The organism is Kitasatospora sp. NPDC085895, assembly GCF_040702125.1.
Lineage (GTDB): Bacteria > Actinomycetota > Actinomycetes > Streptomycetales > Streptomycetaceae > Kitasatospora > Kitasatospora arboriphila.
On sequence record NZ_JBFBJY010000042.1, the window covers coordinates 1 to 56365 of the forward strand.

Below are 56365 nucleotides of genomic sequence, written 5' to 3' on the forward strand. Positions count from 1 at the left end.
CGCGCACGACTGGACGATGGGAGCCGTGTAAGCCGAGAGGTTTACGCACGGTTCTGAGAGAGCCGGGGAGTGAAATTCTCCCCGGCTACTCGCCCGGAAGTCGTCGTAGCCGAGCGGTCCGCCCTCGGGGTCGCGGTGCTTCAGCCGGAACTTGGTGTCCACCAGCACCCCGTCCAGCTGCGCCTTGTACGGGTTGCTGAACCAGGGGATGTCGTAGGCGTCCGTGCCGTCGTACTTGAAGACCATGATGTTGTAGCCCGGCGCGACGGCGGCCAGCTTGGCCACGGTGTCCTGGGTGAACCGGGCGTTCTCCACCTTCGCCTGGTCGGCCGCGTTGGCGATCAGCCTGATGGTGTCCATGACGGCACCGATCAGAGCCGTCCGGCAGTCGCCGCCGCCGCCCGGGTTTTCTTGTCCGGGGCACTCGGTGGCGGCCGCGGCCGGGAGCGGGGTGGCGAGCGTCGCCGCCCCGGCCCCGGCCAGGAGGCTGGTGGCCAGCGCGGTGGCGGCGGCGGACTTCTTCAGGCGGGTGTACGTCTCCAGGTCGGCAAATGCGATGCTCATGACAGATCTGCTCCAGGGGCTGTGGACGGGAGTGTGCGGACGGGGGGGTGTGCGGGCGGTGGCCCGCCGTTCAGTGCGAGCGGGGTGCGGGGCGGTCGGCGGCGGACAACCGCAGGACGAGGGGGCGCAGCTCCGGGCGGTCGTCGAGGCGGTAGCCCCAGCCGTGCGGCAGCAGCAGGGACTGCCCCGCGCGCAGCCGCAGCCGAGTGGCCGGGCGCCGCCCGGCGGCGGCCGGCGGGAGCAGCGCGACATCACCGGCCGCGCGGACCTGCAGGAGCAGGACGTCACTGTCGGTGTCCTGTCCCTGGTCTGCGGCCCGCCCTGCGACGGGGGTGGGTACGGGCTGCGGGGCGCGGCCGAGCAGCGGCCCCAGCAGCGGGGCCAGCGCGGTCGCCAGGGTGTCCGCCTCCTCGTCCGAGGGTGGACCGGAGCCGTCGGCTGGATCGTGCTCGGTCCACAACAGCGCCGGTCCCCGGCCCAGTTGGGCCCGGACGAAGGCGGCCAGCTCGGTCAGCCGGTCGCCGGGAGCCCGCTCGCTCTCCGGTTCCTGTCCCCAGTGCACGATCGTCGCCCCCGTTCCGACTGCTTCCCTTCGGTGGGCACGATCCTGCCGAGGAGCGCCGGTGACGGAAAGTCACGATTACCCGGTACCGGGGCGGTGGTACCGGGATCACGTGACACGGCGGGGGCCGGGTCAGTCCTCCTCGAGCAGGCCTGCGCGGGCAGCGGCGTACCCGGCCTGGAAGCGGCTCTCGGCGCCCAACTGCTCCATGATGTCCGCGATGTGGCGGCGGGCCGTCCGCAGCGAGAGGCCCACCCGGCGGGCGATCGTCTCGTCCTTGAGCCCGGCTGCGAGCATCCGCAGGATCGTGCGGTCGATCTCCTGCGCGACCTGCTCCAGCCCCTCCTCGGCCGCCGAGACGAACGGGCGGGCCTGCGCCCAGGCCTGCTCGAAGATCTCGCACAGGTAGGCGACCAGGGACTCCTGGCGTACCATCACCGCTCCCCAGGACCCGTCGCACAGCGGCACGAAGGCCAGTTCGCGGTCGAAGACGATCAGGCGGCCGAAGAGCTCGTGCGCGGTGCGGTACTCGCCGCCCAGCCCGGCGGCGGCCTCCACGTAGGCCTGGCTGGGGCCGTTGAACCGGGCGGTGTGGTGGTACAGCGTGCGCATCCGTACGCCCCGGGAGAGCAGCGCGTGGTCACGCCGGAGCGCGTCCTGCATGGCCTCGGGCTGACGGGAGCCGCCGCCCGGCTGGCTGGCCAGCACCTCGGAGCGGCACTCGGCCGAGGCCTGCTCCAGCGCGGCACGCACCTCGGCGAGGGTGGTGACGACGTGGACGCCGTCGCCGCCCTCCTGCGGCCGGGGGCCGCTCAGGTAGTACGGCAGGAAACCGGCCAGCCGGGCCCGGTTGTGCGCCAGCTCCTCCTGCCGGCGGGCGATCTCGGCCTCGATCGGGCCTGCCAGGGAGTTGGCGGCGGCCTCCGGGCCGACGGCGTGGCCCCGGGTCGGGTCCTGCGGGTCGGGGTGGACGAGGCGTAAGGCGGCGAGGCGGGCCAGGGCCGGGGCCGCGGCGAGCGGGTCGAGCCCCTGCCGGGCCAGGTGGCCGGCGAGGGCGGCGGGGTCGAGCAGGCCGTGCTCCAGTACCCAGGCGTAGGCGGCGGCCTCGATCGGGTCGGGCCCGTCCAGGGTCGACTGCGCCGACGAGATGTCCATTCTGTCCCCCGGTCAGCTTGTTGCCACCGCACTTGCTGAGGTGGCCGGGCGATGGCGACACGGGCCGCTCGCTGGACATGCTAGGCACGCATCCCGCCGACCCGTCCTGGAGGACCGCCTTGAAGCGCACGCTCGCCCTCGCCGCCCTGCTCGCCGCCACCCTCGCCGGTGCCGCGCCCGCGCTCGCGGCGGCCACTGCCGGGCCCGCCGGGTCGGCCGCGGTCCGCGTCACGGCAGGGGGCGGCGGCACCGTCGACCTGGCCGGGGACACCTCCTGGGGCGGCTCCTGCCGGCACAACCCGACCTGCAAGCCCCTCCTCTGACCGCCCGCGTCGACCACCAGGAGCCCGCCGTGATTCCCACCGCCCCCGCCCCCGCCCGCGCCGCGTTCAGCCGCCGGGAGTTGGAGGTCCTCGAACTGCTCGTCGAGGGCGCGAGCTACGCCGCCATCGCCCGCCGTCTGGAACTCAGCCCGCATACCGTGGACACCTACCTGCGCCGCATCCGTGCCAAGACCGGTGCCACCAACCAGATCCAGCTCACCCTGCTCGCCTGCCGCGTCCACGGCCTCCCGACCGCCGCCTGACGGCGGCCCACGCCGACCGCCGACACAGGCCGCCTTGCAAGGACGGACCGGCTGGGGGCGGGTACCGGTTGCGGCCGGTACCCGCCCGCTGCGTTCTGCGGACCGGCGGACCGCCGGACCCCCGGGCGGCCCCCGTTCGGGTCGTCCGCGTTGCCCGGGGCGGGGCGGGGCCGTCGGATGGAGGTGTGCCGTGCCCGTACCCGGTGCCGCGGAGCGCGCCGGGCCGACGACAGGAAACCGCTGCCATGTACGTCCGCACCCTCTACGCCACCGGCGACCCCGCCCGGATCGACGAGGCGCTCGACGCGCTCCGCGCCGAGGCCGTCGGCCTGCTCACCGACCGTCCCGGCTACCGCGGCTACGGCCTCTTCGCCGACCGGACGGTCGGGAAGATCGCCATGGGGTCCTGGTGGGAGAGCGAGCAGGCCCAGCAGGACAGCGACGAGGCGCTGAAGGCCCGCCGGGCCGCCCTGCTGGCGCCGTTCGCGGGCACGGTCACCGTCGACGTGTGGGAGGCCGCCGCCTTCAGCCCGCCGGCTCCGGCCGCGCCCGGGGCGGGCTTCCGGATGATCCGCTCGGACATCGACCCGGCCCGGATCGACGACCTGGTCGAGCGGTTCCGCGCCACGCTGCTGCCCGAGATGGGCCAGATCGACGGCTTCGTCTCCGGCACCCTGCTGGTGAACCGCGCGGAGGGCCGGGCCTCGGTCGGCACGATCTTCCGCGACCGCGCCGCGCTGGAGGCCTCGCGCGCCCCGCAGGCCGCCCTGCGGGCCCGGAACGTCCCGGCGGCCGGGGTGACCGTCCGCAGCCTGGAGGAGTTCGAGGTGGTCCTGCTGGACCGGCCGGCCGACCACGGCTGAGCCCGCCCGCTCCACCGCACCGACACCCCTGACCGTCCGTCAGGGGTGTCGATCGGTGTTCGCGCACCGTCCTTGCCGCGCCCGTCCGACGGGGGCAGAGTGCAGAGCGGACGGACGTGCGAGAGGCGGAGGCTGCCGTGGGTGATCTGGTCGACCGGCTGGTGTCGGGGCTCCCGGAGGCGGCGGTCGCCGTCGATCCGGACGTGGTCGCCTCGTACGCCCACGACATGGCCGGGTTCTGCGAGGCCGGGTCGCCGGCCGTGGTGGTCTTCCCGGAGACCGTCGAGCAGGTCCGGCACGTGCTCCGCACGGCCACCGAGCTGCGGGTGCCGGTGGTGCCGCAGGGCGCCCGGACCGGTCTGTCCGGCGGGGCGAACGCCGTGGACGGCTGCATCGTGCTGTCGATGGTCAAGATGAACCGGATCCTGGAGATCGACCCGGTCAACCGGCTCGCCGTCGTCGAGCCGGGCGTGGTGAACGCCGAACTCTCGCGGGCCGCCGCGGGCCACGGCCTCGCCTACCCGCCTGACCCGTCCAGCTGGGAGTCCTGCACCATCGGCGGCAACATCGGCACCGGCGCGGGCGGTCTCTGCTGCGTGAAGTACGGCGTCACCGCCGAGTACGTGCTCGGCCTCGACGTGGTGCTGGCGGACGGCCGGCTGCTGAGCACCGGCCGCCGGACGGCCAAGGGCGTCGCCGGGTACGACCTGACCCGGCTGCTGGTCGGCTCCGAGGGCACCCTCGGCGTGGTGGTGCGGGCGGTGGTCGCCCTGCGGCCCGCCCCGGCCCCGCAGCTCGCCCTGGCGGCGGAGTTCCCCAGCACCGAGTCGGCGAGCGCCGCCGTGTGCGCGGTGATGGCGGAGGGCCACGTGCCCTCGCTGATGGAGCTGATGGACGCGACGACCGTCCGCGCGGTCAACGCGATGGCCCGGATGGGACTGCCGGAGTCGACCCGGGCGCTGCTGCTGGTCGCCTTCGACGGCCCGGCCAAGGAGGCCGAGCTGGCCGAGGTGGCCCGGCTGTGCCGGGAGGCCGGCGCGAGCGAGGTCGTCCCGGCCGAGGACCAGGCCGAGTCGGACATGCTGCTGGAGGCCCGCCGGCTCTCGCTGCCCGCGATGGAGCGGCTCGGCACCACGATGATCGACGACGTGGCGGTGCCGCGCTCCCGGCTGGGCGAGATGCTCGACGGCGTCGCCGCGATCGCCGAGCGCCACCGGCTGACCATCGGCGTGGTCAGCCACGCCGGGGACGGCAACACCCATCCGGTGGTCATCTTCGACTCCGCCGATCCGGACGAGACCGCCCGCGCCCGGGCCTCCTTCGACGAGATCATGGCACTCGGGCTGGACCTCGGCGGCACGGTCACCGGCGAGCACGGCATCGGCCTGCTCAAGCGGGAGTGGCTGGCCCGCGAGCTCGGTCCGGTCGGGCTGGAGCTCCAGCGGCAGATCAAGGCGGTCTTCGACCCGCTCGGCATCCTCAACCCCGGCAAGGCCCTCTGAGGACCTCGCCCGGCAGGGGCGTGCGGATGCTCCCGCGCGCCCGAGGCGGACACGGCGGGCGTGCGGCGAGCTGAGGACAACCGGCTCGACATCACGCTAAAGGGCGAAAAGGGTAGGTCGAGCTATGCCTTTGTCGACTTGTTGCGGGAGTCTTCTCTCCGGCGGGCCCCGCCGACGAACCCGGCCACGGAGGACATGCATGGGGAGCTTCACCGCGCCGCACCGGATCTGCGCACCGGGGGCCGCCGCGGACTGAACCGGTCCTCCCGGACGGCCGAGCAACACGGCCGCACCACCCGCCGGCGGGGGCGCCGAGCGGGGGAGCGGCCCACGGCGCCCGGGAGGACACCGGACACCAGGGCACGGAAAGGGTCTCCGAAGCCCGAAGGGCGGGCGGTGCCGAACCACGGCACCGCCCGCCCGTCCTGAGTTCCGCCCGTCCTCCGGGTGGACGGGCCGCCGCCGGCGCCGTGCGGTCAGCGGCGCACCGTCAGCGGCGTGCCGTCAGGGTGGCCCCCACGCTGGCCGCGACCACGCAGCCGATGCCGGCCAGCTGCACCCCGCCGAGCAGCTGCCCCAGCACGACCAGCCCGACCAGGGCGCTGACCGCCGGGTCCAGGCTCACCAGCACGCTGAACACCCGCTGCGGCATCCGCCGCAGGGCGGTCATCTCCAGCGCGTACGGCACCACCGGGAAGAGCAGCGCCACCCCGCCGACCGCGAGCAGCAGCAGGGCGGGCGAGGGCGCGGCAAAGAGCCCGTGCCAGGCCGGGGCCGCGCCGAAGGGGGCGACGGCCAGCGCGGCGACCGTGAAGGAGACGGCCAGCCCCTCGAAGCCCCTGAACACCGCACCCACCTTGTCGGTGAACAGGATGTACCCGGCGTAGCAGGCGGCCGCGCCGAAGGCGTAGCCGAGGCCGACCGGGTCGAGGGCCGCGCCGCCGGAGCCCTCGCCGAGCAGGGTGAGCAGCACCACGCCGCCGGCCGCGAGCAGCGCCCACAGCAGGTGGCTCGCCCGGCGGGACAGCGCGATGGCGACGGCCAGCGGGCCGAGGAACTCGATGGTCGAGGCGGTGCCCATCGGCAGCCGGTCGGTGGCGCCGGCGAACAGCAGGGTCATCCCGGCGGACGCCAGCCCGAGCAGGACGGCCGAGACCAGGTCGCGCCGGCTGCGGCCGCGCAGCCGCGGCCGGGTGACGGCGAGCAGGACCACCGCGGCCACGGTCAGCCGCAGGAAGGTGGCCCCGCCGACGCCCAGCACGCCGAACAGCGACTTGGAGGAGGCGATGCCGAGCTGGCAGGTGACCATGGCCGCCACACACAGCAGCGGCGCCGGGATCGATCCCAGGCGCCGCTGCGGGGTGGTGGTCCGTTCGGGACGGCCGGCCGGTGGCCGGTGCCGTTCGGTACGGGGGGTGCCCGTCCCCCCGTCCGGGGGCGCAGCGGCGGCGGGACCGCGTCGTCGCCAGCCACCGCGCTCGCCGGCGGGCTCGCCCTTGGGGGAGGGCGGCAGGGCGAAGGCGTCGGCGACGGCGTCGCCGGTGGGAGCCGTGCGGAGCGGCTCGAAGGTGTTGGCAGCGGACATGCCGCCGAGTCTGACGTAAGGACTCATCTGGCCGCAAACCCGTTACCACTATGCGGGACGGGCCCACCGGTCGGGTGAATCGGCGGTCGGGCGGCGCGCGCCTGACCCCGGAGTCCGACGATCAGTCAGTACGACTGTGGCGTGCGCTCCTTGGGAACCGCCGCGCTGGCCGCGGCCACCTCCGTCCTGCTGCTCGGCACCGCCGGCGTCCCCGCGGCCTCGGCCGCGCCCGTCCCGGCGGCCTCCGCCGCGCCGCTCCCGGCCGCGCCGCGGCTGACCCGCACCGTGCTGGCCGACCCGGCCGCCGGTCCCGCCGCCGGCGGCCGGCTGCCCGCCGGCGAGCTCTACCAGGGCCCCGGCTTCGACGCCTGCACCGCACCGCCGCTCCCCACCATGCAGACCTGGTGGGACGACTCCCCGTACGGCGCGGTCGGCATCTACGTGAGCGGCTCCCAGCGCGGCTGCACCCAGTCCCGGCTGACCGCCGACTGGGTGGCGCAGTCCCGGGAGATGGGCTGGCGCTTCGTCCCCACCCACGTCGGCCTGCAGGCGCCGTGCAGCACCAACGGCAGCAAGCCCCGGCACATCGACCCCGCGAGGGCGGTGGACCAGGGGCAGCAGGAGGCGGCCGAGGCCGTCGCGGCGATGCGCGCCCTGGGCTTCGGCGACGGCAGCCCGGTCTACCTCGACATCGAGGCGTACCCGCGCGGCGACAGCCGCTGCAGCCAGGCCGTGACCGACTTCGCCGTCGGCTGGACGCAGGCCCTGCACGCCGCGGGCCACCTCGCCGGCTTCTACTCCAGCGCCGAGTCCGGCATCGCCGACCTCGCCGCCGCGGCGCGGGCCGGCAGCTCCCCGCTGCCGGACGCCGTCTGGTACGCCCGTTGGGACGACCACGCCAACACCACCGACGGCGCGGGCGCCCTCAACCCCGAGCTGTGGACCGACCACGGCCGGATCCACCAGCACCGCGGCAACGTCCAGGAGTCCTACGGCGGCAACGCCCTCACCGTCGACCGCGACGAACTCGACTCGCTCGTCGGCTGAGGGCACCGTCCCGCCCGGCTCAGCCCCGGTACGGCGGGGTGATCCCCCAGTCCCAGTGCGGCACCGGGGCCTCGGGCAGCGGCGGCGGGTTCGGCCCGGAGTAGAGCACCGCCATCCGGGTGCCCCACTCCAGGTAGTGCGCCAGTACCGCGCGGAACTCCGGGTCGTCCGGCAGCCCCACCTCGTCCGCGGTGTCGGTGAGCAGCGCGATCCACCGGCGGCGCTGCTCCTCGGTGATGCCCCGGCCGAGGTGCCGGGAGACCATGTGCCGGTGCCCGCCGTACTCCGAGGTGTACCGCGGCGGGCCGCCGAACACCTCGCCGAGCCAGGCCGCGACGTGCTGCGCGTGGGCCGGGTCCTTCCCGGCGAAGACCGGCGCGAGCAGCCCGTCCTCGTCCACCCGCTCGTAGAAGCGGGTGAACAGCCGCTCCAGCGCGGGCGCCCCGCCCGCCCAGGCGTAGAGCGTCGGCGTCGCTCCGCCGCGCCCGGCCACCGGCGTGGCCTCCTCCACCGACAGCCCGGCCGGCTCCGCGTACGGCGCGAGCGCCGCCACCAGGGCTCCGCCCTCCGGGCTCTCCCAGAACTCGCGGCGCCCCTCCTCGGAGGTCCAGCGGATCCGCAGCCCGTACCCGTCCGGGTCGCCGGCCGAGCGTTCCAGCGCGTAGTCGACGCACCCCCCGGCGCCGCCCAGGCCCGCCACCGCCCCGCGGCAGGCGGCTTCGAACGCGGCGCGGTGCTGCGGCCCGGCGAGCCGGTACCGGATGTACTCGACGGTCATGGGACGACTGAAGCGCGGGCCGTCGGCGGGGGCAACCGCGCCGTCGCCCGGCCGGCCCCGAAGACGCTGGTCTCAACTCCGCCACGGATGCTGACACCGGGCCCCGGCCGGAGAAAGAATCGGCACGTCAGCGGCGACTACTTGCGAGTAGGCGCCCGCGAGACCCACCACCGGTCAAGGAGGACCCGCGTGTTCAGCACCATGCAGGACGTACCGCTCACCGTCGCCCGGATCCTGGCGCACGGATCGACCGTCCACGGCCGCTCCACCGTGACCACCTGGGACGGCACCGGCCCGGTGGTCCGCAGCTACGCCGAGGTCGGCGCCCGCGCCGCACAGCTCGCCCACGCCCTGCGCGACGAGCTCGGCGTCACCGGCGACCAGCGTGTGGCCACCCTGATGTGGAACAACGCGGAGCACCTGGAGACCTACCTCGCGGTGCCGTCGATGGGCGCCGTGCTGCACACCCTCAACCTGCGGCTGCCCGCCCAGCAGCTGGCCTACATCGTCAACCACGCCGCCGACCACGTGGTCGTCGTCAACGGCAGCGTGCTGCCGCTGCTCGCCGGCGTGCTCGGACAGCTCGCCGACACCCTCCGGCACATCGTGGTCAGCGGCGAGGGCGACCGCTCGCTGCTCGACGGCTTCGCCGGCACCGTCCACGAGTACGAGGACCTGATCGCCGGCCGCCCGACCGACTACCCCTGGCCCGCGCTGGACGAGCAGCGGGCCGCCGCGCTCTGCTACACCTCCGGTACCACCGGCGACCCCAAGGGCGTCGTCTACAGCCACCGCTCGGTCTACCTGCACTGCCTGCAGGTCATGGCCGCCGACAGCTTCGGCCTCACCTCCCGGGACACCGCCCTGCCGGTGGTGCCGATGTTCCACGTGAACGCCTGGGGCGTGCCGCACACCGCCTTCATGTCCGGCGCGAACCTGCTGATGCCCGACCGCCACCTCCAGCCCAAGCCGCTCGCCGAGATGATCGACCGGGTGCGGCCCACCGTCAGCGCCGCCGTCCCCACCATCTGGACGGGCCTGCTCGACGAGCTCGACGCCGGCTCCTACGACACCTCCAGCCTGCGCATGGTGGTCATCGGCGGCTCCGCCTGCCCGCCCGCCCTGATGAAGGCCTTCGAGGACCGCCACGGCATCAACGTGGTGCACGCCTGGGGCATGACCGAGACCTCCCCGCTCGGCACCTTCTCGCTGCCGCCGGGCGGCCTCACCGCCGAGGAGGAGTGGCCCTACCGGCTCACCCAGGGCCTCTTCCCGGCCTCCGTCGAGGCCCGGCTGATCGGCCCCGGCGGCGAGCGGATGCCGCACGACGGCCGCGCCGCCGGCGAACTGGAGGTCCGCGGCCCGTGGATCGCCGGCGCCTACTTCGGCGGCGCCGGCCGCGACCCGGAGCGCCCCGAGGACAAGTTCAGCGAGGACGGCTGGCTGCGCACCGGCGACGTCGGCACCATCACCGCGGACGGCTACCTCACCCTCACCGACCGGGCCAAGGACGTCATCAAGTCCGGCGGCGAGTGGATCTCCTCGGTCGAGCTGGAGAACCACCTGATGGCCCACCCGCAGGTCGCCGAGGCCGCCGTGGTCGCGGTGCCGGACGAGAAGTGGGGCGAGCGTCCGCTGGCCACCGTCGTGCTGCGCCCCGGCGCCACCGCCGACCTGCGCGAGCTGCGCGCCTTCCTGGCCGGGCGGGTCGCCTCCTGGCAGCTGCCGGAGCGCTGGTCGATCGTCGAGGCCGTCCCGAAGACCTCGGTGGGCAAGTTCGACAAGAAGGTGATCCGGGCCGACTACGCCGCCGACCGCCTCGCGGTCACGCTGCTCGGCAAGGAGTGACGGACGGGCTCCTCTCCCATCGCTGGAATACCCCTGGGGGGTATGGCGTTCCGTCCGGCGGAACCCGCGAGGGGAGAGGAGCCCGCACCATGGAGCACCACCCGCACCACCCGACCGAGCACCACACCCACCCGCACCACGAGCACCTCCCGCACCACGAGCACGAGCACGAGCACCACGCACACGGCCACGGGCAGCAGGCCGCCGGCCGCGACCCCGGCTGGTCCACCGCCGTCCGGGCCACCCTGCACTGCCTCACCGGCTGCGCCGCCGGCGAGATCCTCGGCATGGTCGTCGGCACCGCCCTCGGCCTGCACACCGGCGCCACCGTCGCGCTCTCGGTCGCGCTGGCCTTCGTCCTCGGCTACGCCCTCACCATGCACGGGGTGCGGCGGGCCGGCCTGCCGCTCGGTGCGGCCCTGAAGGTCGCCCTCGCCGCCGACACCGTGTCGATCCTGGTCATGGAGCTGATCGACAACACCGTCATGGTCGCGGTGCCCGGCGCCATGGACGCCGGACTCGGCAGGCCGCTGTTCTGGGCCTCCCTGCTGTTCTCCCTGACGGTCGCCTTCGCCCTCACCGTGCCGGTCAACCGGTGGCTGATCTCCCGCGGGCGCGGCCACGCCGCGGCCCACGCCCACCACTGAGCGGGCGTCAGCCGCCGGCGACCGTACCGGCCTCGGAGAGCGAGCCGATCCGGCCGAGCAGGTCGACGATCCTGGACTGCACGTCCTCGGTCGTCGACCGCTCGGCGAGGAACAGCACGGCCTCGCCCGTCCGCAGCCGCGGCAGGGCCTCCCGGTCCAGGCCGTCCGAGGTGTAGACGACCAGCGGGGTGCGGTGCAGCCGGTCGTTGGCGCGCAGCCAGTCCAGCAGGCCCAGCTGGCGGCGCTCGATCCGCTGCAGGTCCATCACCACCAGGTTCGGCTGGACGCTGCTGGCCCGGGCCACCGCCTCGTTCTCGTCCGGGGCGTGCTCGACGTGCATGCCGCGCCGCTCCAGGCTGGCGATCATCGCCCCGGCGACGTCCGGGTCGGACTCCACCAGCAGCACCCGCGGGGCGTGGTTCTCGCTGTCCCGCGGGGCCAGCGCCCGCAGCAGCACCGCCGGGTCGGCGCCGTACGCCGCGTCCCGGGCCGACAGCCCGATCCCGGCGGTGACCAGCACCGGAACCCGCCGGTTCAGCGCGGCGGTGCGCAGCGACTCCAGCGCCGTCCGGGTGATCGGCCCGGTCAGCGGGTCGACGAACAGCGCGGCCGGGAAGCCCGCCACCTGCGCGTCGACCTCCTCCCGGGAGCGCACGATCACCGGCCGGTAGCCGCGGTCCTGCAGCGCCTGCTTGGTGGAGGCGTCCGGCTCGGGCCACACCAGCAGCCGCCGCGGGCCGCCGTCGATCGCCGGCACCAGCACGGTCGGCTCGTCGGCGGGGACGGGCGCCACCCCGGCCGGGGCCAGCTCGGACAGCGGCCGAGGAGGCGTCCGCGGCTCCAGCGCGGCCGGCTCCGCGGGCCGGGTCGACGCGGGCAGCGCCGGCAGCTCGGGGGCACCGGACCGGCTGCCGTTCACGGCGGCCTCCGGCTGCGGGAAGGCACTGGGGAAGGCCGCGGCGAAGGCGCTCTGCAGCGGCCGAGGCGGGCTCAGCTCGCCCAGGCCGGTGCCGACCGGCTGCGGCTGCGCCGGGACGGGGACGGCGGGCTCGGGCACGGCAGGGCGCGCCGGTTCGAGCTCCGCACCCGTGGCCGGTGCGGCGGCGGCCGGCGCCGGCAGGGCGTCCGCGGACTGCTGCTGCGGGGCGGCGTCGGCCGCGGCCGGCTCCGGCTCGGCGGGCACCGCGAGTCGCCGGCGGCGGCCGGTCGGCGGCACGGGCGGCGCGGCCTGGACGGGCGGGCCGGCAGGCAGGGCGTTCTCCAGACCCGGGTAGACCGGCATGCCGGGCTCCGGCACCCCGGGCAGGGCGATCGCACCGGCCGGGGTCTCGTCGGCCGCGGCCCGGCGCCGCCGCCGGGACGGCCGGGACTCCTCGGCGGGCGCGGCCTCCGACGAGCCGTCAGCCGCCGGGCGGGCGGCCGCGTCCACCGGCACGCCGGCCGGCGGGGTGTCGCCCTCGCCGACCCGGTCGGGACGCTCCGGAGCCTGCTCGGCCGGGGCGACCGCCATCGGCCCGAGCGGGACGGGCCCGCTGCGGTCGTGGTCGGCGGGCTCCTGCGAGCCGCGCCCGACCGGCCCGGCCTGGCCGTTCTCCCGCCGCTCGGCCGGCCGCACCTCGGGGAGGTCCGGCAGCATCGCGGTGTCGGTCTCCTTGGGCACGCTCGGCCGTCCGGCCGCCGCCCGGGTCGCCGCCGGGTCGAGCGGCAGCTCGACCACGTACGTCGTCCCCGCGCCGGCGGGCAGCTCGTGCCGCTGCAGGACGCCGCCGTGCCGCTCGACCGTGCCGCGGGCGATCGGCAGGTGGACGGGGCTGGACTGCCGGGCCGGCCCGCGGACCTCGATCCGGGCGACCTCGCCGCGCTGCGCGGCCGCGACCACCACCATCGGTGCCTCCCCGCCGACCGGCGGCAGGGCGGGCACGCCGAGGGTGGGCGACGCGCCCGTCCCGGGCGCGTCCAGCGACGGCGTGATGCCGCTGACGTCGGCCACCAGGTGGGCGAGGGCGCGGGCCAGCCGCTCCCGGTCGGCGGTCACGTCGACGGCGGCCGCGTGCACCGAGTAGCGCACCCGCCCGGGGCCGACCAGCTCGCCGGCGTGCTCCACGGCGCGCTGGACGACCGCGTCCAGCCCGACCGGCTTGCGCTTGAGCTGCTTGCGCCCGCTCTCCGCGTCGGCCTCGAAGGCCTGGTGGGCGAGCACGCCCTCGATCAGGGTGCCGAACCGGCGGCACTCGTCGGCGAGCCGGCGCAGCGTCCAGTTGGCCTCCGGCCACAGCTGCCCGGCCGGGTCCGCGGCGAGCGCGTCGATCCGGCGGTGCAGCGCGGTGAGCGCGTCGCCGAGCTCTGTCTCCAGGACGGCGGTGAGGTGCTCGTTGCGGGCGACGAGCGCGAGCTCCTTCGTCCGGTCGGTGAACGTCATCACCGCGCCGACCAGCTGCTCGCCGTCCCGGACGGGGGCGGTGGTGAGGTCGACGGTGACCGGGCTGCCGTCCTTGCGCCACAGCACGGCGCCGCGCACCCGGTGCTTGCGCCCGGACAGCAGGGTGTCCATCAGGGCGGAGCCCTCCTGGGCGAGCGGGGTGCCGTCCGCCTGGGAGTGCTGGACCAGCGGGTGCAGCTCACGGCCGCCCAGCTCGCTGGCCCGGTAGTCGAGTATGTGCGCCGCCGCCGGGTTGACCAGCACCACCCGGCCGTCGAGGTCGACGCCGAGCACGCCCTCCGCGGCCGCCCGCAGGATCATCTCGGTCTGCTTGTGCTGCCGCCGCAGCTCCGCCTCCACGCCGAGGCGCCCGGACAGGTCGCGGACGAGCAGCAGCAGCAGGTCCTGCCCCGAGCCCTCGCGGTACGGGTCGTAGGGGACGTAGCCGCGGCCCTCGGCGGCGGCGCCGTCGTCGGTGAAGTCGTTGCCGGACACCTCGACCGGGAAGGTCCCGCCGTCGGTGCGCCGGGCGGTCATCCGGACGGGCCTGTCCAGGCCCTCCGCCTCGGTGGTGGCCGGGCGCATCGAACCGGGGATCCGGCTGGGGTCGAACTCCGGCAGGAGGTCGAGCACGCCCCGCCCGACCAGGGAGGTGCCGGGGGCCTGCAGCGCCTCCACTGCGGCCTTGTTCGCGTCCACCACGGTGCCGTTGCTGTTCACCAGCAGCAGCGCGTCGGGCAGTGCGTCGAGTATCGCGGCGAGGCGAGCAGCGCCTCGGGTCGGCCTGCTGCTCACGTCGACAGGTCTCCTCACGGCTTGGGCCACGTCGGCGGGGCTCGCCGGCTGGTTGTCACGGCGGGCGCTCGCGGCTCGCGCTCTCCTCGGGCCCCGGCAGTATCTCATTGTTCTTTGCGCTGTGGACGACCCGCCTAGTAACGTTGTCGGTGGTTGGTGTCGGGCCCGTGGGCTGTGGCATCATCACTTGCGCACGGAGTGCGTCCGGGGTTCCGGTCGCGGTCCGGGTGGAGGAGGCTTCGCCTAGTCCGGTCTATGGCGCCGCACTGCTAATGCGGTTTGGGCCTTAAAGCCCATCGAGGGTTCAAATCCCTCAGCCTCCGCCTCGTGAGAGCCCCGTCGGCAACAGCCGGCGGGGCTCTCCGCTTGTCCGGGGACTGTCCCGGGTCGCCCCGGGGCCGGGCCGGGGGGCGACCCCGGGGCCGTCCGCGGCCGGTTCCGGAAGGGCCCGGGGAGGCGCCGCGGGCGCCCGGGATCAATCGATTTCACCCCGGGTCGACGGTCATGTAATGTTGTCCCCGCACCGCCCCGGAGGCCAGCCGCCAGGGCGAGCGCTCATAGCTCAACGGATAGAGCACTTGACTACGGATCAAGAGGTTGCAGGTTCGAATCCTGCTGAGCGCACCACAACTCGCCGCAGCGGTCCTCCAGGGGATCGCCCAGGCGCTCATAGCTCAACGGATAGAGCACTTGACTACGGATCAAGAGGTTGCAGGTTCGAATCCTGCTGAGCGCACCACCCGAAGGCCCCGGACTCCGTCCGGGGCCTTCGTCGTTGCCGTCACCGCCCGGCCGGGGCGGCTCAGGCCAGTTCGGTGCGGTTGATCCAGGCGACGTCCCGCGGCTGCAGGAAGCGTTCCGCCGCCGTCGCCGGCCGGCTGCGGTCCAGGGTCCGCGGCACCGGGTCGTGGCGGACGAGCGAGGGGTCCGCGCCCAGGGCGGCCAGCCGGGCGGCCACCGCGGGTGCCAGGTCGGGCGGGCCGCTCAGCAGCACGTCCCGGCCCGCGCAGTCGCCGAGCCGGCCGAGGCCCGCGTGCAGCAGCGCCACCGCCTCGGCGCGGCCGGCCCCGTCCGCGGGGGCGGCGAGCACCACCTCCAGCCGGGCGTACCGCTCGACCAGGGCGCGCACCGCGTCGAGGTCGTAGTGGTCGGCGTCGCTCCGGGCGCCGAGCAGGACGGTGACCGGCCGGGTGCCCGCCCGGGCGAGCTCCTCGACCACCGACTTGACCTGGGCCCAGCCGGTGCCGCCCGCGACGGCCAGCAGCGGGCGCCGGGACGCCGGGTCGAGCACCGCGGTGCCGAGCGGCGGCCCGAGCCGCAGCCGCTCGCCCGGCCGCACCGCGTCGACCAGGACGGGGGAGAGCAGACCGTCCGGCACCCGGCGGACGTGCACGTCGAGGGTGCCGTCGGGCCGCGGCGCGCAGCCGATCGAGAACGGGCGCCAGACCTGCGGCACCCGCGGGGAGCAGAGGGTGAGGTACTGGCCGGGGGTGAACGGGTAGGGCCGGTCGGGTGCGAGGGTGAGCACCGTCACGTCCGGGGCGGCGGGGCGGCGCCGCACCACCTCGGCCTGCCAGCAGGCCGGCGTCCCGGCGGGGACGGCCGCGGCGGCGTCGACCATCGCCCGGGAGATCACCGTCCACGCCTCGGTCCAGGCCTTCTCCTGCTCCTCGCTCCAGGCGTTCCCGGCGAACCGCCGCAGGGTGGCGAGCAGGCTGGCCCCCACGGCCGGGTAGTGCTCGGGCCGGGCGCCGAACTTGCGGTGGTCGCGGCCGAGGGCGGCGAGGTAGCCGGCGAGCCGCTCGGGGTCGTCCAGCCGCTGGACCAGGTGGGTGATCGCGGCGAGCAGCCGGTCGCGCTGCTCCTCCATCCGCTCGGGGAACATCGCGCGGACGCCGGGGTTGTGGGCGAACAGGTGGGCGTAGAAGTAGGCGGTCAGCTGGTCGGCGCGGCGTTCGACCACCGCGAGGCCGGCCCGCAGGACCGCGGGGTCGAAGGCCACCGGAGCGTCCTCACCCGTCCGCCCCGGCCGGACCCGCGGCCACCAGTGCCCGGCCCATGGTGTCCGCGACCACGCCGTAGACCGCCGCCCAGGCCGCCTCCGCCTGCGGCGACCAGGCGTCGCCGGCGAAGTGCCGCAGGGTGGCGAGCAGGCTGACGCCCACCGCCGGGAAGTGCTCCGGCAGGGCGCCGTAGCCGGCGTGCCGGCGGCCGAGGTCGGTGAGGACGCCGACCAGGGCGTCGGTGTCCTCCAGGTGCTCGACCAGGGCGCCGAGGGCGGCGAACAGCCGGTCCTGCTGGTCGTCCAGGTGCTCGGCGAACAGCGCCCGGACCTCCGGGTGGTGTTCGAACAGGTGCTGGTAGAACCAGGCCGTCACCTCGGTCCCGTGGGGCTCGACGGCGGCGAAACTGCTCTTCACGAGTATGGGGTCGATGCTCACGTGCGCCGACTCTACTGACGGCCCGTCATGTCGAACAGGGTGCCTCGGAAGGTGATCGGAAAGGCCGAGGAAACCGGACCGCGATCCGGCCGCCGTGGCGGAAAACCGCCCGTCCGGCCGGTGCCGGCGGGGGCCGCGGGGGAGCGGCGACCAATCGGGTGCACCTCGGGACGCGCTCACGGGTGTCGGATCTTGACGGGCCGTCGGACGTGCTTCGCTTTTGTCGGATGTTATGGCCGCGTCATCTCCGGCTGCGGCCCGGCCACGGCAGCGAAGGAGCGCCGGATGAACCGACGGTTGTGCCCGACGTCCCCCGCCCGCCGGGCCCTGGCGGCCGCGGCGGCCACCGGACTGCTGCTGCCCGCCGCACTCGCCTCCCCGGCCCCGGCCCAGCAGAGCCCCGCCGCCTGGAACCAGGACCGCACCGCGGCGCTGCCCTCCGGCCTCACCGTCCGGCTGGACTTCTCCCCCCTCCCCGGCATCACCGCCACCGCGGCCCCCGGAACCCTCGCCGGCCCGGCCGGGAACGCCGCGGTGTACGCGGACGGGATGCACCCCGGCGACCCCGCCGAGACCGTCGACATCGACGCCGACCGCACCGCCGCGGACGGTTCCTGGCGCACCCTCGGCACGCTGCGGATCGCCTTCTCCCGGCCGATGCGCAACCCCCGGCTGCACGTGGGCGGCCTCGCCGCCCGGGCCACCGCGGCCACGGGCACCACCGCGACCGCCGTCCGGCTCACCGCCACCGGCGGCACCCCCGCCACCCCCACCCTGGCCGGCCGCACCCCCTGGGCGGGCTGGACGGCGGCGGGCGACGAACTCGCCCCGCCCGCCGACGGGCAGGCCGACACCGCCGCAGACGGCGCCGGCACCCTCGAACTGACCGGCACCGTCGGCACCGCCACCCTCCGCCTGGAACGGCGGACCACCGCCCGGGACGGCTCCACCACCCCGCCGCCCGCGCTGCACACCTCCTGGTCGGTGACCCTCGACGAGTCGCTCGGCACCGCGCCCCAGGGCTACGGCAATGCCTCCCACCTGCTCTCCGACCTCTGGCTCGGCCGGGACGCGACCGACGACCGGCACCGCGAGCGCTCCGCCGCGGCGACCGCCGCCCGGCCGCTGGTGCCCGCCCCGGACGGCACGGGGCCGGGCGCGGCACCGGGGGCCGCGGTGTCGGTGGACGGCACACCCGGGGCGGTGGAGGAGCCGGCGGCACCCACCCGCCCCCTGGTGGAACTCCTCCCCTCCGGGCCGCGCAGCCTCTGGGCCAGCCCCGTCCCGCCGCGCACCGGCCCGGGCCGGGGCGAGTACCCGGGCGCCGACCCGACCCTCGCCTTCCCGGCCGAGGCCGCGACCGGCGACTACTACCGGGTCGACGTGCCCGTCGCACCCGGCGCAGGTCCGGCCGTCCTGGCCGGCTGGGTCGACTTCGACCGCAACGGCCGCTTCGACCCCCTGGAGCGGGTGCAGGCGGAGGTCCCGCAGGGCGCCACCACCGCCCGCCTGGAGTGGGCGGTCACCGGCAAGCTGGTCGCCGGGGAGACCTGGGCCCGGCTGCGGATCGCCCGGGACGCCTCACAACTCGTCACCGCCGGCGGCTTCGCCGACTCCGGACAGGTCGTCGACCAGCGCATCCGGCTCGCCGCAGGCTCCGCCCGCCCCGAGCTCTCCGCGCCGGTCGACGGCACCGTCACCGCCGAGGTCCGGCCCCAGGTGGCCGGCACCGCCCCCGCCGGGGCGAGCGTGGCCGTCGCCGAGGGCGACCGCACCCTCTGCACGGCCGCGACCGCCCAGGACGGCGGCTGGAACTGCCGCCCCGGACAGGCGCTGACCGACGGCGAGCACACGCTGACCGCGGTGGCGACCACGCGCGCCGGCGCCGCGCTCGGCAGCGAAGCCGTCCGGCTGACCGTCAAGACCGCTCCGCCGACGGCCCCCGCGCTCACGCTGCCCGCATTCACCAACGACCCCGGCCTGCTCGTCACCGGCACCGGCGAGCCCGGCAGCACCGTCTCGGTCACCGAGGTCGGAAGGGCCCCGCGGGCCACGGGCGAACTCTGCAGCACCGGCGTCGGGCCGGACGGCGCCTGGTCCTGCCTGCCGGTGGAGAACCTCGACGACGGCGTCCACCGGCTGACCGGAACCGCGGCCGACGCGGCGGGGAACACCGCCCGCGGCACCGAGACGGCGCTCACCGTGGACACCGTCGCACCCGCCCGCCCCCTCCTGGAGGCGCCGAAGGCCGGCGCCGCCGTCGGGTCCCGCCCGCGGTTCGCCGGGCGGGCGGAGGCCGCGGCCACCGTCACCGTCACCGCCGGCCCGAAGGCGGGCGGCGGCGAGCGGATCGCGCTGTGCAGCGGGGTCGCCGGTGCGGACGGCGCCTGGTCCTGCACCGCCGGGCGTGCGGCGCCGGACGGCGAACGGGCACTGGTCGCCACCGCCACCGACCGTGCGGGGAACAGCACCGCCGGCGAGCCGGTGACCGTGCAGGTCGCGGCGGAGCCCGCAGCGTCGCCCGGGGCCGCCGACCCGTCCGTACCGCCGTCGCCCGGCGCCGCGTCCCCGCAGCCGGGGAACCCGCCGGCCGTTTCGCCGCCCGCGGCCGGCGCCCTGGCCGGTGACCCGCCCGTGGCCGAGGCGGGTACCCCGGCCGCTTCGCCGCCCGCGGCCGACCCGGGGGCGCCCTCCGCTAGTGCCGGGGCGGACCCGTCCGGCCGGGTCCGTGCGGTGCCGCCGCAGGCCGGGCACCGTCCGGCCGGGGGGCCGGTGTCCGCCCCGGGCCGGGCCCTCGCCGCCCACGGCGGCCTGCTCGCGGGCCTGGCCGGCCTGGCGTGCCTGGCGGCCGCCGGACTGCTGCTGCGGCGGGTGTTCGCCCGCGGTCCGGGCAGTCGCCGCAAGGGCTGATGCATCGTCAGTTCGTCGCGTCAGGCGGGGATTCGACACGCCCAATGCGCCCGAAATATCTCATTTGATGACTTGTCGACCTAGCCTGGAATCCGGTGCGGGCCGCCCTCGCCCGATCCGGCCGCCCCGCCTTGCCGCACCCGAACCCGAGGACCGTGCATGGACGTCACCCGCGACTCATCGCCACGACCCGCCCCCCGGCCCGCCGGCCCGCTCGGCCCGCCCGACCCGGCGGCGGGCGGCCCCGGAGCCGGAACGGCCGGATACACCGCCGCCACCGGCAAGGCCCAGCCCGTCCGCGCCGACAGCGGCGGCCTCACCGCCCCGGGCCCCGGCAGGACCTCCCGGGCCGCGGCGCCGGAGGACCCGCCCACCCGCCAGCTGACCCCCGTCCGCGCCGACCCGGACACCGAGACCCCCGCGACCCGCCGGCCGCCCCGCGTCGACCAGGCGCTACGCGAACGGCACGCCTTCGCGCTGCCCGGCTGGCTGGCGCTGCTGCTCCTGCTGCTGGGCACCACCGGACTGCTGGTGATCCTCGTCCGCGCCGGCGTGCTGCCCGAGTTCGAGGCGCTGCCGGACATCCGGACCGGGACCGTGCGCCGCGGCGGGCCCACCGGGCTGAGCGGCGCGGAGATCGCCGCCGTCGCCGCCGTCGGCCTGCTGCTGGTGGCCGTACTGGCCGGGCTGCTCTCCAACCCCGGCGGCGAGGCCAGGGTGCTCACCCGCTGGGGTCGCTACCGCGGCACCGTCCGCCGGGCCGGCCTGCTGTGGGTCAACCCGCTGGTCCGCCGCCGCCGCGTCGACGTACGGCTGCGCCACTGGCGCAGCGACCCGGTGACGGTCACCGACCGCACCGGCACCCCGATCGTCGTCCGGCTGCTGGTCGTCTGGCGGGTCCGGGACACCGCCCGGGCGGTGCTGTCGGTGGCCGCGCACGAGGCGTACCTGCGCGAACAGATCCACGCCGTGCTCAGCCGCACCGCCAGCCGGCTGCCCTGCGACTCCAACGCCGGCCCCGGCCCCGCGCTCCGGGACGGCCAGTGGTTCGCCGACGAGCTCAGCCGCGCCCTCGCAGCCGAGGCCCACCCGGCCGGCCTGGAGGTGTACTCGGTCCAGCCGATCGCCCTCGACTACGCACCCGAGGTCGCCGAGTCGATGCGCCGCCGCCGCCTCGCCGACCTGGACGCGGGACTGCGGACCGTCCTGGTCGACGACGCCGTCGAGGCGGCCGCGCTCGCCGTCCGCCGCCTCGAACGCGCCACCGCCCACCAGCTCGACGAGGCCGCCCGCAGCGCCCTGATGGAACAACTGCTGGTGGCCTTCGTCGCCCCGGCCGGGGTCAGCGCCCCGGTGCCCGCGCCGGCCGTCCGGCCGGCCCGCAAGGAGCCCGCCGGACGCAAGGAGGGGCGGCCGGCGTGACCGCGCCCGCCGGTCGCTGCCCACCCGCTCCGCCCGAACGCGTTGCCCGACCGCCCCGCCCGCCCGGGGCAGCCGCCCGTCCACAGCCCGTGGACGGGCGGTTGCCGTCCGGGGACGCGCCCTCAGGCGGAGGCCGCGTCCAGCAGGGCGAGCTCCTCCTCCGCCAGCCGCAGGTCGATCGCGGCCAGCAGCGGCGGCAGCTGCTCGGCGGTGCGTGCGGACGCGATCGGCGAGGCAACCGTCGGCCGGGCGGCCAGCCAGGCCAGCGCCACCGTGGCGGGCTCCACCCCGCGGGCGGCGGCCACCTTGTCCAGCGCCTCCAGCACCAGCGGACCCCGCGGCTCCGCCAGGTACCGGGCCGCCCCCTGTGCGCGGGCGCTCGGCACCTCGCCGCCGCCCGGGCGGTACTTGCCGGTCAGGAACCCGGAGGCCAGCGCGTAGTACGGCACGGCGGACAGCCCGTTCGCCGCCACCACGCCCGCCAGGGGGCCCTCGTAGGTCCCGCGGGAGACCAGGTTGTAGTGCGGCTGCACCGCCACGTACCGGGCCAGGCCCTCGCGGTCGGAGAAGGCCAGCGACTCGGCGAGCCGGTCGGCGCCGATGTTCGAGGCGGCGATCTCGCGGACCTTGCCCTCCCGCACCAGCTCGTCCAGCGCCGTGACGATCTCCTCCACCGGCGTCGCCGGGTCGTCCCGGTGGGTGTAGAAGAGGTCGATCCGCTCGATGCCCAGCCGGACGAGCGACTCCTCGGCGCCCCGCTTGATGTTCGACGCCCGCAGACCGGGCGCGTCCGGGTGCATGCCGACCTTGGTGGCGATCACGACCCCGTCGCGGTTGCCGCGGCTGCGCAGCCAGGTGCCGATCACGGTCTCGGACTCGCCGCCGGTGTTGCCGGGCACCCAGGACGAGTACATGTCGGCGGTGTCGACGAAGTTGCCGCCGGCCGCCGCGTAGGCGTCGAGGACGGCGAAGGACTGGGCCTCGTCCGCCGTCCAGCCGAAGACGTTGCCGCCGAGGCAGAGCGGCGAGACGGCCAGGTCGGAGGTGCCGAGGGTCACCCGGCGGGCGTCGGTGCGGTAGTCGGTCATGCCGCGAGTCAACCCGATCCGCGGGCGGGCTGTTCCGGAGCCCGGCCGGAGTTCACGGTCCTGTCGCACGGGCGTAGCACGTGCAGGTGGGGGGAGCGTGTGGAGATCACCCCACCGTGGGGTCCGGGGTGTTCCGCGGGCGGCCTCGTTGGCTAGAGTCCTCGCCATGGCTGACAACGACTACGACCCCGCCGGCAGCACCCAGATGTTCCGGGCGTTCGTCGACGAGACCCCGGCCCCGCAGGCCCCCGGCTCCGTCAACACCTACGGCAGCAGCTCCTCCGGCCGGGGCGGTGTGATCGCCGCCGTGGTGGTGGTCGCCCTCCTCGTCGTCGGCGGCGTGGTCTGGCTCGCCGTCAAGTAGCCGGCGTCGAGCAGGCGGCCCGGAGCGCGGGCCCCGGGGTGCGGCGCGGTCCCTACACTGATCGGGCCCGCGCCCGCCGTCCCCCGCGCACCAGGAGGCCTTCCGTGACCCAGCCCACCGAGACCGCGCGCAGTCTGGGCCTCAGAGGTGCCGTGAACGCCCGTGACCTGGGCGGCTACCGGACGGCCGACGGCCGGGTGCTCAAGCCGGGCACCGCCCTGCGCGCGGACGCGCTCAACCGGCTCGGCGAGGACGACCTCGTCCTGCTCGCCGACCACGGGCTGCGCCAGATCGTCGACCTGCGCAGCCTCGACGAGGTCCGCGAGGCCGGCCCGGACATCGTCCGCGGGCTGCCCACCGCGGAGATCGCCGCCGCGGAGCTCTCCGCCACCCCGGTGACCGTCGAGCGGACCACCGACGACGGCATCACCCTGCACCACCTGCCGGTCTTCGCCCGCGAGTTCGACATCTACGTCGCGCTGCGCAACGCGCTCGCCGACCGCGACGCCGACAAGCAGCGCGCCCTGCTCGGCGACGGCCGGGCCGAGGGCATGATGATCGGCCTCTACCGCTGGTTCGTCACCGACGCCGTCGCCCGCGAGCGCTTCGCCACGGTGGTCCGGTTGCTCGCCGAGCCCGGCGGCACCCCTCTGCTCTTCCACTGCTCGGCCGGCAAGGACCGCACCGGCTGGGCGGCCGCCCTGGTGCTGACCGCCCTCGGCGTCGACCGCGACACCGTCTACGCGGACTACCTGCTCACCAACGAGCGCTCCGCCGCCATCATCGAGCACGTGGTGGACAGCTTCGGCACCCGCGGTCTGATGAAGGAGCCCGCGCTGCTGCTGCCGATCTTCCGCGCGGACCGGAACTACCTCGACGCCGCGTTCGAGGAGGTCGCCGCGGGTTGGCCGACCTTCGAGGACTTCTGGCGCGACGGCCTCGGCCTGGACGGCGCCGTACTGGACGGGCTGCGCGCCAACCTGCTCGCCTGACCCGCCCCGGCGCCGCCCGGACCGTCCGCCGCCCCCGGTCGCCCCGGGCCTCCCGTCAGACCTCCGTCAGCCCTCCGCGGTCAGTCCGGCCCGGAGCTGGGCGAGGGTCTTGGTGAGCAGCCGGGAGACGTGCATCTGGGAGATCCCGATCTCCTCGCCGATCTGCGACTGCGTCAGGTTGCCGAAGAAGCGCAGCATGATGATCCGCCGCTCGCGCGGCGGCAGCTTGGCCAGCAGCGGCTTCAGCGACTCGCGGTACTCCACGCCCTCCAGCGCCAGGTCGTCGTAGCCGAGCCGGTCGGCCAGCGGGCCCTCGCCGTCCTCCTCGCTGGGCGCGGAGTCGAGCGAGGAGGCGGTGTACGCGTTGCCGACGGCGAGGCCCTCGACGACGTCCTCCTCACTGACGCCGAGGCAGACCGCCAGCTCGGCGACGGTGGGGGAGCGGTCGAGCTTCTGCGAGAGCTCGTCGCCCGCCTTGGTGAGGGCCAGCCGCAGCTCCTGCAGGCGCCGGGGCACCCGCACCGACCAGCTGGTGTCCCGGAAGAAGCGCTTGATCTCGCCGACCACCGTCGGCATCGCGAAGGTCGGGAACTCCACCCCGCGGTCCGGGTCGAAGCGGTCGATCGCCTTGATCAGGCCGATCGTGCCGACCTGGACGATGTCCTCCATCGGCTCGTTGCGGCTGCGGAACCGTGCCGAGGCGTAGCGCACCAGCGGCAGGTTGAGCTCGATCAGGGTGTCGCGGACGTAGGTGTGCTCCGCGCCGCCCGGCTCCAGCGCCGCCAGCCGGCGGAAGAGCGAGCGCGAAAGCGTCCGGGTGTCCAGCGGGCGCTCGCCGACCACCGGGTCGGCCGTCCGCACGGGCCCGGCCGCCCCGGCGGCCTCCGTCGTGCGGGTGGCACCGAGGGCCGCTGCGGCGGCCCCGGGCGGCGGTGCGCCGACCGGCTCCTGCTCCCCGGCCTGCTGCTGCGGGAACGCCCGCAGCACGGCCCGCACCCCGGCCGCCCGCTCCCCAGGGCTCTCCTCGACGACCGCACCGACCGGTTCTCCGGACACGCGCCCCACCCCCTCGTGACTGACTGTTCAACGGGCACCAGCACAGCGTGGTTCCCGCATCGGACCCTCCCTCCACCCCCCATACCGGCCCACCGGCCCCGGCAAACCCGGCCGTCGCGAGATGTCACACGGCGGTAACGCGGCGCGATCTTCCGGCGGGCTCACTCCTCCCAGGAGTTGCCGGTCCGCAGCCGGGTGAGGATGCGCGACAGCAGCCGGGAGACGTGCATCTGGGACATCCCCAGCTCGGTGGAGATCTGCGACTGCGTCAGGTTGGCGAAGAAGCGCAGCATGATGATCCGGCGCTCCCGCTCGGGCAGCTGCACCAGCAGGTGGCGGACCATGTCCCGGTGCTCGACGTCGGCGAGCGCGGAGTCCTCGTAGCCGAGCCGGTCCAGCAGGGCGAGCCCGCCCTCGTGCTCCTGCGCCGCCTCCAGCGAGGCGGCGTTGTACGCCCGGCCGGCGTCCAGGCAGGCCCGGACGTCCTCTTCGGGGATGCGCAGGCAGGCGGCGATCTCCGGCACCTTGGGCGCCCGCCCGTGGGTGACGGTCAGCTCCTCCATCGCGCCGCTGACCTGCACCCACAGCTCCTGGAGCCGGCGCGGCACGTGCATGGTGCGGACGTTGTCCCGGAAGTAGCGCTTGATCTCGCCGAGGATGGTCGGCAGCGCGTACGTCGGGAACTGCACGCCGCGGCTCGGGTCGAAGCGGTCGATGGCGTTGATCAGGCCGATCGTGCCGACCTGGACGATGTCCTCCATCGGCTCGCTGCGGCTGCGGAAGCGGGTGGCCGCGTACCGGACCAGCGGGATGTTGATCTCGATCAGGGCGGCCCGGACGCGTTCGCGTTCCGGGGCGCCCGGGGGCAGTTCGGCGAGCCGCTCGAAGAGGACCCGGGTGAGCGTGCGGACGTCCACCGGGGTGCGGGTGCCGCTCTGGCGGTCCCTCAGCCCGGCGGCCTTCAGCTCCGCGACGAGACTGTCCGCGGGCGGCGGGGCGGACTGCTCCCCGTCGGTGCCCCGCGCGCTGTCCTGTGTCCGCACGGACACGTCACCCCTCCCAGAGTCGACATCTGCGATCCGGCCGCCGCCTGGGCGGCCCGGCCGTGCTCACCACCTCGCCAGATCAGGCAAAACCGGTCATAGCATCACAAGTCGTCCACATCGGCGGCAAGCACCGCTCGTAGGCGTGTTGGCTGACAGTGCGCCGTCGGCCGATGTGTGCTGCGGCCCCCCGCCCGGGGTCGGGGCGGAGGGCCGAGTGGTGGTGCGTGTGCGATGCGACTGTGCGGGGATCAGACCTCGACGTCGGCGATCACCCAGGTGGCGAACTCCCGCCACTGACCCGCGGCGGCCTGGTGGGCCGGGTGGGTCAGGTAGGCCTGCAGCGCGTCCCGGTCCTCGACCAGGCTGTTGATCGCGTAGTCGTAGGCGATGTCGCGCACGGTGGTGTTCCAGCCGCACTCCCACTCGCGCAGCTCGGGGATCTGCGGGCCGAGCTCCTCGAACGCCTTCGCGCCGGCGATCGCCCGCTCGTCGTCCTTCAGGACGCCGTCGTTGAGCTTGAACAGGACCAGGTGCCGGATCACGATGCCGCTCCTAGCTGGAAGGGTGGACGAACCCCGCCACGGTAGCCGCTGACCGGCCGGGCTCAGTTCACCAGGCCGGTCATGAAGGTCCCGACCGCCTTCGCGGCGTCCGAGATCCCCACGAAGCCGGACTGCACCAGCTCCGCCGCCCGGGTGGGCGACGTGATGATCGTGTAGATCACGAAGATGAGCAGGAGATACATGCCGATCTTCTTCGCCTGAGCCATCGAACGGGCCTGCCTCCCTGCCGCGGGGCCGCCGTCGCTCTCCCCGGGCGCCCTCCTGCTGCTGCGCAGCTTATCCACCGGACGGCCCATCGGGTGAGAGCGGCGTTCACTCCCCGGGACGAAGGTCCCCGCGGGTGGGGGCTTTGTACGGGTGCCCGCCCGCGGGCGGTGGCGCACGATGGAGGAGTGCCGCGGGATCTGGCAGGAATCCCCGGTGCAGGGAACCGGGACTCCCCGCTGTGGGACCGCGCGCCGCAGCTTCCCCCTGATGCGGCGCCGGTGGTGGGAGTCCCGACGGGGGCGCGGTCCGGTTCCCCCCCTGGGCCGCGCCCCCTCCGGCACCCCGAACGCACCCCCCGAACGCCACCCGGCCCCGAGCCCGGTGGCGTTCCTGCTCCCCTGACGTCCCGCCAACGGCCCCCGGCCGCCCACGCGTTCACCCGCGTGTCCCGGAGACACGTCGAAGGGCCCCGACCGGTTCGGTCGGGGCCCTTCGTGAAGCGGTAGCGGTGGGATTCGAACCCACGGTGGAGTTGCCCCCACACACGCTTTCGAGGTCTGAGATCCCCTGTTCAGGGACGGTCGTGGACGTTCCGGCCGCAGGTAGTAGGAGTGCGCCGAGCGCTGGTGTACCCCGCTGAACAGTGACGAATGAGACCGCAACTGAGACCGCCCGACGGGTGCGGACCTGGTTTTGGTAAGGCGTAGGCACCGGGCCACCGAGCAGCCCGCCGTGAGACCATTTCCTGGTCAACCAGGCAGTGCGCAGTCAGGATAGCTGAATGCAACAGTGTTCAATAGACATCTGAACACAGACTGGACACAAGTCTGTCGAACTCGACCACGAAGCGGCGACAAATCCTGATGCATCTTTCAACGGATAGTTCACCGAGGACTAGTCGAGTCGAGTGGGTATCGATATCCAGAACAGATTTCATGCGCTTCCTGAGCGCTAGTGCCTTCGTGAAGTTATTGGTTTGCTGCTTTGTGAGATAGCCAGACCCGTGCACTATTGCGTTCCTGCAGTCCACGACCACAAGGAGATCTTGCGCAAACGCCTCGCCTTTGATTGAGACGCCGAACCCTTCACCCAGCCAGTCCAGCCTGGATGCCCAGGTTCTGTGTATGTCATCATTGATTGAATCGATCAATGCTTGCCCTAGGCGGGTATCGGACACTCCGGATTCGCTGACCAGACGACTTAGGGCGCGCGAAACGTGAGTCTCAACTGCGGTGGCTGCATCGACTATCACCCACTCTGGCTTCACCGCTCCCTGCCGGGACCTGACAAAGAGAGATGACAGCTCCTCAATGCACCGCTCTCCGGACGTGGTGAGGCCTGCAAGGTCTATTTCTGGCATGCCCACTCATACGCCTTCTTGATCAGAGGGCCGTCGCCTGTGATAGCCGATACGGCTGACTTTGCATAGCTGCCCTGCCTGCCCATGCTGGCCGCTACAGCTCCTTGGCTAATGGGTGAAGCCATCATGTAGGCCTTGATCATCTGGCCCTCGCTCAGGACCTTATGAGTCGCGGCAGTCCAGGTTGCCTCGGCCCTCACGGTCTCATGGCGGTCCTCGATTTGTGCTGTTACCCATTCCATGACGTGCGGATAGCGGGCGGCACTCGATGTGGGAAGACCGGAAATCGTGTTGAGGAGCCAGATTTTGGCCCATGCGCTCTGTCGGCCCATAATTGTAAGCAGCCACAAGGACTCCCACGGGTCTTCGGCGAACGAATCCTCCGCTGCCCGTGCAGCGATGTATCCGCAGACGGCAACAAGAAGGAGCGGGTGCCGGAAGACGGCATCCTGCATCACGGAGTCCGGAATTCGCTCACCATAACCTCGAAGCCACCCGAAAGCTGATGCAAGATATGTGCGGAAGTGGCCCTCGGTGTGGAAAATGTCTTCTGGTGCCGTCTGAGAGAGTGTCGAATGCCAATCGTTGACAAGTTGCCACATCGCAGCCTGCATTGTCGCCGACTCGTCGGGAGTCTCGGTTTCATCGAAAGATATCAATTCCCCGTAGTCCCCCCAGAAGAATACTTGAGACAGCTCAACTCGGGCAAGATCGAAATATCGATGAAAGAATTCTGATTCCGAGTGTGATTCCAGGACCAGGGTCGCCCGCTTGTTGATCTTTGTCTTCTCGCTCGAAAGAACGAGGCCTAGGGATCTTGCATATTCTGCCGACCGCTCGATGATTATATTTGCTGTCTCCCAGTCTGCGCATGCTACCGTGAAATCGTCTACATAGCGTGATACTGTGAACCCATCTCGCGCCAGTCGCCGTTCAAGTGGCGCAATATAGACATCGGCAAGGTGGTCGCTCGGAGTCGAGAGCTGTGGCAGTCCTCGGGTTCCCCCAATGACAGATTGAAGGACATTCCCCAGCATGTCCGTTGAGGCTGGGTCCAGGGACTGATTTAGGACGCTCTGCCTCAGAATATCGTGATCCACGTACTCGTAAAACGATGCTATGTCGAACTTCACGACATAGTCACTCCCGCTGTCGAGCGCGAAGTCTCTGTGCTTATCCCAGTTGTCTCCCTCTCTGCTTCTAGGCCCCAGGGCGTCACCTAGATGATTTACGAGAGACTGGTAGGCAATTCTGGCGGGGGTGGTGGCAATTGTGACTGGCCTTGGGCCAAATCTCTTCCTCGGCATGGCGAGCGTCTCATACGGGTATGTGACGTTACCTGCAAGGATTAGCTCTGCCAGTGTTGCAAGTTCAGGCTGGCAGTTCTCGAAGCATCGATCAATGATGAGCTCTGGCATTCGATCCAACTTGATGGATTGAATGTCCTTGCTTGCGGCATGCACATCGACGTTTGCTGTCTTCCGATTGGCCATTGGCCCCGCCTCCTGATCGCTCAGCCGGTTGACTCTAGCGCGCAAAGTGGATGGCGGTCAGGGCGACTGGCTAGTAGGTCTTGCGCTCCGCAGGAAACATCAGTCTGCGGCCGGTTGGAGTCAAGGGCCCTCCAGGCCGCCGGGCGTAGTACGGCTACTCCCCATGGTTCTCCGTAGGAGGTCAGGCGACCACTGGCGTTATGCGTGCCTAGCTCATGGCATCCGCGATGAGTTGCATCGAGTCCACGATCACGACTGCGCCGGCGGCAGCCAGCTTCGAATCCTTCCCAGGCTTGTTGGCGTACCCGATCGTCGCCACACCTGCCGCGTCTCCGGCTTCCACGTCCCTGGCTGCGTCGCCGATGAAGATGCACTCCTCCGGCTTGCTGCCAGCCGCGTCCATCGCCTCCAGGAGGAGACGCGGGTTCGGCTTCATGGACGACGGATCGCCTGGAGCCCGGCCGAAGACACCGGCCACGTAGCTGTTGAGCTCCTGGTCGGTGAGGTACGCCGCGATCGCCGCGCCCGAGTTGTTGCTGACCACCGAGACAGAGCGGCCGGAGCTGGCGCAGGCCCGCAGGACCGATTCGCAGCCTGGATTCGGCCGACCAATCAGAACGGCCTCGGTCTCAAGCGATGTGAGCGCACTGTCCGCCGCTGCTGCGAGGTCCGGTCGAGCGTCTGCGATCAGGCGGAGCAGGGCGAGCGGATCAGTCTCGGTCTCACCCCCGGCTGGGGTCTGCTCGCCGTCGGCGAGCAGACCCAGACGAAGGCGTCGTGCGACTTCCGGCGCCGGAAGCCCGGCGAAGACCGAGCAAACTGGGCCGTCGAAGTCGAGCAGCACGTGCTTCACCGGGCGAAGCAGGTCGGCGAGCGACGGAGGAGCGCCGGTCACGGCTGACGCTCGTACGCGATCGTGGACCACACGCTGTCGAACCACACCTGTGCCTGCTGGACGTACTGCGAGCCAAGGGAGGCATCATCCGGTCCCGCGGCGTGGTGGAACAGGGTGGTGTCCTTGCCTGTGACGTCGTAGAACGTGTGGTCCTTGCCGTTGATCCCCACCGTACGCTCGCGGAGCGGGTAGAACCCGAAGAACGCCTCAGAGCGGTTCAGGATGTACAGCTTGAAGAGGCTGGATGCCCGGTGCACCTTTACCTGGACCGTGGCGTTCTGCACGAGACCGAGTTCCGCCAGCACCTCGACCGAATGGGCGATGCCGCCGGCGTTGGTCAGTGCGATGTTCCGGGCCCGCTCCCGGAGTGCGGGTTCGTCCTTGAGGCCGTCCACCAGCACCGGCACGGCCATGGGCTCGTCGGTGTCTGGCAGCAGAAGACGCACGGTGATGGACTCCGGGGCGAGTCTGCCGGAGCGGACCTTGTCGAGCGGTTCCTGTAGGGCGTTGTGAAGGGTCTCGCTGGAGAAGCCTGCGAAGTCCAGCGTCACCTGCTTCTGCTCGAATGCGGCTTCTAGATGCGGCCGGAGACCGACTGGCCGTGACGTGCGCTCACGGACGAAGGATCCGCTGCCCTGTCGGGTCACGATCAGGCCCTCGGTCCTGAGTAGGTCGAGCGCCTTGTCGATCGTGCCGCGCGCCACGCCGAAATGCTTGGCGAGCTCGGGGCCGGACGGGAGCTTGTCGCCGGTTTCGAAGCCGGGCTTCTTCGTGAGGATCGAGGCCCGCAAGAAGCTGCTGACCTGCTGATACGGCGGGCGGGAGTCATCCGGGTCGAGGCTCATGCACCCATGCTAGGGCAGATGCCCAACACACGCGAGAAACCCAACCCTCTTGACCTGCCTAGGCAGGTTCTCTATGTTGAGAGTGTCGCAACCGAGAGATGCGGGAGCGGCAAAGAGGGGTCTTCTTTGGGCTGCTCTGACCTGTGCAAATGCGACTGGTGGGTGTCGGGGAAGGCGGTTTGGCCGCACGCCTACGACCTGCCGTGATCGTGGGTTGTTCCTTGAGAACTCAACAGTGTGCTGATCAACGAACGAGTCTCTTTGGTCCCCGATCCGTGCCCGCTATGGCGGGTCGGGGGTCATGGCTGCTCGTGCGTGACGAGTGGTCTGGGCCCACGAAACGGGCCGCCGCGCTCCCGGCCAAGGAACGCGCGGCGGCCCTCGGGCCCACCGCCCTGTTGGAAGAGGTAGACCCGTGAAGTCGATTGTTGCAGGCCAGCACGCCGCGGACCCGGACGAGTTCGCAGAGCTGGCGTTGGGCGTGGACGAGGAGCTGTTCGCCGGCGCGCCCGGCGAGTCGGTCCTGGACCGCGCCGCCCGGATGGACGCCGCGGCGGCGGTGCTGGCGGACCTCCGTCGGGAGGACCCGGAGCTGGCCGCCTACGCCGAGCGGTTGCTGAACACCGCGCCGGTGCCGCTGCACACCGCCCGCCGCGCCACCGGCCGCCGGGCGGCGGTTATGGGGGTGGCCGCGTGAGCGCCCTCGACCCGACGACGGCCGGCCCGAGGGGCTGGCACTACGACGAGGAGTCGGGAATGTTCACCCGGCACCCGGTCCCGGACCTGCCCGGCGAGACGACGCTGTGCCAGGTCCTGTCCCTGCCGGATGCTGAGCTCCGTCGAGGCATCGCGGTCCACGAGGCCGGGCACGCCGTGGTGCTGCTCGCGCTGGGCATCCCGATCGAGACCATCGCCATCGGCAGCCCGGACGACGACGTGGACGGCTTCGTCCGGGTGGCCGGCACCCACCGGGCCGCGCTTGATGACCTGCTGGTGATGTGCGCCGCGGGTGAGCGGGCCCAGGACCGGTGGCTGCGTGAGGCCGGCCTGTGGTCGCCGACCCGCGCATGGGCGGTCGAACTCCTTGCCCGCCACGACCGCGACCGCGCCGCGGATGCCGTTCGCATCACCTACGACACGGAGCTGACCTTCGGCACCGGCGACGACCCGACCCGCGACCTCGCAGCCCTGCACCGCTACACCGATCACGCGCTCGACCGGCTGTGGCCGCGGGTGCTGAACGTCGCCGAAGCGCTGGACCGGCTCGGCTCGCTCACCGAGTTGCAGGCGGCCGAGGCCGCCTTCACGCCGGATCTGGTCGGGGGTGCGCGGTGAACACCAAGGCCAAGTGGTCGATGGTCGCCGCGCTGCTGGTGGTCGTCGGCATGGCGTTTCGCGTCTCGTGGAACGCGCTCAAGGACGTGGCCGGCGCGATCGGCGCGGACATCCTGGCCGCGAGCCTCTACCCGCTGGTGGTGGACGGTCTGATGGCGCTGGCCCTGGTGGCCGCGCTGATCCTGACCGGCCGGGACCGCCTGTTCGCGCTGTGGGTGCTGGGCGGCTACACCGTCGCCTCGCTGGTGCTCAACTACGTGCACGGTCTGGTGCCCGCGCTGCACGGCGGCGGTCGGGTGCGGTTGGCCGACTGGCCGCCCGCGCACTACGCGCTGGTGCTGCTCGCTTCGTGTCTGCCGGTCGGCTCGATCTTCTTCGGATCGGACCTGGTCGCCAAGGTGCTGCACCACAAGCCCGAAACGGTAGAAAACACCCAGGACACCGCAAATCGGTCGGGGTCTGACCTGCCGGGATCGGCCGATCCCGAGGTGGTCGAGTCGGTGTACGAGTCGGCCGACCCGGAGCCGATCGCCGACCCGATCCCGGCCGTGGAGCCGGTGCGTGCGCGGGCGGTTGCGGCGGCGGTGAGTCGGCCGCGGCGGGCGACCGGCGCCGTGCCGAAGTCTGCCCGCACCAAGGTGCCGATCCGCACCGAGGCGGAGCTGCTCGCGGAGGCCCGATCGGTCACGGCCAACTGGTCGGAGGCGGAGCTGACCGCCGATCGGATCCGCACCGAACTGCGGACCTCACCGGCCCGCGCCCGGATGCTTCGGGAGACGCTGAAGGCCGACCGCACCGAGGCCGCCCGACCCGCCCTGCACGCCGTCCCCGACAGTGACGACGACACCGCGGACGGCCCGAACGAGGGCGAGGCGGCGTCGTGAGCCCTCCCCGGTTCTGGGACCCGCACGGCGAGCGGTTCGGCCTGCCGACCTACCCGTGGCGGATGGCCCCCGACGGCTACCTGACCCGCCGACAGCTCCGCAGGCGGGGGTTGCGGCCGGGCGGTCAGCCGGTCGCCGCACAGATCCTGTGGCGCTCGCGCCGCACCAACAGTGTGCGCGCCGCTCACCTCTACCGCACCTGCCTGGCCAAGCCCGTTCGGCCGATGACCCCCGCGAGGGTCGCGGCCCTGGCCGCGGCGAACCGGGCCCGCCGGACCTGCCCCGTCTGTGGGCGGGACGCCGGTTACGTGCTGCCCGCCCACCTGGGCACCTGCCTGACCTGTGCCGAACCCGCCGCGTTCGCGGCCTGACCTGCCCGGAGGTACCCCCGGCCATGTCCCAGACGTTCGCCGAACCGCCGGTCACGCCGGCACCCACCCACACCCCCGACACCAGCCCAGCCGCCGAGAAGCCGAAGCCCGCCGCGGGCGGGAAGAGCGCTTCTCCGGCCTCACACCAGCGCGGCGGGCTGCCCGCCGTGCCGCTCGCGATCACCGGCGCCAACACCGTGGTCGGCCTCGCCTCCGCCGGGGTGCTGACCGCAGGCCCCCTCGCGGCACTGGCCGCCGCGGCCGGCACCGCCGCCACCACGGCGATCGCCACCCGCACCGCCCGCGCCGCCGCCGGACGACTCGCCCGGCGCGCCGGACGCACCACCAACAAGGGGCACCTGTCCCTGGTCAAGCCCACCACCGGCACCAGCACGTCGGGCGGCCGGGCGGCTGGCCGCACGGCCAGCGGCGGTATCCCGAAGCAGGGCCGCCCCGGCACCGGCACCACCGGCCGACCGAGCGGACAGCGTCCCGGGCCGACCCCGGTCCCCAAGCCGACCGGCAAGAAGCCGGGTTCGCCCGGCCGCAACCTCGCGGACAAGGTCGGCGCGGTGAAGGCCGTGCGGAAGGCCGAACGGGCCGCGGCACCGTTGCGGGCCGAGCGGCGTGAGCGGCAGACCGCCGCCCGGCGGCAGGTCGCCGACGCCCGCCGCACCGCGAAGGCCGCCGAGCGGGAGCGAAAGCACGCCGCGAAGAGCCCCACCGGCAAGGCCCTGGCAAAACCCGCCGCGGCGGTTCGCCGCTCGCTCGACAAGGCCCGCAACCGGGCCCGGGCGGGGTCGGAGAAGCGCCTGAATGCCAAGGTGGGCGACGCGCGGGCCGAGGCCCGCAAGGCACCGGTCCGGCGGGCGGCCCGCCGGGAGCTGGTGAAGTCCGCCGCCCGGCACCACGGCCGGCGCCTGCTGGCCGCGGCCCTGGCGCTGCCGGTCGGGCTGGTCGGGATGCTCTCGACCCCGCTCGGCCGCAAGCTCGGCCTGCCGTGGCTGATGCATCCCGGCCGCCGCCTCTACCGCCGCATGGCCGGCAAGGCCGCGCAGGCCCGCGCCGAGCGCGACCAGCAGATCCGTGCCGACCAGGCCGAGGCCGAGAGCGCCGCCGACGCCGCGGCCACCGACACCCCGGCGCCGGTCGGCGACGAGGTGCCGCGGGCCCCGAAGCACCACACGAACACCCCTCTGGACGCCCTGGGAGGCGACGTGACCAACCCGTACTCCGGCTTCAGCTTCGACGCGACCGCCACCGAGATGTACGAGGCGGCGATGAACTACGAGCCGGACGGCATGATGCACGTCCTCGCCACGATCGACTCCATGCCCGACGGCTTGACCTCGATCGCCAACACCTTCCGCGTCCTGGCGGAGCGCTCCGACGACGAGTACCCGCTCGACAAGGCCGTCGGCGAGGCCCTGAACGAGGTCTACCAGCTTCTCCTGAACGCCGCGACGGCCGCGGAGGAGGTCGGCAAGGTCTTCCGCCACACCCACGAGCACGACATCGCCCGCCACGACGACCCCCGCAACGGCGAGGAGAAGTGGGACATCGGCAACAACCAGTAGCCGCCCCCACCTGATCGCCTGACGCACCACCACGGGCCGCCCCGCACCACTGCGCGGGGCGGCCCGCCCCATCCCCACTGCTCGCCCGCACCACCCGACCCAACCTTGGAGTTGCCGTGGCCGAGCCACAGCCCACCCTGAACCTCACCAACACCCCCAAGCCCGCCCCGCGCACCCGTGGCCCGAAGAACCCCAAGGCCACCTGGGTGCCGCCGCTGGACTGGGCCGCCGAACACGGCCCCATCTCCGGCGCGATCTCCGCCGCCACCGGCGCCGGCGCCCTGGCCCTGCTCGGCGCCGCCACCCACATGCCCCCCGGCATCCCGCTCGCTATCGGCGCCGCCGGGGCGATCGGACACGGCATCGGCGCATCCGTCCGCCGCCGGCTGACCGGCCGCACCATGGCCACCCGCGCCGCATCCTGGCTACTCGCCGGAGGCTGGACCACCTGGGCGATCGCCACCGGACCCCTGTCCTGGGCCGCCGCCGGCACCCTCGCGGCGCTCGGCGTCGGCATCGGCGCCATGGCCGCCGACGCGGCGATCCGGGAGGAGGCCGTCGAGCTGGAGCGCATGAGCGCCGAGGCCCGCGACGCGGCACGGAAGATGAACGGCGAGCGGGAGGCGATCGCCCGCGAGTGGGCCGACCGCATCCGGCGCGTCACCGGCATCGAGGTCGCCGTGTTCGCGGTCGAGTTCTGGAAGACCGGCGCCGGGTACTCCCTCGCCGCCGAGCTCCCCGGCGGCAGTGCGACGTGGGACCGGATCGCCGGGTCCGCGCGGGCGCTGGCCACGGACGCGCGGCTGCCGCTCGGGTGCACGGTCGGGGTGGAGGAGGGCGACCGGCAGGGCCGGGTCATCCTCGACATCGCCACCACGAACGTGATGGCCGGTGCCTACCCCTACCCCGACGACTACTCCGAGCTGTCGATCCTCACCGGCATCCCGTGGGGGCTGCTGCCCAACTCCGAGACGGTGCAGGTGTTCCTGCGGGAGGCGTGCGCGCTGATCCTCGGCCCGCCCGGATCCGGGAAGTCCACGTTCATCGACGCGGTCATCGCCGGGTTCGCCCGCTGCACCGACGTCATCACCTGGACGGTGGACCTGAAGGCCGGCGCGGTCGGCATCCCGTGGGTCCGGCCGTGGCTGGAGGCGCAGGGGCTGAAGGCGCCGAAGCCCGGCACGGAGGCAGCCCCGGCCCCGGCCGGCACCCGGCCGGGCGTCGACTGGGTCGCTTCGACCCCGGCGGAGGCGCTGCGGATGTTCCGCGCCGTGATCGCCATCAACAAGGCCCGCCAGCAGCAGTACCAGGACCTGCTGGACGCCAATGACACCACACTGCTGCCGGTCTCCGCGAAGCTGCCGCAGATCATGGTCGTGGTCGACGAGGGCGCCGAACTCCTGTCCGCCCGCTCGTTCGGCGACCCGGTGATGAAGGAGCTGCAGGAGCTGGTCGGCAAGACCATGCGGACCACCCGCGCCATGGGCATCCGCCTGGTGCTGACCGCGGTCGACGGCAACGTCTCCGCCCTGGGGGACACCAGCGTGCGGAAGTTCTCCCCGGTCGGCGCGGCCCTCACCTCGGGCGAGTCGTCCGGGAACAACCTGGCCAAGCTGTTCCCGTCCGCCCGGGTCGACACCCGGCAGCTGTCCGCGAAGGGCTGCGGCGTGATCGGCGCCGCCGGGGCGGACGGCTTCGCCCCCACCGGCTTCAAGGGCTGGAAGACCAGCCCCAGCATGGTCCGCGACGTCGTCCTCGCCACCAACGCCCGCCGCCCGTACCTTGACCAGATCTCCGCCCGCGCCGCGGGCGAGGACTACGCCCGCCGCTGGGACGCGGACCGCGCCGGATGGCTCTGGGAAAACGCCACCGGCACCACCCAGACCGCCGCCCCGGTGGGCGGGCTGAACCTCGGCTCGCTCCGCGACAACGCCCCGGACGACAGCGCGGCCGGGACGGGGCTGGCGGAGGTCATCGCCTTCCCCAACGCCCGCCCCGCCGGGCTCAACCTGTCCAGCCTCCGCGACCAGAATCCGGCACCCGCGCCGTCCCAGCCGGTCCCGGCGGCGCCGGCCGGGCCGGACTGGCTGGCGGAGGCGATCGACGCGATCGAGTCCGCCGGGCACATGGGCCTGAAGGTCGCCACCGTCGCCGAGATGGTCGTCCGCGACCGCAAGACCGTCCGCGCCGGACTCCAGGCTGCCGCAGACCGCGGCGAACTGGTCTACCGCGAGAACGGCCCGCTGTCCGTCTTCGTCCACCCCGACCACGCCTAACAGCCCGTCACAGACTGCTACTGGGTAGTGGGTAGTGGGGCAACCCCACTACCCACTAGACCGCCCCCAGAGGTCCCGAACGGGTGCCTGTCCTGCGGATTCCCCAGTACCCACTACCCACTAGACACCCCAGTACGGACACGCTCCGCAACCACCCGGCCCGCCCGCTACCCCGCGGGCGGACCGTCTTCCCATGCCCTGTACGGCCCGCGAAAGGGGCTCCGCCATGCCCGCTCCCGCCATCCGGCCGCTCGCCGCCGTCCACCTCCGCGAGGCCCTCACGGCCGCCGCCGACCGCGACCCGGCCACCGCGCTGGCCGCGCTCATGCACATCGACAACGAGTCCTGGCAGGGCATCGAGCACCGCCTCGCCGCGCTCGGCACCGACCTGCTCGACGTCCTCGCCCAGACCGCCGCCACGAACGGAGCCACCACGTGAGCGCCGCCGACCTCATCGCTGCCGCCGTCCTCCTCACCCCCGCGGCCCTCGGCAGCGCTGTGCTCGGCGCCACCTGGCGCGCCAGCGCCACCGACTCCGAAGCCGTCCGGACCGTGCTCGCCGAGTCCGCCGCCGAACGCGCAGCCCGCGCCCAGCAGCAGGACGAGGGCGGCACCCCGCCCCCGGCCCGCGAACCCGCACCCCGACCGGCCACCGCCCCGGCCCCGCCGCGGCTCGCCACCGTCATCAACTTCCCCGCCCACCGCCGCGCCGCATAGGGGCGGGCCGTGCCCGTCCTCGACTGGCGCGACGCCCGCCACTACGACCGCACCACCGACAAGCCCTGCCGGTGGTGCGGCGCCCCGACCCCGCTCCGCGACGAGCAGCACCGCCCCGCGCACAAGGTCTGCGCCGAACACCGCGCCGGCCCCGCAGCTACGTCACCGCTCACGACCGCAGTGCCCGCCGAGACCGACCTGCTGACCACCCGTGAGGAGACGCCCTTGACCGACTGGCACCACGCCCTCACCGCCGCCCACCACGCCGCCGCCCGCGACTTCGCGGTCTTCCCGACCGGGAAGACCAAACGGCCGGCGATCCCGAGCCCGCACCCGCCGGGACCCGAGTCCAACCGCTGCCGTGCCACTTGCGGCCGGCCCGGGCACGGCGTCCTCGACGCCACCACCGACCACCAGCAGATCGACGCGCTGTTCGCCGCCGCCCCGTGGGCCACCGGCTACGGCATCGCCTGCGGCCGTGCCCCGCACCACCTGGTCGGCCTCGACCTCGACCGCAAGAACGGCCTCGACGGCGCCGCCAGCCTCGCCCGGCTCGCCGCCGAGCACGCCTTCACCGTCCCGGCCACTGCCACCGTGGCCACGCCCTCGGGCGGGCTCCACCTGTGGCTGTCCGCTCCGGCGGACGCGGTGTTCCCGAACTCCGTCGGCAGGGTGGCGCCGGGGATCGACGTGCGAGGCCCGGCCGGCTACCTGGTCGGCCCCGGCTCCCTCGGCACCGCCGGGCGGTATGTCTTCGCGCCCGGCACGGACCCGGACGTCATCGCTCCGTGCCCGCCCGAGCTGCTGGCGTTGCTGACCCCGCCGCCCGTCCCGGTCGCGGTCGCGCCGGTGGGCGGGCTGCGGGAGCGGGTCTACCACCAGAAGCCCTACGTGCGGGCCGCTCTGGAGCGTGAGGCAGCGGCCGTGAAGGCCCAGACCTACCCGGGCCGGGCCAAGCGGCTGTTCGCCTCCGCCGCGGCCCTCGGGCGCCATCTGCCCACCGGCGTCCTGGACGAGGCGCTTGCCTTCGACACGCTCCTCGACGCCGGGATGGCCACCGGTCTGTCCCGCTCGGAGTGCGAGCACACCATCCGCCGCGGCCTGGCCCGAGGCGCCGCCTGACCCTGCGGCCCGCACCGGGGCGAGGCCGGAGAAGCGCTTCTCCGACCCCGTTCCCTCGCGGTGCCGCACCCGCCCAGCACGGCCCGTCCCACGCCTGTCTGACGACCCGAAAGGAACCGAGCCATGGCACCGACCACCGGCCGCACCCGCACCGCCGACGCGACGGCCGGCCACCAGGAGGCCGCGTGAGCATCCCCGCCCCCGCCCACACGACCGACCACCCCGCCCCCGCCGCGGCGCCACCGGCGGTGCAGGACGTGTTCTACGGGCCGCTGCTCGGCGTCGACCGGCCCACCCGGCCCGGCCCGGTGCCCGACATGGCCGTCTTCCAGGGCTGGGCCGGCGAGACCGTGCGCCAGCTGGACCCGAGCACGGAGGCCGACCCGGTCGGGGTGCTGGCCAACTTGCTCTCCGCCGCCGGCGCGATGTTCGGCTCCGGCCCGCACCTGCGGATCGGCAACGACCGCCACCCCGCCCTGATCTGGGCCCTCACGGTCGGCGCGACCGCCGCCGGCCGCAAAGGCGCCGCCACCAACACCGCCCGCCTCCTCCTCGCGGCCGCCGAACCGGAGTTCTTCAAGACCAACGCGCTCACCGGCCTGTCCTCCGGCGAGGGCCTGATCCAGGCCGTCCGCGACGGCGACCCCACGAAGGACGACGACCCCGGGGTGATCGACAAGCGCTGCTGGATCGTGGAGTCCGAGTACGGCGTCACCATGGCCCGCTCCCGCCGCGAAGGGAACTCGCTCGGCGGCATCCTGCGGCAGGCGTGGAACGGCGAAGACCTCGGGCTGATGAACCGCGACGCAGTCCGGGTCACCGCCCCGCACGTGGCGATCATCGGCCACATCAGCCCCCGCGAACTGCGCGCCAAGATGCAGGACACCGAGATGGCCGGCGGCACCTACAACCGGTACCTGCCGGTCTTCGTCCACCGCAATCTGATCCTCGCCGAGTCCCGCGGCGCTACTCCCCAGCTGGTGGACAACCTCGCCTCGGCCTGGCGGACCGTGCTGCGCGATGCCCGGCAGGCGGGCGAGGTCACGATGGACGAGACGGCCCGTGCACTGTGGCGCGAGGACGTCTACCCGGCGCTGTGCGGGGACGAGGACGGCGACGGGCCGCTCGCCGAATTCACCGCCCGCGCCGCCCCCTACACGCTGCGGCTCGCCATGGTCTACGCCCTCTGCGACCACCAGCAGCAGATCAACGTGGAGCACCTGCGGGCCGCGCACGCCCTGGTCGCCTACTCCCGGGCCTCCGCCGCGCACGTGCTCGGCCTGGTCGAGCACACCACCGGCGACCGCAAGCTCGACAAGCTCGCCGCCGCCGTCCGCGCCGCCGGGCCCCGCGGTCTGACCGGCGACGAGGTCTACCGGCTGTTCAAGAAGTCCAGCAAGGACGAACGGGACCGCTTGATCGCCGCCCTCCTCCAGATCGAGGGCTACGGCAGTGCCCAGATCCCCGGCACCGGCCGGCACGCCACCGTCCTGCTCTATGCCCCGCCCACCTAACCCCAGGGGGTGGAAAGGGTGAAAAGGGGTGCTAAGCCCTCCCACCTGCGAAAACACACAGCGTGGGAGGGGTGGAAAGGGGGTGCTAAGGGGGGTGGAAAGGTCCCACCCCAACCCGCCCTCCCGGGACGCCCGACCCTTTCCACCCCCCTTTCCACCCCCTTTCCACCCCCACCCCGCATCACAAAAGCCCAGGTCGCCGGGCTTAGCACCCCTTTCCACCCTTTCCACCCCCCGCCCAGCACCGGGAAGGACCCGCCTTGAGTACGGCCATCGCTCCCGAAACGCCCACCGAGTTCGACCCCACGCTCGTGGCGCTCACCGTCGAGGAGGCAGCACGCCGCCTCGGGATCGGCCGCACCACGATGTACGCCCTCATCCGAACGGGTGAGGTCCCGAGCATCCCCATCGGCCGTCTGCGCCGTGTGCCGGCCGAGGCCCTTCCCGAGTACATCCGGCGCCGGATGCAGGAGTCCGGCTTCGTCCCTACCACCGCAGCCTGAGGAGGCTTCACCCTTGGCAACCCGGCAGCCCAACGGCGGTTCCAGCATCTACCAGGACAAGGACGGCAAGTGGCACGGTCGCGTGACCGTCGGTGTGAAGGACGACGGCACGCCGGACCGGCGCCACGTCCGGGGAAAGAACCGAGCGGAGGTCACCAAGAAGGTCCGGGAGCTGGAGAAGAAGCGCGACGAAGGCAACGTCCCGAAGGCCGGGAAGTCCTGGACCGTCGCGGCCTGGCTCACCCACTGGGTCGAGAACATCGCCGCGCTCTCCGTCCGGCCGAACACGCTGTCCGGGTACCGGGTGGCGGTCAATGTTCATCTGATCCCCGGGCTCGGCGCCCACCGGCTGGAGAAGCTGGAGCCGGAGCACCTGGAGCGCTTCTACAAGAAGATGCAGGACAACGGCAGCAAGCCCGCCACCGCGCACCAGGCTCACCGGACCATCCGGGTGGCGCTCAATCAGGCGGTGCGGCGCGGCCACCTCACCCGGAACGTCGCCTCCCTCGCCACGGCTCCCCGGGTAGAAGAGGAGGAGGTGACGCCTTACGAGGTCGAGGAGGTGCAGCGGCTACTCCTGGAGGCGGGGAAGCGCCGGAACAGTGGCCGATGGGCGGTCGCACTGGCGCTCGGACTCCGGCAGGGCGAAGCCCTCGGGCTCCAGTGGTCGGACCTCGACCTGGAGGAGGGCACCCTTTGGGTCCGCCAGAGCATGCAGCGGCCGAAGTACCGCCACGGGTGCGAGGGGGAGTCCTGCGGGAAGAAGCACGCCGGCCGGTGCCCCCAGCGTGTCCGAACGAACACGCAGGCTGCCCCTACCAAGTCGAGGGCGGGTAAGCGGCTGATCGGCTTGCCTGATCAGCTCATCAAGATGCTCCGCCTCCATCAGGAGGAACAGGAGCGGGAGCGGCTGAACGCGCGCCAGCTCTGGCACGACGGCGGGTGGGTCTTCGCCACCGAGACCGGCCAGCCACTCATCCCGCGTACCGACTGGGACGAGTGGAAGCGATTGCTCCAAGCGGCTGAACTCCGGGACGGCCGCCTCCACGATGCCCGTCACACCGCCGGCACGATCCTCCTCATTCTCGGGGTGCCCGAGCGGATTGTGATGGACATCATGGGCTGGTCGAGTACCGCCATGGCCCATCGGTACCAGCACGTGACGAAGAGGGTCCGACGCGACGTTGCCCGGCAGATCGGTGGACTCGTCTGGGAGGCGGCCCAAGACCCTGCCGATTGACCAAACCGAGCATCTCCGAAGCGCTGTTTCGGACACACTGTGCCGACCAGCAGCCGAGGCGAGGGGCGGGCAATGGAGACGTACATCATCAGGGGGACCGCGGGGCGGCCAGCAGACTGCGACGCATGTCAGAAGCCGGTTCAACGTCCCATCATCCTGGAGACTGCGGACCGCGCTGGTAGCCCGCTGGGCCACCACTCACATCTCGGTCTGGACTGCGCTGCCAGACGCACCGGCAAGGACCGGAAGGTGGTTGAGGCAGAGGCCGAGCGAGCCAACGAGAGGCGCCGTGAGGCGGAGCGCCATGCTGCCCGGCAAGAGGCAGTGCGGCTCCGTATCGTCCGGCTCGAACGGCAGTGGCTTCAGGAGACCTACGGCGCCGATGACATGTTCGATGCGGCCGAGAAGAGCGGAAAGGACTGGGAGGTCGTCTGGGAGGAGTTCAATGAGTGGGAGGAGACGCAGCCGTAGGCGGCGCCGCTGCGTTGCTGTGTTGATCCCCGGGAACCCCCATCCGGCTCGCGGCTGACTGGGCTCATCTCAGAGCCAACTGAGACCACATTTGAGACCAGCACGACGAAGGCTCCCGACTGTCTCCAGTCGGGAGCCTTCGTCTTTCCTGCTCAGTGGCGGTAGCGGTGGGATTCGAACCCACGGTGGAGTTGCCCCCACACACGCTTTCGAGGCGTGCTCCTTTGGCCGCTCGGACACGCTACCGAGAGAGACTCTACCGGACGGGTCGGGCGGTGACGAAATCCGTATTCAGCGCTGGGTCTCGAAGAAGGCCAGCAGCTGTGCGGAGCATTCCTCGGCGAGCACACCGGGGACGACCTCGGGGCGGTGGTTCAGCCGGCGGTCGCGCATCACGTCGAAGAGCGAGCCGGCCGCGCCGGCCTTGGGGTCGAGGGCGCCGTAGACGACCCGGTCGATCCGGGAGAGCACCAGCGCCCCGGCGCACATGGTGCACGGCTCCAGGGTGACGACCAGGGTGCAGCCGCCGAGGCGCCACTCGCCGACGGCCGCGGCCGCCTGCCGGATCGCCACCACCTCGGCGTGCCCGGTCGGGTCGCCGTCCGCCTCGCGCACGTTGTGGCCGCGTCCGATCACCGCGCCGTCGGGCCCGAGCACGAGCGCCCCGACCGGTACGTCCCCGGTGGAGGTGGCCAGTGCCGCCTCGTCCATGGCGAGGCGCATCAGGTCCTTCCACCGGTCGCGCACCGGGTCGGGGCGGACGGGGGCCGGAAGGGGGTGGATCTGCGGGGCGGGTGCGGACGGCATGGCACCAGTGTCGGGCACCGGCTCGGGCGCTACCGAACGGCCTCCAGGACCTCGCCCGCGCCGAGCGCGTCGGCGATCTCGGCGAGCGCGTCGCCGGGCACCGCGCCCTCGCCGGCCAGGCCCAGGAGGTCCTTGGCGGACAGGCCGAAGTCGGCGAGCAGGTCGGAGTCCCCGAGCGGCCCCGCCTGGGCGCCGGCCGGACCGGCTGCGTCCTCGTCCTCGTCCGCGTCGTCCGCGGCCTCCAGCGCGGCCTCCTCGTCGTCCTCGACGTCCGCGACCAGGGCGTCGATGTCGTCGAAGTCCTCGGCCTCGATCAGTTCGTCGGTCAGCACCGAGCCGTACGAGCTGCGCGCCGCGGCGGCGCCGTCGGAGACGAAGATGCGCGGGTCGTCCTCGCCGTCCACGCGGACGACGGCGAACCAGGCGTCCTCCTGTTCGATGAAGACCAGGACGCTGTCGTCGTCCTGGGCGGCCTCCCGGGCCAGGTCGGCCAGGTCGGCCAGGGTTTCGACGTCGTCGAGCTCCGTCTCGCTCACATCCCACCCGCCATCGGTGCGAGCAAGCACTGCAGCGAAGTACGCCACCAGGGACACTCCCAAGATTGGTCTCGGCTGTAGGCGATCTCGGGCGAACGCGGTCTGGCCGCCCCCGCGCCAGAAACGGTCCGCTGTTCGGACCGTCCCTCCGGCATCGTGACAGAAAGCCCGGCGCTGCGGGGGGTGTTCTGCAGCGCGTCTTTGCAGGTCGTGTCGGAATGGCTGGTCGGCGGCCGACGGGTCGCGGACTCCTCCGTCAGATGCGGAAGGTTCGCATCCGCATGGCCTCGCGCATCCGCCGCTCCTTGGTGCGCCGGGGCTGCACCCGGGCCCGCAGCTCGCGCGCCTCGGCGAGCTCGCGGAGGAACAGGGCGCGGCGCTTGCGGCGCTGCGCCTCGGTCTCGGGGGCGTCGGGCCCCGACTCGTCTGTCGAGCCGGCCCCGGGGTCCGGGTTGCTCTTCATACGGTCCGACTTTCCCAGAAGTGTCCGCTTGATACCAGGGCGAAGGTCTCGGTTCGGCTTCCCCGGTTCCGGCCCGTCCACACCTCGTTCCCGGCCGCTCCCCGGCGAGTCGTACGCACGTGCCCGTGCCCGTTATGGTCGAGACATGCGTCTCCACGTCGTCGACCACCCCCTGGTCGCCCACAAGCTCTCCACCCTGCGCGACGAGCGCACCGACTCGCCGACCTTCCGCCGCCTGACCGACGAGCTGGTCACCCTGCTCGCCTACGAGGCCACCCGGAACGTCCGGACCGAGCCGGTGGAGGTCACCACCCCGGTCGCCGTCACCACCGGCACCCGGCTGAGCCACCCGCGGCCGCTGGTCGTCCCGATCCTGCGGGCCGGTCTCGGCATGCTGGACGGCATGACCCGGCTGCTGCCGACCGCCGAGGTCGGCTTCCTGGGCATGGTCCGCAACGAGGAGACGCTGGAGGCGTCCACCTACGCGACGCGGATGCCCGACGACCTATCCGGCCGCCAGGTCTTCGTCCTCGACCCGATGCTCGCCACCGGCGGCACCCTGGTCGCCGCCGTCCGGATGCTGCTCGAGCGCGGCGCCACGGACGTCACCGGCGTGGTGCTGCTGGCCGCCCCGGAGGGCGTCGCGGTGGTCGAGAAGGAGCTGGCCGACCAGCCCGTCAAGATCGTCACCGCCGCGCTGGACGAGCGCCTCAACGAGCACGGCTACATCGTCCCCGGCCTCGGCGACGCGGGCGACCGCCTGTACGGCACCGCCGGCTGATCCCGCCGCGCCGGAAGCGCGAAGGGCCCCGCTCCTCCCGGAGGAGCGGGGCCCTTCGCGTGGCTGCCGGTGTGCGGCGGCCGGCCGGAGCCGGGCCGTTCAGCAGGAGCCGGGCTGCGGCGACGGGGTCGGGGACGGCTTGGTGGCCTCGGCCAGGGCCGCGGCCGCCTGGGTCGGGTCGAGCAGGGCGGCGAAGCTGTCGCCGAGGACGAAGTCGACCGTCGCGTCCGTCCGGGCGTCGGCCGTCCTGGCGGCGCTCGCCACCTGCGAGCCGAGCAGCGTGGCCGCGCCGAGGCCGGCCGGACCGCTGATCACCTGCACGGTGCCGGGCACCTTCTTGTCCAGCGCGGCCGGGGCGTTGCCGACCTGGCCGATGGTGAAGCCGCGCTTCTTCAGCTCCTCCGCGGTGCGGGCGGCCATGCCGGACTTGTCGGTGGCGTTGTAGACGTTGACCGTCACCGCCTGCGGTTGCGGGACGGCGGTACTGGTGGCGCCGGGGGCCGGGGAGGCCGCGCCGGAGGCGGCGTCCGACGCCGCCGGGGCGGCCAGCGGCTTGCCGGAGGCGCCGGGGGTCGGACACGCCTGTGCGGAGGCGTGCCGACCGCGGAAGACGTCGTAGAGCTGGACGCCGCCGAGGGCGACCAGCGACAGGGCGAGCAGGACGCCGATGCCGGCCAGCACCTTGCGGCTCCTGCGGGGAGGGCGGCCCAGGCGGGGGTAGGAGTTACCGGTGATCCGGTACTGCTTCCCCTTCAGTCCCTGGGGGGTCAGCATGCTCACGTCGGTGTCCCCCTCGTGCCAGGACAGGCTCGGACAGGCTCGGTCTCGGGTGCGGCCAAAAAGGGGCGTACGCCGGGAAATCGGCCGTTGTTCAGCAGATTAGTGCTACAGCTGCTGTGAAGGTACTAAATGATCATCATCTGGAGTACCCCGGCACCCGAAAGGATGTACCGGCGCCCTTCCGGGGTGTCCGCGGGGGTCCGTGAGAGGTGGTTCGTACCCGGTCCGGGGTCGGTCAGTCCATCTCCAGCACGCGCGCGTGCAACACCTGGCGCTGCTGCAGCGCGGCCCGCACCGCACGGTGCAGTCCGTCCTCCAGGTAGAGGTCGCCGTGCCACTTCACCACGTGCGCGAAGAGGTCCCCGTAGAACGTGGAGTCCTCCGCGAGGAGCGTTTCCAGATCGAGCTGACCCTTGGTGGTGACCAGCTGGTCCAGCCGCACCGGACGCGGCGCGACGTCCGCCCACTGGCGGGTGCTGGTCCGGCCGTGATCCGGGTACGGCCGCCCGTTGCCGATGCGCTTGAAGATCACACGGAAAGCCTACCGTCATGCGTGCGGGGGGCGCAGCAAGCGCGGCGTTACCCGTCCGGTTCCGAGTACGGCGGTTTGATGGTGGAAATCCCTTTTGCCAGCTCTGCCCGGGAGCCCGCCGAGATGACCGACCCCCACACCCCCGACGCCGCGGCGCTTCCCGCCGCCGTCCGGGCGATCGCCGACGGGTACGCCTTCACCGGCCCCGCGCTCGACCTCGGCGCCGCGATCGACGGCACCACCGCGTACCCCGAGGCGCAGGTGCGCGTCCCGCTCGGCGTGCTCAACCGGCACGGACTCGTCGCCGGCGCCACCGGCACCGGCAAGACCAAGACCCTCCAGCTCATCGCCGAACAGCTCTCCGCCCAGGGCGTCCCGGTCTTCCTCGCCGACGTCAAGGGCGACGTCTCCGGCATCGCCGCCCCCGGCGTGCCGGGCGAGCGGATCGCCGCCCGCGCCGCCGAGGTCGGCCGGCCGTGGACGCCGCAGGGCTGCCCCGCCGAGTTCTACGCCCTCGGCGGGCAGGGCACCGGCATCCCCGTCCGGGCCACCCTCACCAGCTTCGGCCCGCTGCTGCTCGCCAAGGTGCTGGAACTCAACGAGACCCAGGAGGCCTCGCTCGGCCTGGTCTTCCACTACGCCGACCGGGCGGGCCTCGAACTCCACGACCTCAAGGACCTCTCCGCCGTCATCGGCTTCCTCACCTCCCCGGAGGGCAAGGAGGAGCTCAAGGGCATCGGCGGGCTGTCCGCCGCGACCGCCGGGGTGATCCTGCGTTCGCTGACCGTGCTCGACAACGAGGGCGCCGGCGCGTTCTTCGGCGAGCCCGAGTTCGACACCGCCGACCTGCTGCGCACCGCGGCCGACGGCCGCGGCACGGTCTCCGTCCTGGAACTCCCGGCGGTGCAGGACCGGCCGCGGCTGTTCTCCACCTTCCTGATGTGGCTGCTCGCCGACCTGTACCAGGAGCTGCCGGAGGTCGGCGACCTCGACCGGCCGAAGCTGGTCTTCTTCTTCGACGAGGCGCACCTGCTCTTCAAGGGCGCGTCCAAGGCCTTCCTGGAGGCGATCACCCAGACCGTCCGGCTGATCCGCTCGAAGGGCGTCGGCATCTTCTTCGTCACCCAGACGCCGAAGGACGTCCCCGCCGACGTGCTGGCGCAGCTCGGCAACCGGGTGCAGCACGCGCTGCGGGCCTTCACCCCGGACGACGCCAAGGCGCTCAAGGCCACCGTCTCGACCTTCCCGCGGTCACCGTACGACCTCGCCGAGGTGCTCACCGGGCTGGGCACCGGCGAGGCGGTGGTCACGGTGCTGTCCGAGCGGGGCGCGCCGACACCGGTCGCGCCGACCCGCCTGACGGCCCCGCAGTCGCTGATGGGGCCGTTGGAGCCGGCCGTCCTGCGGGCCGCGGTGGACGGCTCGCCGCTGGCGCCGCGCTACCGCGACGCGATCGACCGGGAGTCCGCGTACGAGAAGCTCGCCGCCCGACCGGCCGCCCGACCGGCCGCCCGCGCGGAGGAGCCGGCCCGCGAGCGGACCGCACCGGCCGAGCGGCACCGGCCGGAGACGGCGGAGCAGGAGGAGGGCGGGCTGATCGGTTCGCTGCTGCGCAGCCCGGCGCTGAAGTCCTTCGCCCGGTCGGCGGGCACCCAGCTCGGCCGCGAGATCACCCGGAGCCTGTTCGGCACCTCGCGGCGCCGCCGGTAGGGCCGGCCTCCGAGGGGCGCCCGGGTGGGCACGCCGCCCCCGTGCGCCCCTGATGAGCCCTCACGGGAGCAGGGCGGCGCCGATGCGGTCGAGGGAGGAGAGGCGCATCAGGCCGTAGTGGTAGAACTCGACCTCGGGGACGCCGAGCTCGCGCAGGACGGCGATCTTGGCGGCCAGGTTCGCCGGGCCGTCGCAGTCCTCGGCCATCGGGCGGAGGATCACCGCCATGGCCTCCGGCCGGACGCCGTGCAGGGCGAAGGCCGCCACCTTCTCGCGGACGGCCTCCGGGGTGCGGGCGTAGCCGAGGGTCTCGATCTGGTGGGCGGCGCCCGCCAGTGACGGGAGGTCGATGCCGGAGAGCCAGCCCTTGCCGGGCCCGGCGCCGTCCATGAAGGTCAGCCGCATGCCGCCGGCGGCGGCCGCCCGGGCGAGTTCCGCGGCGAGCGTGGTGACGGTGCGGGTGGCCGCGTCCAGGTAGGCGGCGAGGGCGCCGCCGGCGAATCCGTCCAGGGCGGCGGGTTCGGCGGCCCGCTTCTCGTCGGCGAGCCGGGCGCGCAGCTCGTCCCGGACGGCGGTGCGGACCTCCTCGGCGGGGACGCCGGCGGCGGAGGCGGCGGCCAGGCAGTGCGGGCAGAAGCAGATGCCGAGCAGGGCCTCCGCGACGGGCCCGAGGTCCTCGAAGTAGCGCTCGTGGTGGTGGCCGTGGCGCAGGCCGTGGAAGTGCAGGGACTCGGCGCGGATCGCGTCCACCCCGTACCGGCCGAGGTCCTCGACCAGGGTGCGGGCGTACTCGCGGACCTCCGGGTTGGCCGGGCACAGTTCGGTGAGGTGGCGGTCGCCGAAGGCGTTGGCGGGGGCGCAGTCCGGGTGCTGGAAGCCGAGCCGGTCGTTGTGGCAGAAGACCGTCCAGGCGTGCAGCTTGAGGCCGCGCCGGCCGGCCTCGGCGGCGGCCTCGGCGAACGGGTCGCGGTCGCCGATCGCGGTGGACGGCGCGGGGGCGAGGCGCCGGCCGGCCCAGCGCGCCGGGTCGGGGCGGAAGTAGGCGGCGCCCGGTTCGAGGTGGCGGACCACCCGGTGCGGGTTGTGCGGGAAGACGTCGCGGGCCTCGTGGTAGACCGAGGCGAGGGTCAGGCCGCCCACGCCGGCCCGGTCGGTAAGGTGGCCGAAGAAGGTGTCGGCGCCCTCGTCCAGCAGGTCGGTGGCGAAGGCGAGGACGGACGACTCCACGGGGCGGCTCCGGGGCAGGCGGTGCGGGTGCGTCCTCCACGCTAGCCCGACACCCGGCATTGGTCTATACCTGACGGGTCGTGGCGGGCCCGGTGAGCGAGAGCGGGCGAGGACGGCAATGGCGCCGGTGTACCGGGACTACGACCACGAGGAGCTCGCGCGCGAGTACTCGCCGAGCAGCTGCGTCGAGGACATCGCGGTCGAGCTGGCCGCCTACACGGCGCGCAGCGAGGACGCGTACGCGGCGCTGGAGGTCCGCCGCGACCTGCGGTACGGCCCGGCGGAGCCCGAGCTGGTCGACTTCTTCCCGCCCCGCGGGCCCGTCCCGGACGGCGGCGCCCCGCTGCACGTCTTCGTGCACGGCGGCTACTGGCAGGAGCTGGACAAGACCGACTCCGCGTTCGCCGCCCCCGACTTCACCGCCCGCGGCACCGCCTACGCCGCCGTCGGCTACGGGCTGGCCCCGCACTGGCCGCTGGACGCGATCGTCGACCAGGTCCGCCGCGCCCTGCACTGGCTGCTCGACCACGCCGAGGAGCTCGGCGTCGACCCGGGTCGCGTCCAGCTCAGCGGCAGCTCGGCCGGTGCGCACCTGGCCGCCATGGCCCTGCTCGGCCCGGCCGCCCCGAGCGGCCGCCGGGTCTTTGGCGCGGTGCTGCTCAGCGGCGTCTACGACCTGGAGCCGATCGCCCTCACCTACGTCAACGACGCGCTCGGCCTGGACGCCGACGCCGCCCGCCGCAACAGCCCGCTGCACCTGCTCGCCGACGGCCCGGCGCTGCCGCCGCTGCTGCTCGTCCGCGGCGAGCACGAGACCGCCGAGTTCGGGCGCCAGCAGGAGGAGTTCGCGGCCGCCGCCCGCCGGGCCGGGGCCGCGGTGGAGACGGCGGTCGCCGCCGGGCGCAACCACTTCGACCTGCCGCTCGACCTGGGCCGCGCCGACACCCCGCTCGGCGCGGCCGTGGCGGCGCAGTCGGCTGCCTAGACTTCCGTCGTACCGCCACCCGCAGTGCGACGAAGGAGAAGGTGCCCGGCCCATGACGAACCGTCCGCCGCTGCCCTACGAATTCCTGCCGAAGGTCCCGGCCTTCGAGCTGACCAGCCGTGACCTCACCGAGGGCGCCGTGATGCCGGACGCGCACGTGCACGCGCTCGGCAACGAGTCGCCGCACCTGGCCTGGTCCGGCTTCCCCGCCGAGACCCGCGGCTTCGCGGTCACCTGCTACGACCCGGACGCGCCCACCGGCAGCGGCTGGTGGCACTGGCTGGCCCTCGACCTGCCCGTCGGTACCACCGAGCTGGCCCGCGGCGCCGGTGCCTCCGACGCCTCGCTGCCCGGTGACGCCTTCCACGCCCGCAACGACTTCCCCGGGCACAGGTACGACGGCGCCGCCCCGCCGCCCGGCCCGGCGCACCGCTACGTCTTCGCCGTGCACGCCCTGGACGTGCCCTCGCTCGGGCTCACCCCGGACACCACGGCCGCCGCGGTCGGCTTCAACATCACCTTCCACACCGTGGCCCGCGCCCTGCTGACCGTGGAGTACGCGAGCAGCTGAGCCGCCGTCCGGCCGGGCCGCCCCCGCGGAGGGGAGCGGCCCGGCCGTGCGTTCGTGCACCGGCGCCGTACGGGCGCACCGCGGAGGCGGTCGCCGCGGACGGCCCCGGCGGTCCTCGGACCGGGAGATCCGCAACCGCCACCCGTACCCCGGGTCAGCCCTGCGCCTGCTTCGCGGACTTCGCCGCCTTGGCGGCCTTCTTCGCCTCCTGCTTGAAGGCGCGCACCCTCACCAGCGACTCCGGCCCGGTGACGTCCGCGACCGAGCGGAAGGACCCCTCCTCGCCGTACGGGCCGGCCGCCTCACGCCAGCCCTCGGGGGCGACCCCGTACTGCTTGCCGAGCAGGGCGAGGAAGACCTGCGCCTTCTGCTTGCCGAAGCCGGGCAGCTCGCCCAGCCGCTTCAGCAGCTCCCGGCCGTTCGGCGCGTCCCGCCAGACCGCCTCGGCGTCGCCGTCGTGGTGCTCGACCAGGTACCGGCAGAGCTGCTGCACCCGGTTGGCCATCGAGCCCGGGTAGCGGTGCACCGCGGGCTTCTCGGACAGCAGGGCGGCGAACTCCTCCGGGTCGGCGGCGGCGATCCGGTGCGCGTCCAGGTCGTCGGCACCGAGCCGCCGGGCGATCGTCCACGGGCCGGTGAACGCCCACTCCATCGGGATCTGCTGGTCCAGCAGCATGCCGGTGAGCACGGCCAGCGGGCTGCGGCCGAGCAGTTCGTCGGCCTCCGGCTGCTGCGCGAGGTGGACGGTGGTGCTCATCGGGCGGCCCCAGGGGTGTGCGGAGGGACGGTCGGGACCTCCATCGTCGCAGCCCCGACGCGGCCGCCGTCCGCGACGTGCCACCGCCCCGGGCCGGGCGGCGCACCGGGTCGGCACCGCGGCTGACGGCGGATCGGGATTTCCGATGACCTGCGAGTAGAGATGTCAGCCGGTGTCATAATTCATTCCGTGAACCTCAAATAATGCTCAGAGAATCGTGCCGAATTCAGGCCCGGGGTTACGGAATCAGGATTTCCGGGCTACCTTCCTGCGGGTGTGCGGCCGACCCCCGCCGCACCGGAGAGGCAGCAACGACCATGAGCCCGGACACCACGACGCGCTCGAGCCGGCCCGCCGAGGCCGCCCCCGCCACCCCACCGGGTGCCGCCGGGGACGGCCACCTCAAGGCCGGACTGAAGAACCGCCACCTGTCGATGATCGCCATCGGCGGAGTCATCGGAGCCGGCCTGTTCGTCGGCTCCGGCGCCGGCATCGCCGCCACCGGCCCCGGCATCCTGCTCTCGTACACCCTGGCCGGCGCCCTGGTCGTCATGGTGATGCGGATGCTCGGCGAGATGGCCGCGGCCGACCCGCAGAGCGGGTCCTTCTCCGCCTACGCGGACCGCGCGCTCGGCCGCTGGGCAGGCTTCACCATCGGCTGGCTCTACTGGTTCTTCTGGGTCGTCGTGCTGGCCGTGGAGGCCACCGCCGGCGCGAAGATCCTGCACAACTGGGTGCCGGGCGTGCCGCAGTGGGGCTTCGCCCTGCTGGTGATGGCCGTGCTGACCGCCACCAACCTGTTCTCGGTCTCCTCCTACGGCGAGTTCGAGTTCTGGTTCGCCGGGATCAAGGTGGTCGCCATCGCGGCCTTCCTGGTGGTCGGCGGCCTCGCGGTCTTCGGCGTGCTGCCGGACACCACCGCGGTGGGCACGTCCAACCTGCTCGACCACGGCGGCTTCCTGCCGAACGGCATCGGCGCGGTCTTCAGCGGCATGCTGACGGTCGTCTTCGCCTTCATGGGCAGCGAGATCGTCACCCTGGCCGCCGGCGAGTCGCCCGACCCGGCCCGCGCCGTGACCAAGGCCACCAACAGCGTGATCTGGCGCATCGGCGTCTTCTACCTGGGCTCCATCGCCATCGTCGTCACCCTGCTGCCCTGGGACTCCGCGGAGGTCCTGGACAGCCCGTACGTGGCCGTGCTCAAGCACGTCGGCATCCCCGGCGCCGCCCCGCTGATGGACCTCATCGTGCTCACCGCGGTGCTGTCCTGCCTGAACTCCGGTCTCTACACGGCCTCCCGGATGGCCTTCTCGCTCGGGCAGCGCGGCGACGCGCCGAAGGCCTTCGCGAAGGTCACCGGCCGCGGCGTGCCGCTCACCGCGATCCTCGCCTCGGTGGTCTTCGGATTCGTCGCGGTGTTCTTCAACTACGAGTTCCCGGACACCGTCTTCAAGTTCCTGCTGAATTCCTCCGGCGCCGTCGCGCTCTTCGTCTGGCTCGTGATCAGCGTCTCCCAGCTCCGTATGCGGAGGATCATCGAGCGGGAATCCCCGGAGAAGCTCACCGTCCGGATGTGGCTCTTCCCGTACCTCACCTGGGCCACGATCGGAATGATCGCCTTCGTGGTGGCGTACATGTTCACCACCCACGACGGACGGATGCAGATGGTGCTGTCGCTGGTCGCCGCCGCGGTCGCGCTGGTCGCCGCCCAGGTGGTGCACCGCCGCAAGGCGGTCACCGACGCGTCCTCCTGACGGGCCATCGGACGCCTGCGCGATTGCTCCGGGCGGGCGACAGGCGGCCTGTCGCCGCCGCAGCCTCCCCCGTGCGGACCGCACGATGAACCGACGAGCAGATGGTCGGCCCCGGCCGGTACTCCCCGTACCGGCCGGGGCCGACCTGCTCGTCCGTGCGGCCCCGCCGTGCCGCCCACCGCGGCCGCCGGACCGCGCGCCACGCGCATCGCAGGCTGACGGCGGGTCGCAGGAGGCTCCGTGCACCGTTCCAGATCCCTCTCGTCCGCGCTCGCCCTCGGCGCCTCGGCGGTGCTGCTGGCGGGTGCCGCGGCCGCCCCCGCCGGTGCCGCACCACCCGGCCGGGTGACCGTCGCCGACCCGGCCCAGTACGTCAACGCCTTCGTCGGCACCGAGCCGGGCGCCCCGGACTTCGGCAACGGCGGCGGCGCGGGCAACACCTTCCCCGGCGCGTCCGCCCCGCTCGGCATGGTGCAGTGGAGCCCCGACACCGCCACCTACCAGCACGGCGGCTACTCCTGGGACGACCACCGGATCAGCGGGTTCAGCCTCACCCACATCTCCGGCGCGGGCTGCGGCGACTACGGCACCACCCCGTTCATGCCCGTCCTGGACGGCCGGCCGGTCGCCCACTCGGACTTCTCGCACGCAGACGAGAGCACCGCCCCCGGCTCGTACGCCGTCACCTTCGGCAACGGGCTGAGGACCGAACTCGCCGCCACCCAGCGCTCCGGCATCGCCCGCTTCACCTACCCCGCCGGCCACACCGCCTCGCTCACCGTCGACGCCGGCAAGGCCTTCAACAGCGCCACCGGCTCGATCACCATCGGCGCCGACACCCTCTCCGGCTGGACGGAGAGCGGCGGCTTCTGCGGCACCGACAACCACTACCGGGTCTACTTCCACGCCCAGTTCGACCGGCCGTTCAGCAGCGCCGGGATCGTCCGCACCGGCGGCGCGGACCAGGGCACGGTCGACACCGCCCGGCGCAGCGCCACCGGGGCGAGCGAGGGCATCGCCCCGCAGCCCGCCCGCACCGAGGAGGCCCGCGAACGCCGCTCCGGCCAGGGCGGCGACCAGCACCCCGACCGGGAGCGGGCCGCCTCCGGCGCCCAGGCGCTGGTCTCCTTCGACACCGGCCAGGACCGCACCGTCACCGCCCGGGTCGGCCTCTCCTTCGTCAGCGCCGAGGGCGCCCGCGCCAACCTGCTCGCCGAACAGCGCGGCGCCGCCTTCGACGAGCTCCGCACCGCCGCCCGCGCCGGCTGGAACGACCTGCTCGGCCGGATCGCCGTCGACGGCGGCACCACCGCCCAGCGGCGCATCCTCTACACCGCGCTCTACCACGCCCTGCTGCACCCCAGCGCGATCAGCGACGCCGACGGCCGCTACCCCGGCTTCGACGGGAGGATCCGCACCGCCAGGCCCGGCCACACCCAGTACGCCGACTTCTCCGGCTGGGACGTCTACCGCTCCCAGGTCCAGCTGCTCGCCCTGCTCGACCCGGCCAGGGCCGCCGACGTCGCCCAGTCCGTCACCGACCAGGGCGCGAGCGCCGGCTACCTGGACCGCTGGACCCTCGCCAACGGCGGCACCGGCGTGATGGTCGGCGACCCGCTGCCGATCGTCGCCAGCTCGATCCACGCCTTCGGCGGCACCGACTTCGACGCGGCCGCCCTGCTGCGGATCGCCACCGACGGCAGCCGCGACACCCGCCAGCGGCCCGGCCACGGCCCCTACGACACCATCGGCTACATCCCGGCCGACGCCGGCGGCGTCTGGGGCTCCGCCGCCACCACCCTGGAGTACACCAGCGCGGACTTCGCGCTCGCCCAACTCGCCGGCCGGATCGGCGACACCGCCGCCCACGACGCCCTGATGCACCGCTCGGCGAACTGGCGCAACCTGATCAACAGCGGCAGCGGCTGGATCCAGCCCCGCGACACCGACCACTCCTGGCCCGACTTCCGGCCCGCCCAGCAGGACCAGTTCGTCGAGGGCAGCGCCGCCCAGTACGCCTGGATGGTCCCCTACAACCACCGCGGACTGTTCGACGCGATGGGCGGCGACGCGGCGGCGGCCGCCCGGCTGGACGACTTCTTCACCGAGCTCAACGGCGGCCCCGACTCGGAACACGCCTACCTCGGCAACGAGCCCTCGGCGAACACCCCGTGGGCCTACGCCTACGCCGGCCGCCCCCACCGCACCCAGGACGTGGTGCGCCGGGCGCTGACCACGCTGTTCGCCGACGCTCCGGACGGCGAGCCGGGCAACGACGACCTCGGGCAGATGTCCTCCTGGGTGGTCTGGGCCGCGCTCGGGATGTACCCGCAGGCCCCCGGCCGGTCCGAACTCGTGCTGGCCAGCCCGCTGTTCCCGGGGATCACGATCCGCCGCGGCAACGGCGCGGTGATCGACG

Annotated in this window: 54 protein-coding genes and 4 tRNA genes (1 of these 58 cut by a window edge); 33 read left to right on the forward strand and 25 right to left on the reverse strand. The window is 73.5% G+C overall.

Going from position 1 to position 56365, the window contains the following annotated elements; all coding sequences use genetic code 11:
* From AB0442_RS24195 to AB0442_RS24205, 3 genes are all read right to left on the reverse strand, one after another.
* Positions 1–564 (reverse strand): hypothetical protein (locus AB0442_RS24195; RefSeq protein WP_366165265.1); only part of this gene is annotated, 564 nt, incomplete at its 3' end.
* 70 nt (positions 565–634) lie between these two features.
* A complete protein-coding gene (locus tag AB0442_RS24200) occupies positions 635–1126 on the reverse strand; it encodes a hypothetical protein (RefSeq protein ID WP_366165266.1) in 492 nt (163 codons plus the stop codon).
* A gap of 132 nt (positions 1127–1258) precedes the next feature.
* Positions 1259–2281 (reverse strand): helix-turn-helix transcriptional regulator, encoded by a 1023-nt coding sequence (locus AB0442_RS24205; RefSeq protein WP_366165268.1) that lies wholly within the window; start codon positions 2279–2281, stop codon positions 1259–1261.
* A 119-nt stretch (positions 2282–2400) separates the two neighbouring features.
* Between AB0442_RS24205 and AB0442_RS24210 the strand changes: the two genes are divergently transcribed.
* From AB0442_RS24210 to AB0442_RS24225, 4 genes are all read left to right on the forward strand, one after another.
* A complete protein-coding gene (locus tag AB0442_RS24210) occupies positions 2401–2604 on the forward strand; it encodes a hypothetical protein (protein ID WP_363541046.1) in 204 nt (67 codons plus the stop codon).
* A gap of 29 nt (positions 2605–2633) precedes the next feature.
* Entirely contained in the window at positions 2634–2867 is a 234-nt protein-coding gene (locus AB0442_RS24215) for a LuxR C-terminal-related transcriptional regulator (protein WP_366165269.1), read from the forward strand.
* Positions 2868–3112: 245 nt separating this feature from the next.
* Positions 3113–3730 carry an antibiotic biosynthesis monooxygenase gene (locus AB0442_RS24220; RefSeq protein WP_366165270.1) on the forward strand — a complete coding sequence of 206 codons (618 nt, stop codon included), beginning with the start codon at positions 3113–3115 and terminating at the stop codon, positions 3728–3730.
* A gap of 137 nt (positions 3731–3867) precedes the next feature.
* Positions 3868–5232, forward strand: a complete 1365-nt coding sequence (locus tag AB0442_RS24225) for an FAD-linked oxidase C-terminal domain-containing protein (RefSeq protein ID WP_363541043.1) — start codon at positions 3868–3870, stop codon at positions 5230–5232.
* Positions 5233–5722: 490 nt separating this feature from the next.
* On the opposite strand, the gene AB0442_RS24230 is transcribed toward AB0442_RS24225, so the two are convergent.
* Positions 5723–6817 carry an EamA family transporter gene (locus AB0442_RS24230; RefSeq protein WP_366165272.1) on the reverse strand — a complete coding sequence of 365 codons (1095 nt, stop codon included), beginning with the start codon at positions 6815–6817 and terminating at the stop codon, positions 5723–5725.
* 141 nt (positions 6818–6958) lie between these two features.
* On the opposite strand from AB0442_RS24230, the gene AB0442_RS24235 reads away from it, so the two are divergent.
* Positions 6959–7864: a DUF1906 domain-containing protein gene (locus tag AB0442_RS24235; RefSeq protein ID WP_366165274.1), complete on the forward strand. Its 906-nt coding sequence runs from the start codon at positions 6959–6961 to the stop codon at positions 7862–7864.
* A 19-nt stretch (positions 7865–7883) separates the two neighbouring features.
* Here AB0442_RS24235 and AB0442_RS24240 read toward each other — a convergent pair whose 3' ends face one another.
* The gene (locus AB0442_RS24240; protein WP_366165275.1) at positions 7884–8642 is read right to left on the reverse strand and encodes a group II truncated hemoglobin; all 759 of its coding nucleotides are present in this window, start codon (positions 8640–8642) and stop codon (positions 7884–7886) included.
* A gap of 189 nt (positions 8643–8831) precedes the next feature.
* Between AB0442_RS24240 and AB0442_RS24245 the strand changes: the two genes are divergently transcribed.
* Together AB0442_RS24245 and AB0442_RS24250 are read left to right on the forward strand one after the other, a co-directional pair.
* Positions 8832–10490, forward strand: a complete 1659-nt coding sequence (locus AB0442_RS24245) for a long-chain fatty acid--CoA ligase (RefSeq protein ID WP_363541039.1) — start codon at positions 8832–8834, stop codon at positions 10488–10490.
* Positions 10491–10579: 89 nt separating this feature from the next.
* A complete protein-coding gene (locus AB0442_RS24250; protein WP_366165277.1) occupies positions 10580–11137 on the forward strand; it encodes a DUF4396 domain-containing protein in 558 nt (185 codons plus the stop codon).
* Between the two features lie 7 nt (positions 11138–11144).
* On the opposite strand, the gene AB0442_RS24255 is transcribed toward AB0442_RS24250, so the two are convergent.
* A complete protein-coding gene (locus AB0442_RS24255; protein ID WP_366165279.1) occupies positions 11145–14351 on the reverse strand; it encodes a PAS domain-containing protein in 3207 nt (1068 codons plus the stop codon).
* 232 nt (positions 14352–14583) lie between these two features.
* On the opposite strand from AB0442_RS24255, the gene AB0442_RS24260 reads away from it, so the two are divergent.
* The 3 genes from AB0442_RS24260 (at position 14584) to AB0442_RS24270 (ending at position 15090) form a co-directional block, all read left to right on the forward strand.
* Positions 14584–14674 (forward strand) — tRNA-Ser (locus AB0442_RS24260).
* A gap of 228 nt (positions 14675–14902) precedes the next feature.
* A tRNA-Arg gene (locus AB0442_RS24265) sits at positions 14903–14978 on the forward strand.
* A 36-nt stretch (positions 14979–15014) separates the two neighbouring features.
* Positions 15015–15090: transfer RNA gene (locus AB0442_RS24270), tRNA-Arg, on the forward strand.
* Positions 15091–15153: 63 nt separating this feature from the next.
* Here AB0442_RS24270 and AB0442_RS24275 read toward each other — a convergent pair.
* Together AB0442_RS24275 and AB0442_RS24280 are read right to left on the reverse strand one after the other, a co-directional pair.
* Positions 15154–16353, reverse strand: a complete 1200-nt coding sequence (locus AB0442_RS24275; protein ID WP_366165281.1) for a globin domain-containing protein — start codon at positions 16351–16353, stop codon at positions 15154–15156.
* A 10-nt stretch (positions 16354–16363) separates the two neighbouring features.
* Complete coding sequence (locus tag AB0442_RS24280; protein WP_366165282.1) at positions 16364–16792, reverse strand: globin family protein; 429 nt, start codon at positions 16790–16792, stop codon at positions 16364–16366.
* 285 nt (positions 16793–17077) lie between these two features.
* Here AB0442_RS24280 and AB0442_RS24285 point away from each other — a divergent pair, with 285 nt between their 5' ends.
* Positions 17078–19702, forward strand: a complete 2625-nt coding sequence (locus tag AB0442_RS24285; protein ID WP_366165284.1) for an Ig-like domain-containing protein — start codon at positions 17078–17080, stop codon at positions 19700–19702.
* A 159-nt stretch (positions 19703–19861) separates the two neighbouring features.
* A complete protein-coding gene (locus AB0442_RS24290) occupies positions 19862–21124 on the forward strand; it encodes an SPFH domain-containing protein (protein WP_366165286.1) in 1263 nt (420 codons plus the stop codon).
* A 122-nt stretch (positions 21125–21246) separates the two neighbouring features.
* Here AB0442_RS24290 and AB0442_RS24295 read toward each other — a convergent pair whose 3' ends face one another.
* Positions 21247–22212, reverse strand: coding sequence for an aldo/keto reductase (locus AB0442_RS24295; RefSeq protein ID WP_344624982.1), 966 nt, complete (start codon positions 22210–22212; stop codon positions 21247–21249).
* A 166-nt stretch (positions 22213–22378) separates the two neighbouring features.
* Here AB0442_RS24295 and AB0442_RS24300 point away from each other — a divergent pair, with 166 nt between their 5' ends.
* Positions 22379–22576 carry a hypothetical protein gene (locus tag AB0442_RS24300; RefSeq protein ID WP_344624983.1) on the forward strand — a complete coding sequence of 66 codons (198 nt, stop codon included), beginning with the start codon at positions 22379–22381 and terminating at the stop codon, positions 22574–22576.
* Between the two features lie 104 nt (positions 22577–22680).
* Positions 22681–23568, forward strand: a complete 888-nt coding sequence (locus tag AB0442_RS24305; protein WP_366165287.1) for a tyrosine-protein phosphatase — start codon at positions 22681–22683, stop codon at positions 23566–23568.
* Between the two features lie 66 nt (positions 23569–23634).
* Here the strand turns inward: AB0442_RS24305 and AB0442_RS24310 are convergent, their stop codons facing one another.
* From AB0442_RS24310 to AB0442_RS24345, 8 genes are all read right to left on the reverse strand, one after another.
* The gene (locus AB0442_RS24310; protein WP_366165334.1) at positions 23635–24429 is read right to left on the reverse strand and encodes an RNA polymerase sigma factor SigF; all 795 of its coding nucleotides are present in this window, start codon (positions 24427–24429) and stop codon (positions 23635–23637) included.
* 356 nt (positions 24430–24785) lie between these two features.
* The gene (locus tag AB0442_RS24315; RefSeq protein WP_363541068.1) at positions 24786–25589 is read right to left on the reverse strand and encodes an RNA polymerase sigma factor SigF; all 804 of its coding nucleotides are present in this window, start codon (positions 25587–25589) and stop codon (positions 24786–24788) included.
* A gap of 329 nt (positions 25590–25918) precedes the next feature.
* Positions 25919–26212 (reverse strand): Dabb family protein, encoded by a 294-nt coding sequence (locus tag AB0442_RS24320; protein ID WP_344624985.1) that lies wholly within the window; start codon positions 26210–26212, stop codon positions 25919–25921.
* 62 nt (positions 26213–26274) lie between these two features.
* Entirely contained in the window at positions 26275–26415 is a 141-nt protein-coding gene (locus AB0442_RS24325) for a hypothetical protein (RefSeq protein WP_179419212.1), read from the reverse strand.
* An 818-nt stretch (positions 26416–27233) separates the two neighbouring features.
* On the reverse strand, positions 27234–27800 hold the full coding sequence (locus AB0442_RS24330; protein ID WP_366165289.1) for a hypothetical protein: 567 nt from the start codon (positions 27798–27800) through the stop codon (positions 27234–27236).
* Positions 27788–29218, reverse strand: coding sequence for an RNA-directed DNA polymerase (locus AB0442_RS24335; RefSeq protein WP_366165291.1), 1431 nt, complete (start codon positions 29216–29218; stop codon positions 27788–27790). Before AB0442_RS24335 ends, AB0442_RS24330 begins: the two co-directional genes overlap by 13 nt.
* A gap of 283 nt (positions 29219–29501) precedes the next feature.
* A complete protein-coding gene (locus tag AB0442_RS24340) occupies positions 29502–30146 on the reverse strand; it encodes an HAD-IA family hydrolase (RefSeq protein WP_366165293.1) in 645 nt (214 codons plus the stop codon).
* 38 nt (positions 30147–30184) lie between these two features.
* Positions 30185–31033, reverse strand: a complete 849-nt coding sequence (locus AB0442_RS24345; protein ID WP_366165295.1) for a GntR family transcriptional regulator — start codon at positions 31031–31033, stop codon at positions 30185–30187.
* Between the two features lie 415 nt (positions 31034–31448).
* Here AB0442_RS24345 and AB0442_RS24350 point away from each other — a divergent pair, with 415 nt between their 5' ends.
* The 13 genes from AB0442_RS24350 (at position 31449) to AB0442_RS24410 (ending at position 43043) form a co-directional block, all read left to right on the forward strand.
* Entirely contained in the window at positions 31449–31730 is a 282-nt protein-coding gene (locus AB0442_RS24350) for a hypothetical protein (RefSeq protein WP_366165296.1), read from the forward strand.
* Positions 31727–32368, forward strand: a complete 642-nt coding sequence (locus AB0442_RS24355) for a hypothetical protein (protein WP_366165298.1) — start codon at positions 31727–31729, stop codon at positions 32366–32368. The genes AB0442_RS24350 and AB0442_RS24355 overlap by 4 nt, the downstream gene beginning before the upstream one ends.
* Entirely contained in the window at positions 32365–33252 is an 888-nt protein-coding gene (locus tag AB0442_RS24360; protein ID WP_366165299.1) for a DUF2637 domain-containing protein, read from the forward strand. Before AB0442_RS24355 ends, AB0442_RS24360 begins: the two co-directional genes overlap by 4 nt.
* Positions 33249–33623, forward strand: a complete 375-nt coding sequence (locus AB0442_RS24365; RefSeq protein WP_366165300.1) for an RRQRL motif-containing zinc-binding protein — start codon at positions 33249–33251, stop codon at positions 33621–33623. Before AB0442_RS24360 ends, AB0442_RS24365 begins: the two co-directional genes overlap by 4 nt.
* Before the next feature lie 23 nt (positions 33624–33646).
* Positions 33647–35200 carry a hypothetical protein gene (locus AB0442_RS24370; protein WP_366165301.1) on the forward strand — a complete coding sequence of 518 codons (1554 nt, stop codon included), beginning with the start codon at positions 33647–33649 and terminating at the stop codon, positions 35198–35200.
* A gap of 116 nt (positions 35201–35316) precedes the next feature.
* Positions 35317–37476 carry an ATP-binding protein gene (locus AB0442_RS24375; protein ID WP_366165303.1) on the forward strand — a complete coding sequence of 720 codons (2160 nt, stop codon included), beginning with the start codon at positions 35317–35319 and terminating at the stop codon, positions 37474–37476.
* Between the two features lie 226 nt (positions 37477–37702).
* Complete coding sequence (locus tag AB0442_RS24380) at positions 37703–37915, forward strand: hypothetical protein (protein ID WP_366165305.1); 213 nt, start codon at positions 37703–37705, stop codon at positions 37913–37915.
* Entirely contained in the window at positions 37912–38193 is a 282-nt protein-coding gene (locus AB0442_RS24385) for a hypothetical protein (protein ID WP_366165306.1), read from the forward strand. Before AB0442_RS24380 ends, AB0442_RS24385 begins: the two co-directional genes overlap by 4 nt.
* Before the next feature lie 225 nt (positions 38194–38418).
* Entirely contained in the window at positions 38419–39315 is an 897-nt protein-coding gene (locus tag AB0442_RS24390; protein ID WP_366165335.1) for a bifunctional DNA primase/polymerase, read from the forward strand.
* A gap of 185 nt (positions 39316–39500) precedes the next feature.
* A complete protein-coding gene (locus AB0442_RS24395) occupies positions 39501–40829 on the forward strand; it encodes a DUF3987 domain-containing protein (RefSeq protein WP_366165308.1) in 1329 nt (442 codons plus the stop codon).
* Between the two features lie 260 nt (positions 40830–41089).
* Positions 41090–41332 (forward strand): helix-turn-helix domain-containing protein, encoded by a 243-nt coding sequence (locus tag AB0442_RS24400; RefSeq protein ID WP_366165310.1) that lies wholly within the window; start codon positions 41090–41092, stop codon positions 41330–41332.
* A gap of 13 nt (positions 41333–41345) precedes the next feature.
* The gene (locus AB0442_RS24405) at positions 41346–42572 is read left to right on the forward strand and encodes a site-specific integrase (RefSeq protein ID WP_366165312.1); all 1227 of its coding nucleotides are present in this window, start codon (positions 41346–41348) and stop codon (positions 42570–42572) included.
* A 72-nt stretch (positions 42573–42644) separates the two neighbouring features.
* Complete coding sequence (locus AB0442_RS24410; RefSeq protein ID WP_366165314.1) at positions 42645–43043, forward strand: hypothetical protein; 399 nt, start codon at positions 42645–42647, stop codon at positions 43041–43043.
* A 156-nt stretch (positions 43044–43199) separates the two neighbouring features.
* Here AB0442_RS24410 and AB0442_RS24415 read toward each other — a convergent pair.
* From AB0442_RS24415 to AB0442_RS24430, 4 genes are all read right to left on the reverse strand, one after another.
* A tRNA-Ser gene (locus AB0442_RS24415) sits at positions 43200–43289 on the reverse strand.
* Between the two features lie 45 nt (positions 43290–43334).
* Positions 43335–43850, reverse strand: a complete 516-nt coding sequence (gene tadA, locus AB0442_RS24420) for a tRNA adenosine(34) deaminase TadA (RefSeq protein WP_344625006.1) — start codon at positions 43848–43850, stop codon at positions 43335–43337.
* Between the two features lie 29 nt (positions 43851–43879).
* Positions 43880–44434, reverse strand: coding sequence for a hypothetical protein (locus AB0442_RS24425; protein ID WP_363541029.1), 555 nt, complete (start codon positions 44432–44434; stop codon positions 43880–43882).
* A gap of 208 nt (positions 44435–44642) precedes the next feature.
* Positions 44643–44849: a hypothetical protein gene (locus AB0442_RS24430; RefSeq protein ID WP_344625008.1), complete on the reverse strand. Its 207-nt coding sequence runs from the start codon at positions 44847–44849 to the stop codon at positions 44643–44645.
* Positions 44850–44994: 145 nt separating this feature from the next.
* On the opposite strand from AB0442_RS24430, the gene upp reads away from it, so the two are divergent.
* Entirely contained in the window at positions 44995–45630 is a 636-nt protein-coding gene (gene upp / locus AB0442_RS24435) for a uracil phosphoribosyltransferase (protein ID WP_344625009.1), read from the forward strand.
* Between the two features lie 99 nt (positions 45631–45729).
* Here the strand turns inward: upp and AB0442_RS24440 are convergent, their stop codons facing one another.
* Positions 45730–46404 (reverse strand): LytR C-terminal domain-containing protein, encoded by a 675-nt coding sequence (locus tag AB0442_RS24440; protein WP_366165336.1) that lies wholly within the window; start codon positions 46402–46404, stop codon positions 45730–45732.
* Positions 46405–46645: 241 nt separating this feature from the next.
* Positions 46646–46942, reverse strand: a complete 297-nt coding sequence (locus AB0442_RS24445) for a type II toxin-antitoxin system VapB family antitoxin (protein WP_030273186.1) — start codon at positions 46940–46942, stop codon at positions 46646–46648.
* Positions 46943–47065: 123 nt separating this feature from the next.
* On the opposite strand from AB0442_RS24445, the gene AB0442_RS24450 reads away from it, so the two are divergent.
* The gene (locus tag AB0442_RS24450; RefSeq protein WP_366165316.1) at positions 47066–48652 is read left to right on the forward strand and encodes a helicase HerA-like domain-containing protein; all 1587 of its coding nucleotides are present in this window, start codon (positions 47066–47068) and stop codon (positions 48650–48652) included.
* Positions 48653–48712: 60 nt separating this feature from the next.
* Here AB0442_RS24450 and AB0442_RS24455 read toward each other — a convergent pair whose 3' ends face one another.
* A complete protein-coding gene (locus tag AB0442_RS24455; protein WP_366165318.1) occupies positions 48713–49879 on the reverse strand; it encodes a hypothetical protein in 1167 nt (388 codons plus the stop codon).
* A gap of 118 nt (positions 49880–49997) precedes the next feature.
* Here AB0442_RS24455 and AB0442_RS24460 point away from each other — a divergent pair, with 118 nt between their 5' ends.
* Complete coding sequence (locus AB0442_RS24460; protein WP_366165319.1) at positions 49998–50864, forward strand: alpha/beta hydrolase; 867 nt, start codon at positions 49998–50000, stop codon at positions 50862–50864.
* 52 nt (positions 50865–50916) lie between these two features.
* Entirely contained in the window at positions 50917–51435 is a 519-nt protein-coding gene (locus AB0442_RS24465) for a YbhB/YbcL family Raf kinase inhibitor-like protein (protein WP_366165321.1), read from the forward strand.
* A 154-nt stretch (positions 51436–51589) separates the two neighbouring features.
* Here AB0442_RS24465 and AB0442_RS24470 read toward each other — a convergent pair whose 3' ends face one another.
* Entirely contained in the window at positions 51590–52192 is a 603-nt protein-coding gene (locus tag AB0442_RS24470) for an HhH-GPD-type base excision DNA repair protein (RefSeq protein WP_366165322.1), read from the reverse strand.
* A gap of 317 nt (positions 52193–52509) precedes the next feature.
* Here AB0442_RS24470 and AB0442_RS24475 point away from each other — a divergent pair, with 317 nt between their 5' ends.
* Together AB0442_RS24475 and AB0442_RS24480 are read left to right on the forward strand one after the other, a co-directional pair.
* On the forward strand, positions 52510–53946 hold the full coding sequence (locus AB0442_RS24475; RefSeq protein ID WP_366165324.1) for an amino acid permease: 1437 nt from the start codon (positions 52510–52512) through the stop codon (positions 53944–53946).
* Between the two features lie 240 nt (positions 53947–54186).
* Positions 54187–56365, forward strand: the 5' portion of a protein-coding gene (locus AB0442_RS24480) for a lectin (protein ID WP_366165325.1). Its footprint extends 590 nt past the window's final position; the window shows 2179 of its 2769 coding nt (coding positions 1–2179); it begins with the start codon at positions 54187–54189; its stop codon lies beyond the right edge, outside the window.

Coding starts and splice junctions, on each gene's coding strand:
- AB0442_RS24205 (WP_366165268.1), bottom strand. CDS start 2,281: ATGGACATCTCGTCGGCGCAGTCGACCCTGGACGGGCCCGACCCGATC.
- AB0442_RS24220 (WP_366165270.1), top strand. CDS start 3,113: ATGTACGTCCGCACCCTCTACGCCACCGGCGACCCCGCCCGGATCGAC.
- AB0442_RS24230 (WP_366165272.1), bottom strand. CDS start 6,817: ATGTCCGCTGCCAACACCTTCGAGCCGCTCCGCACGGCTCCCACCGGC.
- AB0442_RS24240 (WP_366165275.1), bottom strand. CDS start 8,642: ATGACCGTCGAGTACATCCGGTACCGGCTCGCCGGGCCGCAGCACCGC.
- AB0442_RS24250 (WP_366165277.1), top strand. CDS start 10,580: ATGGAGCACCACCCGCACCACCCGACCGAGCACCACACCCACCCGCAC.
- AB0442_RS24285 (WP_366165284.1), top strand. CDS start 17,078: ATGAACCGACGGTTGTGCCCGACGTCCCCCGCCCGCCGGGCCCTGGCG.
- AB0442_RS24290 (WP_366165286.1), top strand. CDS start 19,862: ATGGACGTCACCCGCGACTCATCGCCACGACCCGCCCCCCGGCCCGCC.
- AB0442_RS24295 (WP_344624982.1), bottom strand. CDS start 22,212: ATGACCGACTACCGCACCGACGCCCGCCGGGTGACCCTCGGCACCTCC.
- AB0442_RS24300 (WP_344624983.1), top strand. CDS start 22,379: ATGGCTGACAACGACTACGACCCCGCCGGCAGCACCCAGATGTTCCGG.
- AB0442_RS24325 (WP_179419212.1), bottom strand. CDS start 26,415: ATGTATCTCCTGCTCATCTTCGTGATCTACACGATCATCACGTCGCCC.
- AB0442_RS24330 (WP_366165289.1), bottom strand. CDS start 27,800: ATGCCAGAAATAGACCTTGCAGGCCTCACCACGTCCGGAGAGCGGTGC.
- AB0442_RS24335 (WP_366165291.1), bottom strand. CDS start 29,218: ATGCCAGAGCTCATCATTGATCGATGCTTCGAGAACTGCCAGCCTGAA.
- AB0442_RS24345 (WP_366165295.1), bottom strand. CDS start 31,033: ATGAGCCTCGACCCGGATGACTCCCGCCCGCCGTATCAGCAGGTCAGC.
- AB0442_RS24370 (WP_366165301.1), top strand. CDS start 33,647: ATGTCCCAGACGTTCGCCGAACCGCCGGTCACGCCGGCACCCACCCAC.
- AB0442_RS24380 (WP_366165305.1), top strand. CDS start 37,703: ATGCCCGCTCCCGCCATCCGGCCGCTCGCCGCCGTCCACCTCCGCGAG.
- AB0442_RS24410 (WP_366165314.1), top strand. CDS start 42,645: ATGGAGACGTACATCATCAGGGGGACCGCGGGGCGGCCAGCAGACTGC.
- tadA (WP_344625006.1), bottom strand. CDS start 43,850: ATGCCGTCCGCACCCGCCCCGCAGATCCACCCCCTTCCGGCCCCCGTC.
- AB0442_RS24430 (WP_344625008.1), bottom strand. CDS start 44,849: ATGAAGAGCAACCCGGACCCCGGGGCCGGCTCGACAGACGAGTCGGGG.
- upp (WP_344625009.1), top strand. CDS start 44,995: ATGCGTCTCCACGTCGTCGACCACCCCCTGGTCGCCCACAAGCTCTCC.
- AB0442_RS24440 (WP_366165336.1), bottom strand. CDS start 46,404: ATGCTGACCCCCCAGGGACTGAAGGGGAAGCAGTACCGGATCACCGGT.
- AB0442_RS24450 (WP_366165316.1), top strand. CDS start 47,066: ATGACCGACCCCCACACCCCCGACGCCGCGGCGCTTCCCGCCGCCGTC.
- AB0442_RS24460 (WP_366165319.1), top strand. CDS start 49,998: ATGGCGCCGGTGTACCGGGACTACGACCACGAGGAGCTCGCGCGCGAG.
- AB0442_RS24465 (WP_366165321.1), top strand. CDS start 50,917: ATGACGAACCGTCCGCCGCTGCCCTACGAATTCCTGCCGAAGGTCCCG.
- AB0442_RS24470 (WP_366165322.1), bottom strand. CDS start 52,192: ATGAGCACCACCGTCCACCTCGCGCAGCAGCCGGAGGCCGACGAACTG.
- AB0442_RS24475 (WP_366165324.1), top strand. CDS start 52,510: ATGAGCCCGGACACCACGACGCGCTCGAGCCGGCCCGCCGAGGCCGCC.